Origin of the sequence: Flavobacterium psychraerolatum, from assembly GCF_025960985.1 — a bacterium.
Taxonomy (GTDB): domain Bacteria; phylum Bacteroidota; class Bacteroidia; order Flavobacteriales; family Flavobacteriaceae; genus Flavobacterium.
Genome location: NZ_JAOQMX010000041.1, coordinates 1 through 41448, shown reverse-complemented (window position 1 = coordinate 41448; position 41448 = coordinate 1). Strand labels below are relative to the sequence as shown.

The window sequence follows — 41448 nt, the reverse complement described above, 5'->3', positions numbered from 1 at the left end:
AGATTTAACTCCTAACAAAATTCCTAATCCATCTAATTCCATCCCCCAAAATTACATGGTTTTTTTAATTTCCACTAATTTAGGCGAAGAACCAATAAAAAGTTTAGAAGAATTAAATAATTCGTTAACTAATATCCCCATTCCTGAACCTATACTTAATGATGGTGAAATTCATTTTTGCAATTTTTATTTTACATTTTATGAAATTAGAGAAATTGAACCAAATAATTTTGAAATTGTAAGCTACCAAACAAAGTACTTTTTTAATCGATTTAATTTTGAAAATTTCGAAACAACATTTATTTACACAGACATTATTGAAGAACTAAACTTTATTTTAACTGATAAGTACAAAACAATAAACAGTCAAAACATAACAAATTCTAATGATACAAATATCAAAGCAAATGAGGAGACTGAGAACAAAAAGCAGACTTTTAATGTAAACCACTTTAACCAAAAAGGTTATGAATTATTTTTGTACTTGGTAGAGAATTACGAAAAGGAAGGAAAAGTTAAATACAACAATATTTTTAAGTTTATGAAGAACGAAATTGACAAGAAGAAATACGTATTTCGATTTTTTCAAAAAGATTTTAAAGTTTTTTTAATATCAAATTACAATGTTGAAATTAAAAAATTTCAGGTTGCACAATTCCAATATGAAGATACAGAAATAGGCATTTTGAATTCACTCGAACGACAATTTGACGGTCGATAATTGATTTTAGCACCTTATACCTAAAGTATACCTAAAATATACCTGATACAGCCCTTTTTTGCCACCCTAATCAATTTTGAATCTTGTGTTTCACTTTTAAAGAAGCACAATGAATCAAATTTTAATTCAAGGCTACACAATAGAGCAACTAGCCGAAGCTCTAAAACCATTGTTTGAAACCCAAACACCATTAGAACAACAGCAACTCGAAAATCCCTTACTTACAAGGGATGAAGTTTGCAAATTACTGTCTTTCAATAAAACTTCACTTTGGAAGCACACTAAAAGCGGTAAGCTAAAAAGCTACGGCATAGGAAACAAAGTATTTTACAAGCGTTCTGAAGTATTGGAAGCCGTGAAACCTATTAATCATTAGCATTATGAAAAATAGAAACACACAGGCACAACAGTACATCGATTATGTAAGAACCAGCGTTTTGAAATTTTACATTAGTGATTATTTGGTTTTTAAAAATCTTCCTGAAACGGTTATTTTCTACAAAGCACTAAAAGTGCAACCAGTCACAAAAAAAGCAATTTGCACCGCCTTTGATTTAAACATTGAGGCAATGTGTAGGTACAAACGCCAACTCGAGAAAGAAGGTTTGCTGGAGCAGTCAGATAAAAAGGAAATTTGTAAGTACACAGGACACCTTGCACATTTATTGACCACAAATACATTTTTATTCAAAGTAAATAAAAGAGAATAGGAAATGGACACGGCAACTACACCAGCCGTGCCAAAAACCTATATTGCTGAATGGATTAAGTTAGATTTTTTCAATAATTCTAATTTAAAAACCGATATACAAAATCGTATTTCGAATAATATCGAAGTTGAATTTATTACCTCTTTACATGATATGAAAGGCGATAATAAAGACAACTTTGGTATTCCATTTTCAGACATTACACTTTTGGCAATGGCTTACTTTTATTCTGAGATATTCACGGATAAAATAAAAGATGAATATTATACGCTCGAAATGGTCAAAGGTTTTTTTGATGCAAATAACTTTACACCATACACCGCAATTCACGAAATAGATGTAGTTTTTGTTTCAATGAAAGACGCACCTTATTTTAAAGATTGCTGGTTAATTATACAAAGTGCATGGTTCTTTAATTCGTCGTATTTTGGACACCACCAGCATATTGATTACGTGAACCACTACATAAGCACAGGCGAAAAGCTACCAATTGAAAACTATAATTTTGATCGAAATTATTTAGAAAAAAAATATGGTGACATTGACAGCAGAAAAAGCAAACGGATTCCAATAAATGGATTCACACTAGTAAACCAATGGTATTATGGAATATTATTTTTAATATGTAGTGAACGAAAGCTTTCAACAAAACATTTTGTTATATCAACAAAACATGATAGAATTTACAATCCTTTAGTTAAAACTTCCCGACAATTGAGAATGTTAGCACCATTTAAAATTATCGAATGTGATATTAAAAGCGCCTTCCCTACTTTCTTAGACATAGAAGCTGGAGCAACGTTAAAAGACCACGTTTACAACAATCTTATGAAGGCTAAAAAAATAACAAGAGGAGAAGCTAAAATTTTATTTAACAGCGTTTGTAATAGTGGAAAATACAAAAGCATAAAAGAAACAACCGCTTTCTTTATGGATTGCGGTTATACACCTGAACAATGTAAAATACTTATATCATTTACACATGACAGTAACAGAAAATTTATTTTTGCTATGACAGAATACGAATCATTGGCAATTAACAATTTTACAACAATGAATGATTTAAAACAAGGTGCAAGGCTTCACGATGCGATTATATTTATAGATGATAAAAACAGACCTCAAATATTACAAGTTCCACCAAATTGTGACTTTGGAATTAAAGAACTAAACCGCCCAATTCTAAAAGAATATTTTAAAGTAAGTAATAAAAGATTAAATTTTGCTTACATCAATTCTATTCCTAGAGGTTTAAATTTGATTAGCAAACATGATTTTGCAAAACCTGAAGTAAAAGGAATTTCTAACGGTTTTAAGTTCTACAAATCAAAGTTTGAATACATAAGTGCAAGCTTTAATTTAAATGAATATAATATTGATTACTACCAATTTATAGGCAAGTGTACTATTATGTTTAATACTTTGCTAGCTCTCAATAATAGCAGTTACTTAAACCCTGTTCATAGATTTTTGATACTACGCCATATTAGACAACATTCAAATTATATTTTTAATGTCCGTGCCTTACAATCAAAATTTAAAGCCATAAATCCTTCTTTGATAATATCAAAAAGTAGAGATTATGATATAACTGAAAACATGACTTTTAAAAAGAAAATTGACTTTCTCAATGCTATGAATGAAGCAAAAAAGCTAGTAACAATTAATTGCAATTATTTAGAATTATTTGATTTGATGCTAGAGCGATTAACCAACAATGATTTTTCATACATTGATAATACAGTATTTACAGGGCATAAAAAAAACAATTTATTGAGCTATGCAATAGTAAGAATATTTAATATTTTATGCACAGGAAGAAGCAGAACCAAACGAAAAACAGTTAAGAGTGAACCTCTTTATTTAACACCTATAAAGAGCCTCACTATAAAGTCAATATCGTTAAAAAAACAACAGCAAAACGCTTTTATAAAGAAAGGAATTGCAAAATATGAAAAAGAGTTAATTGCCTTGAATAAGTTAGTTTGTAACCGAGAGAAAGCAAAACATTTATTTATAATTCTTTGCGATGTTGCTGGCCAAAATACTGACTTGAATATTAAAAAGGATGCACAAACAATCACAGAATTAAAAACTGATTTATTGCGGTTAATTGACAACACAGAATATTTGGATTGTAGCGCTGGAGAAATTGAATTTGATTCAAGATACAAAACCATAATATCAAAAGAAATCCCTGTAATTTCAGATTTACAAAATATTTTTGAAACTGATTTAAGAAACAGTATTTTTAATCAAATAGACATAGAAAAAGCAAACGATAGAGGGGAAACGTTCTTTAATGAATATTTAAAATTTCACGGATTAGACAAGGTTAGTACAACCGCTATTTCGAGCGAAAAGCCAAAAGAAAAATATAAACTTCCTGAGATTGATTTTGATTAAATTTTTAAGGCGTTCTATTGTGGAGCGCTTTATTTTTACGCTTTAAATATCACTAAAAGTGGGTATTGACTAAGTATAATATAAATCGTTTATTACATGAGAAGAAACATTTAAAAAACATGAAAAAAGGACTACTACTTTTGCTACTTATAAACGGGGCAATCAATGCTCAAAATCCCAATTTTAAAATAGATAAAAATACAATAATTTGGCAATGGGTTTATGAAGACACACTAGATATTGTAAATCTTAAGCAAAATCTTAAATTACACTTTATAACCGATTCAACAGGTAATATAAAAAGAACTAATTTCAATGATAAAAAGCTACATGAACAGATAGCAGAATTTAAAATTCAAAAAAAACAAGATAAATACAGAGTAACAATTTACAATATAAAAATTATTCCACCTCAAATAGCCATTAACTTTGGAGGTGTTTCTTCAATGCCAGAAGATTTAATTTCCTTTGAAACTCTAATGATTAAAAATAACGGAACAATAAGAGCTTCCCCAATGGGTTTTAATATTACTGAAAATCTTCATAATCATTATCTTAATTTATTTATCAAAACCGACAAAGAAAAAGATAATTGGTAAAATATATTTTAATCATAAAAGGCGCACCATGACGGAGCGCCTTTTTTTTGTTCAAATAGTTTACACAGGCATTGTATAAAACCAAAACAAATATAACTAAAAACAATCAGTTTTTAGTAATTAATAGATTATATTTATACCGCAATATTCCCTAGTAATTTAGGTTTCACAGAAAAGACAAAACTATGCCAAGACCAGCAAACTTTAATAAAAATGTTGATGATTGTTTGACAATAAGCACAACCAAATTAAAAGAATGGAATTATTTCACGAAAGGTAGTAGGTCGGGAGTTATTAGCTGGAGCAGAAACGATGAAGTTCATTCAAAAATAGGCATACAAATTACATTCAAGGATTCTGAAAAATATATCACATTAGATTATACAGCCAATGGAGAACCTAAAAACTACAAAGTCAAAATTATTGAAGTTCCTTCAAATTTAGGTAAAGGATATTTGTATTATTTTAAATGCCCTATAACGCACAAACTTTGTAGAAAGCTATATTTAGATAGCGGAATGTTTTTGCACCGTACAGCGTTCAATATGATATATCAAAAGCAAACAGAATCCAAAAAGCACAGAGAGTTAACCGCAATTTTTGATAAAGCCTTTGTTCCTGATGCGGTTTACCAAGAACGATATAAAAAATACTTTAAAACTCATTATAATGGGAAGCCTACTAAGAGGTTTTTAAAATTTGAAAATAGAATTCAATTAGCAGATAGGTTTCCCAGCGGTACACTTGAACGATTAATGATGAGGTAATTAATCTAAAGTAGTATTAAGTAGATTGAAATGATAAAGGAATCATAAAAAAACGTCTTAAATCATAAAGAAATAAGACGTTTTTTAGCAAAGTGTAGCAAATGCGTAGCAAAACATTTGCGAAGCCTTATAAATAGGTACTTTTTGTGGCCGCGACAGGGTTCGAACCTGCAACCCTCAGAGTCGAAATCTGATATTCTATCCAGTTGAACTACACAGCCAAAATATTTTTTGATGAACGGTTTTTAGATTGTTACCTTAAAACCGTTGATCAACTACTCTTCTATTATACCAACAACTTCTTAACTATCGAAGAAATAACTTTTCCTTCTGCTGTTCCTCCTAGTTGTGCAGATGCTAGCCCCATTACTTTTCCCATAGAAGCAATTCCTGATGCTCCGGTTTCGGCAATGATTTTTGCGATTACTGCCTCTACCTCTGTTTCACTTAATTGTGCTGGTAAGAATTTTTCGATTACTGCAATTTGAGCCAATTCTGGTTCTGCTAAGTCTAAGCGGTTTTGTTCTGTGAAGATTCTAGCGCTTTCTTTTCTAGTTTTTACTAAACGTTGTAACAACTTTACTTCTTCGTCTTCAGAAATCTCTTCTTTGGTACCGGTTGCAGTTTGCGCTAATAACAATTCAGATTTGATTGCTCTTAATGCTTCTAATGCAACGGTATCTTTGGCTTTCATGGCGGTTTTAATATCGTCCATGATGTTTACTGCTAAACTCATAATTATGTGATTTATTTTTTACTAAAATTCTAAAAACTATATAGTGTCTACTTTATTATTGCCCCAGATGGTAGTGAAAAGCATTTTGAGAGAAAATGGATGTTTCCTAAGGTTTAAAAAGCGACCAAAGGAAGCTCTTTTAAATACTAAGAAAAATTATTTTTCGATAAAATCTTTAAACAGACAGCTGGATTGGGCTCAAAAAATCTTCTGTAAGATATAGTCGTGCGAAGATAAAAAAAATAACCCGAAAATTAAATGTAATTTTCGGGTTAACTATTATCGATGTTTACGTATTAATCTACGTTATCGTGTAAAAACGAATTATTAGATCTTAACTGCAAATCATTGTTACTATCTGTTCCTACCGAAATGCGTGAATTAGCATTATTGGTTTGCTGATTTGAAATGTCTATTCCCAATCTTTTGTAAGCTGGTTCTTTTTCATACTCTTCAACTTTAGAAACATTATTATGGAATTTATAGTTGAATTCTTTTAATTTTTTCCTTCTTTCATCAGCTCTCATCCTCAAAGTATCTTCGATAGTCATTTCCATTGGAGAAATATCTTCGAATTTCACTTCTTCTTTTTGAGAAGAATCAACTGCTTTCATTGTGATGTTTAGCTCAGCTGGAATTTCTTCTTCAATTACTTTTGCAACAGGCTTAGAAGACATAATTTCATTTTCCTTATCCATATATTCCTCTAGAGAATATTTAATGATTCCGTTCTCTGACAACTCAGTTACTGGAACAAACTGCACAGGCTCATTAACTTTGATTTCACGAGTTTCTGGAGTTAATTCGAATACAACATTTTCTTCTTCTTTAACTACAGCTTTAGGTTTTTCTATAGGCAAATCAAAAGTAAAAACAGCTTGTTCTTGTCTTTCAACTGTTCTTGTTTGAACAGTCTTAGTAGCTACTCTTGGTTGTGTAAAAGTAAATTCAATGTCTTTGATTGGTGAAACAATCTCAAAGGTTACATCCAAATTCTTAATAAATTCTGACATGTCCACTAAGTCATCATTTTCTGGAATTGGATTTACTTTTGGAGCAACAGCTACTGGTTCTGGCTTCACCTCATCATCGGTTAATTCGAAAACGATTCTTTTATTCTCATCTTTATTTGCGACAGGAAGTTCAGCATTCAAATCAAAACCTGATAAGGTATTTTGAGATAAATTATGTACACTTCTTTGTTCGTCTTCAAGAGTGTGGATAATTTTTTTTGGCTCTGTATTTACAATTCCGTTTTGCTGTTCGATATCAAAACCGGTCGCAATAATAGTTACTGCAATAGCATCACCAAGACTTTCGTCTTCACCAACTCCCATAATAATATTAGCATTATGACCTGCTTCTGTTTGAATATGGTCATTTATTTCACCTATTTCATCCAAAGTTATTTCATTAGAACCAGAAACGATGAGCAACAATACGTTTTTGGCACCAGTAATTTTATTATCGTTTAATAATGGAGAATCTAATGCAGAAACAATAGCGTCTTTTGCTCTATTTTCACCTTCAGAAATAGATGATCCCATGATCGCAGTTCCACTATTTGACAAAACTGTTTTTGCATCACGTAAATCGATATTTTGAGTATAGTGATGGGTAATAACTTCAGCAATTCCTCTTGAGGCTGTTGCTAAAACTTCATCTGCTTTTGAGAACCCTGCTTTGAAACCAAGATTACCGTATACTTCTCTTAATTTATTATTATTGATAACAATTAAAGAATCAACTTGTTTACGTAATTTTTCTATACCTAATAATGCTTGTTGATGACGTACTTTCCCTTCAAAAGTAAAAGGTAGAGTTACAATACCAACTGTCAAGATCTCTCTTTCTTTGGCCAATTGTGCGATTACTGGCGCAGCACCTGTACCAGTACCACCACCCATACCAGCGGTAATAAAAACCATTTTTGTATTACGGTCTAACATTTTTTCAATGTCAGCAATACTCTCTATAGCAGATTGTTGCCCTACATCTGGATTGGCTCCTGCTCCCAAACCTTCTGTTAGGTTTACCCCCAACTGAATTTTATTTGGTACAGAACTATTTTGTAATGCCTGAGAATCAGTATTACAAACGATAAAATCCACTCCTTTTATTCCTTGTTGAAACATGTGATTGATCGCATTGCTACCACCTCCACCTACACCTATTACTTTTATTACATTTGATTGATTTTTTGGTAAATCAAATGAAATACTTCCAAATTCTGAGTTGCTCTCCATTTTATTTGGTTTTTGATATTTATTACTGTTATTGCTTTATTCTATTTTTGGGTAAAACCCTTATTCTGCGTTATCCAAAAAGTCTTTAATCTTGTCTACATAACGATCAAAAAATGTTCTTTTGATCTTATCTCCTGTAGATTCACTCTTCTTTTCTTTTGGAGCAGTACGTTCTTCTACTTCTTCTTCCTCTTCTTCATATTCCTCAACAGCTACAGGAGCTACAGGTTCACGATGAAAGGTAGCTCTTTGCTTTGGCACGACTAATTCTTCTATTCTAACTGCACTTTGCGTTTTATTTTCAATACTGTTCATTACTAATCCAACAGCTGTTGCATATAAAGGACTAGAAAACTCTTCATCTGAATCCCCTGCTAAATGCTCATTAGGATATCCAATTCTAGTATCCATTCCAGTAATGTATTCTACTAATTGCTTGATGTGCTTGAGCTGTGCTCCTCCACCAGTTAATACAATTCCAGCAATCAACTTTTTGCGTGGATCTTCATGACCATATGCTTTGATTTCGTTAAAAACTTGTTCAATAATCTCAACTACTCTTGCATGAATGATTTTTGACAAATTCTTAAGCGAAATTTCTTTTGGTTCTCTTCCTCTTAATCCAGGGATAGAAACGATTTCGTTATCTCTATTTTCCCCTGGCCAAGCAGATCCAAATTTCACTTTTAAAAGTTCTGCTTGTTTCTCGATAATCGAACATCCTTCTTTGATATCATCTGAAATCACATTACCACCAAAAGGGATAACTGCCGTATGGCGAATGATTCCATCCTTAAAAATCGCCAAATCTGTGGTTCCACCACCTATATCAATTAGTGCTACACCTGCTTCTTTTTCTTCTTGACTTAAAACAGCATCTGATGATGCTAAAGGCTCTAATGTCAAACCTGACAATTCGATACCCGAACTTTGAATACAACGCCCTACATTACGTATAGACGAAGCTTGTCCTACAACGACATGAAAACTAGATTCTAGTCTTCCGCCATACATTCCTATTGGTTCTTTTATTTCAGATTGCCCATCAATTTTAAATTCTTGTGGCAATACGTGAATAATTTCTTCACCAGGCAACATGGCTAATTTATTCACTTGATCGATCAACATTTGAATATCAGCTTCACCAATCACTTCTTCAGGATTATTTCTACTAATATAATCGGTATGCTGAATACTACGAATATGTTGTCCTGCAATCCCAACTACAACATCTTTTATCTTGTAACCCGAATTTGTTTCGGCTTCTTGAACTGCTTGCTGAATAGACTGAATCGTTTGTGTAATATTATTTACAACACCACGAGCTACGCCTAAACTTTTAGATTTTCCTACTCCTAAAATTTCGAGTTTACCATACTCGTTCTTTTTACCAATCATGGCAACAATCTTGGTTGTCCCAATATCAAGACCTACTGCAATGTTCTCTTTTTCCATTAATCTATTATTTTGTACAAACTACCTGTTGTGTAAACCTAAGGTCAATTTTCTTATAATTATACAATGAACTATCTAAAACAGCCTTTTGAAAAAAAGCCTTATAATTCTTAAATTTTCGCTCTACATTAATCACACTTCCAAAATCTATTAGATAATTAAAATCTCTATTGAGCATTTTTAAGCTACCATTGGGCATAATTTCGATTGCAATGATGTTCTTTTTCAAAAAATCATCGTCATAAATTACGCGAAATAAATCGGCTAATTTTTCCTTATTCTGTTCATTAATTCGTCCAGAAACAAGAGGAACTCTAGCAGTAAAATTATCAGACAAAGGCATCCTAGTACCCTCATAACCAATATAAAAAGACCGGTTCCCATCACAAACCCTTGCGACCGGAGTCTTTTGTTTTACAACTGCTTTTAGAACACCATCAACACTTACAAACACGTCTGATTTCTCAATCATCTCATTTGAATCCAAGATGTTTTCTAACTTGTTCAAAGCTAAATTTTCTTTTTGAATACTTGAAGCATTATTCTTATTTTCTATTAACAATTTATTAACCGTTTCCCTATCGACAAACAGTGTGTTTTCTCCGATAAAAACCACGGTCGATTTAGTTAAATTTCGACTACCATTTCGATTTGATGTAAATGAAAATAAAAAAATAACTACCAAAAACATAAGAATTAATCTTGTATTCTCTAAACTAAAAAACTTTTTCATTTAGTGCCTTTTTAATAGTTCCAACCATTTCTCCTACATCTCCTGCACCAATTGTAACAATTATCGATGCGTCACTATTCAATATAGCAGCAATTAAATCTTCTTTAGCAACTAATTTTTTATTTTCAGAAGCCATTTTACCCATCAACCAAGTGGCAGTAACACCTTCCATTGGCAACTCCCTAGCAGGGTAAATCTCCATCAAAATAGTTTCATCAAATACTGATAGGCTTTTTGCAAAATCATCTGCAAAATCATTTGTTCTGCTAAATAAGTGTGGCTGAAAAATAGCCAACACTTTTTTACCAGGATACAATTCTCGCACTGCTTGATGTACTGCGTTTATTTCTGTAGGATGATGTGCATAATCATCAATATAAACTAATTTATCTGTTTTAACTTGATAAGAAAAACGTCTTCGTATTCCTTTGAAAGAAGCCAATGCCGAGGCAATTGCATCAACTGGCGTACCATATATATCCGCCATGGCCACTGCCATCAATGCATTCATCAAATTGTGCCTTCCTGGTAATGCAAAACGAAAGTCTTTTAAAACTCCCTTTGGTGTCCTAATATCGAATACATAACTACTATCCTCAATTCGAACATTAATAGCACTATAAACTGCCTCTTCATTTACTGCCACCGTAATTCCTTCTAGAGGCAATTCTTTGGTAACAATCAAATTATTTTTATCTTCTACCTTATCGGCAAATTCTACAAATGACTTTTCAATCTCTTCGCTAGTACCATAGATATCCAAGTGATCCGCATCCATTGAAGTTACGCAAGCAATATCAGGATGTAAATACAAAAAAGAACGATCAAACTCATCTGCCTCAACTACAGTTACAGTTTTACCGCTTCCAATTAAATTTGAATTATAGTTCTCTACAATTCCACCAATAAAGGCAGTAACATCCACACCACTTTCAAACAGAATATGTCCCAAAATACTAGAGGTAGTTGTTTTACCGTGTGTCCCTGCAACAGCAAAGCAAAAAGTGTCTTTGGTAATTAACCCTAGTACCTCTGCGCGTTTCAATACTTTATAATTACGTTCCAAAAAATAATTCCATTGCGAATGTGCTTTGGGTACTGCTGGCGTAATAATCACCAAAGTGTTTTCGGAATAGAAGTTTGACGGAATCAAATCTATACGGTCTTCAAAATGAATATCGATTCCGTTTTCAATTAACTCCGACGTTAAAATCGTAGGTGTTTTATCGTATCCTGAAACATTCTTGCCAATATTTTTAAAATATCGCGCCAATGCACTCATACCAATCCCACCGATTCCAACAAAAAAGACGTTATGTATTTGATTTAAATTCATATCCTGATTCAATTATAAAACTCAATTACAAAATTCAAATTTCAACTGTTTTTGATTATTTGATTTTCGACTTTTAATTTTCTGTTATTTTATTAATTCTTCTATTTTATCTACAATCATTTTTGTAGCATTTGGCCTAGCCAATAGCTTTATATTGTTACTTAATTGCTTTTGCTTTTGCTCATCATGTAGTAAATTCTGAAAAACTACTGCAAACAATTCATTTAGTTCGTACTCTTTTAATAACAAAGCACCTTCTTTATCAACAATAGCCTTGGCATTTTTGGTTTGATGATCTTCTGCTACGTTTGGAGACGGAATAAAAATTACTGGTTTACCTACAATACATAACTCTGAAACTGACGAAGCACCTGCACGAGATATAATCATATCTGCTCCTGCATATACCAAATCCATGCGTTCAATAAATGCCATCACTTGAACTTGCGCTGAATTAAATTTTTTATATTCCTCGAAATAAAGTTTTCCACATTGCCAGATTATTTGAACTCCTTGACCAATAATAGCCTCCAATTCTTTTTCGATTAATTGATTAACTCTTCTCGCTCCTAGACTACCACCTAAAACCAACAATGTTTTTTTATTTTTATCTAAATGAAAATGAGCAATAGCCTCTTCACGTTTACTCTCAATAGTTATTAAGTCTTGACGTACTGGATTACCCGTCAAAATCATTTTGTCTTCAGGAAAAAACCTCTCTAAATTTTCATAAGCCACACAAATGGCGCTTGCCTTTTTACTCAACAGTTTATTAGTTATTCCCGGAAAAGAATTTTGTTCTTGTATTACGGTTGGTATCCCCATCATATTTGCCATTTGCAATAAAGGACCACTAGCAAAACCACCAGTACCAATTGCAATATCAGGCTTAAATTCTTTTATAATTCGTCGGCTTTTCAATAGACTATCAATAAGTTTTACAGGAAACATTAAGTTTTGCAAAGTCAGTTTTCTTTGCAAACCAGCAATCCACAAACCTTTAATTTTATATCCCGCTTGCGGTACTTTTTGCATTTCCATTTTATCCTGAGCACCTACAAAAAGGAATTCTGCATTTGGAAAACGCAATTTTAATTCATTTGCAATCGCAACTGCTGGGTAAATATGCCCACCTGTTCCTCCGCCACTTAATATGAATTTATAGGTTTTCATAATATAAAATTTTATTAGTATTATTTATTAGCAACAGCATCCATCGGATTCCCTACTTTATCTTCAATAGAATAAGACTCATTATTTTCATTCTCCTCTGCTTGCAAGTGTTCATCAATCATTTTCTGCAATGCTTCTTCTCTTTTGGCAGATTTTTTCTGTTCTTCTAGGATCTCCTCTTCTTTCTTTGTGACGCTAATTATGATTCCAAGTGCAATGCTAGTCATCCAGATTGAGGTACCCCCACTACTAATTAATGGCAAGGTTTGCCCCGTAACTGGGAGTAATTCTACTGCAACTGCCATGTTAATCATGGCCTGAAAAATCATTGGAAATCCTAGACCTATCACCACCAACTTCCCAAAGAGTGTATTTGCCATATGTGCCGCTACAACAAATCGAAACAACAACAACAAATACAATATCAATACTCCAAATCCACCAACTAACCCATATTCCTCAACAATAATTGCATAGATAAAATCAGAAGAAGATTGTGGTAAAAAGTTCTTCTGAACACTTTTACCTGGTCCTAATCCATATATTTTTCCAGAGGCGATGGCAATTTTAGCTTTTTCAATCTGGTAATCATCTTCTTCTGGCTTGTTGGTAGTATAACTTTCTATCCTACTTTCCCATGTACTCACTCTACTAAAAAATTTAGCCTCTGGAAAAGCTTTCGCTAATAAAACAAAAAAAGCCAAAAAGACAATCCCTGAACCGATAATATAAGTTAAGTACTTTAATGGATACTTACCAATAAAAACTAACACGACCACCATAGCAAAAATCAACGCTGTAGTCGAGAAATTCGAAGGAAGAATAAACACCAATGTAATAAAAACTGGCCCCCAAAGCTCCTTCAAAGAACTCTTAAATTCAATTGGAACTTCTCTCTTTTTAGACAAATATCGTGCTACAAAAACGTATAAAACCAAAGCAGCAAATGCAGAAGGTTGAAAGGATATGCCAATAAACGGAATTTGCAACCATCGACTCGCATTAGCCCCTCCAATAACCGTTCCTTTGATCATAGTAATAGCCAATATCACCCAAACAACAGGTAATAAAACCTTGGATATAGATCTAAAATAAAGATATGGAACCGTATGTACTGCATAAATAATAGCAAACCCAAAACCGATATGCCCCAAATGCTTCAACAAATACCCTAACGTATTACCTGTTCCATGACCTAAATAGGCTAAGTTACTACTAGCACTAAAAACAGGCATAAACGAAAACAAAGCCAACAAAGCCACAAAGGACCAAATCCCCTTATCACCTTTTAAATTGTTTAAAAATTGTTTCATTTTCTACTGTATTATCTTTAGCTACTTGTTTTGTTATTTTATTTTATAAATTTTGAACGGCACGTTTGAATTGATTTCCCCTATCCTCGTAGCTTTCGAACAAATCAAAACTAGCACAAGCAGGTGACAATAATACAGCATCTCCTTTTTCAGTTAATCGCTGTGCCATCCTAACGGCTTCATTCATAGTTGTAACCTCAACCATCATGTCAACCACATTACCAAAAGCATCAATAATTTTTTTATTGTCAACACCTAAACAAATGATTGCTTTTACTTTTTCACGAACTAATGACATCAATTCATTATAATCATTCCCTTTATCTACTCCTCCAACAATCCAAACCGTTGGCGTTTTCATAGAATCTAAAGCAAAATAAACAGCATTGACGTTGGTTGCTTTCGAATCATTAATGTATTGTACATTTTGAATTTTAAGTACTTTTTCCAAACGGTGTTCAACCCCTTGAAAGTTTGACATACTTTCACGAATTGTCGACTTACGAATTTGCAATATACTTGCTACTGAACTAGATGCCATAGCATTTTTCATATTATGTTTTCCCTCAAGCGCCATTGTTTCTGTTTCCATTTTAAACTCGTCTTGATTGATTTTTACTTCCATGTTGTTGTTTTGTATAAAGGCCCCGTCATCGAATGTTTGTGTCAACGAAAAAGGGATTAGTTTTGCTTTTGTTTTATTATTCTGTAACCAATTTGTTATTGCTTCATCATCTGCATCGTAAATTAGATAATCTTCTTCTGTTTGGTTCATAGTGATCCTAAACTTTGAAGCAATATAATTTTCATATTTGTATTCGTATCGATCTAAATGATCGGGGCTTATATTGGTAATAATCGCAATATGAGGCCTATAATTTATAATTCCATCTAGTTGAAAGCTACTCAACTCCAAAACATAGGTATCATATTTTTCTTCGGCTACTTGCCAGGCAAAACTTTTGCCAATATTCCCTCCTAAACCAACATTCAATCCTGCCGATTTTAACAAGTGATGCGTTAGCATTGTGGTCGTTGTCTTTCCGTTACTACCGGTAATCCCAATCGTAATTGCTTTGGTAAAGGGAGCCGCAAATTCAATTTCAGAAATTACTGAAATTCCTTTTTCGTGCAGCTTTTTAATTATTGGCGCTTTATCTGGAATCCCTGGGCTTTTCATGACTACATCGGCATTGAGAATTAAATCCTGTGTATGCTTTTCATCTTCCCATTCTATTTCATTATCTATAAGAACTTTTCGATATTTTTCTTTTATTTTTCCAAAATCTGATACAAAAACATCATATCCCTTCTTTTTACCCAAGATGGCTGAACCAACTCCACTTTCTCCTCCTCCTAAAACTACTAATCTCATATTATCTTAGTTTTAATGTCACAATAGATAAAATAGCTAATAGGATGGCAACAATCCAAAATCGAGTTACAATCTTGCTTTCATGGTAGCCCTTTTTTTGATAATGGTGATGCAATGGCGACATTAAAAATATTCTCCGTCCAACTCCAAATCGTTTCTTAGTGTATTTAAAGTAAAAAACTTGAATTACCACAGAAAAATTTTCAACCAAAAAGATTCCGCATAATAATGGAATCAACATCTCTTTCCTTACTGCTATCGCTAATACTGCTATGATTCCTCCAATGGTTAAACTTCCTGTATCTCCCATAAAAACAGATGCGGGATAGGAATTATACCAAAGAAACCCAACAAGAGCCCCTACAAATGCAGATATAAAAACTGTCATTTCTCCCGAATTAGGGATATACATTATATTCAAATAATTAGAGAAAATAATATTCCCAGAAAGAAACGTAAAAATACCTAGTGCAAGTACCGATATCGCAGAGGTTCCTGCTGCTAGACCATCAATTCCATCCGTTAAATTAGCCCCATTGGATACCGCTGTAATAATAAAAATCACTATTGGAATAAAAACTAACCAAGCCCATTGTTCATATCCTTCTCCTGTCCAGGCTAATAATTCGGCATAATCAAACTCGTTATTTTTAAAGAATGGAATCGTCGTTGCTGTTGATTTCTCTTCTACAGGAGCTTGATAAATTATATTTTCTGTAGTTACCTTAAAAACATCTCTCTTACTAGTGTCAGTACGAACTACAACATCCGGGCTAAAATAAAGGACATAACCCACAATTAAACCCAAACCAACCTGACCGAAAACTTTAAAAATACCTTTTAAACCTTCTTTGTCTTTTTTGAAAATTTTGATATAATCATCAATAAAGCCTATAGTCCCCATCCATAATGTAGTCACAATAAGCAAAACGATATAAATGTTATGCAATTTTGCAAACAAGAAAACAGGAAGCAAAGTAGCAAAAATAATAATGAGCCCTCCCATAGTTGGAGTACCCGCTTTTTCATTTTGACCAGCTAACCCTAATTCTCTAACTGTTTCTCCAACTTGCTGTCTTTGTAAAAAAAGAATAATTCTCTTTCCGTAAATTGTAGACAAAAGCAGAGATAAAATAAATGCCAAAGCCGACCGAAAGGTGATGTACTGAAAAACTCCTGTTCCAGAAACATCTAAAGTTTTATTTAAATACTCAAAAAAATAGTATAACATAGTCTATTGGTTGAATGTTGATTTATACTGCAATTATTTCCCTAATTGCTCTAAAATTTCTTTTACTGTTTTCATATCATCAAAATCATGGCGAACACCATTTATTTCTTGATAAGTTTCATGACCTTTGCCCGCAATCAATATAATATCATTTGCTTGTGCCAATTGGCAAGCTGTTTTAATAGCTTGTTTTCTATCGGTAATAGTCAATAATTTTTTGTAATTATGTGGTGCAACCCCTTTTTCCATTTCAGTGATAATCACATCCGGATTTTCATTACGAGGATTATCAGAGGTAAAAATGGCTTTATCACTTTTATCAGAAGCAATTTCCCCCATCATTGGTCTTTTGGTTTTATCTCTATTCCCTCCACAACCAACAACCGTAATCAATTGTTCGTTATTCGTACGAATATCATTGATGGTTTTCAAAACATTATCAAGCGCGTCTGGCGTATGTGCGTAATCTACGATTGCAGTTATATTATCACTAGAGACAATAAATTGAAAACGCCCTGAAACACTTTCTAAATCTGACAACAATCTTAGCGCTTCCAAGCTATCCATCCCTAACTCAATGCCAGCAGCATAAATAGCCAACAAATTATAAGCATTGAAAGTCCCAATTAATTTTACCCAAACTTCATTTTCATTGATTTTCAACAACAAACCTGACAATTGGTTTTCTAGAATTTGCGCTCTATAATTGGCATATGATTTTAAAGCGTAGGTACATTTTTTTGACACTGTATTTTGCAACATTACCGCTCCATTTTTATCATCTAAATTGGTGATCGAAAAGGCTGTTGAAGGTAAATTATCAAAGAATGATTTTTTTACATCTCTATATTCTGCGAACGTTGCATGGTAGTCCAGGTGATCGTGTGAAAGATTGGTGAATATTCCACCCGTAAAATGTAAAGCCTCTGTTCTTTTTTGATGAATCCCATGAGAACTCACCTCCATGAAACAATGCGTTACTCCCGCTGCTATCATTTCGGTCAAATAATGATTGATTGTGATAGAATCTGGCGTAGTATGCGTTGCTTTATATTCGACTTGATCGACAACTATTTTTACAGTCGAAATCAAACCTACTTTATATCCTGCTTTTTGAAATAATTGAAACAATAAAGACGCAATGGTAGTCTTACCATTTGTACCAGTAATACCGACAAGCTTTAAATCTTTTGAAGGATCTTCAAAGTAATTTGCTGCCATAAAAGCCAATGCCGTATTAGTGTCTTTTACCTTTACATACGTTATTCCCGCAGTCATAACTGTTGGCAACGTATCGCATACAACTACGGTAGCACCAAGATCAATTGCTTTTTGTATAAAATCGTGACCGTTTGAAACAGCACCACGAATAGCAACAAAAACATCATGAGCTTCCAATTTTCTTGAATCGAATTCCAATTTATTGATCGTAACATCCGTTGAACCTGTAATGGATTCAATTGCTACTTTATACAATATGTCTTTTAATAATTTTTCCATTTTGTTTCCTTTATCACTAAACCCAAATTTGATTGAAAGTCACTATAATAGTTCGAGCGTAATTGCTGTATTTTTAATAATATTTTGACCTACTTCCAAGGACTGGCTTTTTACTTTACCTATACCTCTAGTAGACACTCTCAAACCTAGATTCTCTAACAATGCAATAGCATCCATTCCAGGCATCCCTTTTACATTTGGCACTTTCTCATCCTTATTCTGCACACTCGTAAAGTAATCATTATAGCTTTTCTCTTGCTTCTCTATCTTCTTGTTAATATTTTTAATTTCATTAGTTGAAGGAACGTCTGTAAAAATTTTTTGCGCAATACGTTTAAAGACAGGTCCTGCCACATCAGCACCATAATAATTATTATTTACTGTACTTGGTTTATGTACTACAACAATACAAGAATACTTTGCATGTTCTGCTGGAAAAAAACCAACAAAAGAGGAAGCATAATACTTGCCCGCACCACCATTTTTCCCATAATTAACTTGAGCAGTTCCTGTTTTTCCTGCCATAGAAAAATCTTTCGAATACAACTTAGATCCTGTTCCTTTTTTAACTACGTTTTTGAGGACTGCTTTTAATTTCAGTATCGTTTCTTGTGAACAAATTTTAGGATTTAAAACCTCTGTCTCAACTTTCTTTATTGTTTTATTCCATTCTTTAATTTCAGAAACAAAATAAGGCTTCACCATCACACCATTATTTGCAACAGCATTATAAAATGCCAGCGTTTGCATTGGAGTTACCGATACACCATAACCAAAAGCCATCCAAGGCAATGATATATTGGACCATCTTTTATTTGAAGGTTGTGGAATATAAGGTCTTCCTTCTCCTTTGAAATCCATATTCAATTTCTTGTTCAATCCATACGAATTCACATGATTCACAAAACGAGATGGATTTTCATTATAAGCATTATATACTGCTTGCACCATAACCGTATTAGAAGAAAGCTCAAAACCTCGGGCTAGCGAAATTTTACCATAACCACCTCTATGTGAATCCCTAACTGCTTTACCCGAATACCTTACCTCTCCACCATTACTATCGTAAACAGTACTTGTATCTGCTACCTTATCCTCCAACAAAGCCATCATATCGACCAATTTAAAAGTCGAACCTGGCTCATGAGATTCAGCTACTGCATAATTGGTCGTTTCATAATAACTCCCATCAGCAGCTCTCCCTAAATTTGCTATTGCTCTTACGGCTCCAGTTTCAGTCTCCATTACAACCACACACCCGTGATCTGCTTCAAATTCTTGCAATTGCTTCAATAATGCATGATGTGCAATATCTTGAATATAAACATCGATGGTCGAAATAACATCGTAACCATCCTGAGGATCTACTTCATTTAAATCACGGATAGGCTTCCATTGACCTTTGGCAATTTTTTGTTTTAATATATTCCCATCTTTACCATTCAAGTAATCGCGGTAGGCCCATTCAATTCCTTTACCTTCAAAAGAGGTTTCACCCGTTTGACGTTCATATCCAATCGTACGTTCTGCAATTTTACCAATTGGATGTTCTCTAACTGTTTTTTGTTCTACGATAATTCCACCTTTGTAAGCACCTAACTTAAACAATGGGAAACCTTTTATTTTGATATAATCTGTATAACTCAAATCGCGAGAAATCAAATAATAACGGTTATTATTGGCTCTTGCACGACGCAATTCATTTTGATAATAGCTACTTGGCTTACCTAACATTAAAGCCAAAGAATCTGCTAGTGATCCAACATTTTTTTCGAAAGTTTCTGCTTTTGGCGCAACTGCATCAAATCGAATGGCGTAATTCGGAATCGATGTTGCTAATAAACTCCCGTCAGACGAATAAATATTCCCTTTATTGGCTGGGATTACAAAATTTCGAACGGTTCTCTCCTTGGCTAATTGCCTGTAATAATCCCCCTCAACCCATTGTATATTTGTCAATTTCACAGCAATACCAAGTGCCATCAAAAAGATGACAAAAGCCACTAGATACATTCTATATGATATGTTTTTATCCTCTATTGCCATAATTTTTTAAAAAAACCTTTTTCTTTTTCTTGCTTAACCTTAATTTTTACCGGTGGAACCGTTGAAGGGTAAATCTCTTTGGCTATCATCTTTTCAGACACCGTCGATTCCATTTTTAATTTCATTAATTGAGAACGTCTATCTACGAATTCGGAACGTAATTCTTTCACTTCGCTTGTAAGTGCTGCAATCGTAAATACTTTCTGTTCAAATCGCTGTGTATTGGCAATCATAAATATTGCTAACACGATTATAAAAACGATAAAACGCCAATTTTTCATTGCGTCTTTATCGACAAGAAATCTAGCTTTTAACAGACCGTATATTCCTTTTTTCATTTCTACTATTATTTTTTCTCAGCAATTCTAAGCTTAGCTGAACGAGCTCTATTATTTATTTTTATTTCAGCGGCATTGGGAATAATTAGTTTACCTACTGTTTTAAAAGGAACCGAAAAATTACCAAAAAAGTCCTTTTCAGGCTCTCCTTCAAACATTCCGTTTTTCATAAAACGTTTTACCAGTCGATCTTCCAAAGAGTGATATGAAATAATACTCAATCTTCCTTCTGGTTTTAGTATTTCTAAAGATTGCTCCAGGAACTCTTTCAAAACATCCATTTCTTGATTCACTTCAATACGAATCGCTTGATAGATTTGTGCCAAAATTTTGTTACGAACTCTTTCTGGCAAAAATTTAGCTAAAATCTCTTTTAGTTCGTCTGTTGTTCTTATAGGGTGATGCTCTCTAGCCTCAATAATTGCTCTTGACAAAGCAGGTGCGTTTTTCAATTCACCATAATCATAGAATACTCTTTTTAGATTTGCGTCATCATACTCGTTGACTACCTTGTAGGCACTCAAATCATTTTTCTGACTCATTCTCATATCTAGATCTGCATCAAAACGAGTAGAAAACCCTCTTTCGGGTACATCAAATTGATGCGAAGAAACGCCTAGATCACCTAGTATCCCATCTATTTCTTTTGCTCCATAAAAACGCAAAAACCGTTTTATAAAACGGAAATTTTCATTAATCAAAACAAAACGACTATCGTCTATTGCATTCGCTAATGCATCTTCGTCTTGATCAAAAGCAAATAATTTTCCGTTTGGCCCTAGCCTGTTCAAAATTTCTCTTGAATGACCTCCACCTCCAAAAGTCACATCTACATAAACCCCATCTGGTTTAATATTCAAACCGTCTATAGATTCGTGAAGTAAAACTGGATTATGATATTCCATTGTCGTTGTCATTTAAATTTCCCATTACATCTTCTGCCAAATCAGCAAAGTCAATATCGTCTCCGTTTATCGATTGCTCGTATAAATCTTTATCCCAAATTTCTACAATATTAACTGCAGATGAAAAAACAACATCTTTAGCAATATTCGCAAAACCAACCAAATCTTTAGGAACTAACAATCTCCCCAAAGAATCAATCTCAACGATCTTCACACCTGCCGTAAAACGTCTGATGAAGTCATTGTTTTTTTTAACAAAACGATTAAGCTTGTTAATTTTCACCATCATTAAATTCCATTCTTCCATCGGATACAACTCCAAACAAGATTGAAACACAGAACGCTTCAAAACAAAACCGTCTTGAAGTGAGGCAGTTAACTGCTTTTTCAAGGGCGCAGGTAACATTACCCTCCCTTTAGCATCAACTTTGCACTCATATGTCCCAACGATTGTATTCAAACTTTCTTTTTATCTAATTGATTTAAGCAAAAATATAAAAAATTTTACCACATTTTACCACAAATTACCACTTTGTTGATAAGTTTAACCACAATAATCCCCCAGCCCCTAATTTATATAGGATCAGTCAATTAACCTCCTAGAGATAGCTCAGTAGGAATATTCATAAGCCACAAAGCAACCTTACAGAATCCCTAACAATTTAACAATATCTGCTTTTATTTATTATTATAAAAACCGCAATCGAGCATCAGAAAACCTATTTATCGATGTAAAATTCTTTCGTAAAATAATCTGACCAAAAAATAGATTCAAAAATTCATTTTTGCTTATTAAACCCTATATTTGTCAAAATTGAAACCCGGACTAAACAAAATGGATAAATACTACAAGAAAGAAGGTAGATACAGCTACTATGAAGCTGGAGAGGGCACGCCAATTGTAATCTTACACGGCCTAATGGGCGGTTTAAGCAATTTTGACGCAGTTGCAAGCTACTTTTCTGAAAAAGGATATAAAATTGTCATTCCAGACTTACCTATATACACACAAAGCTTACTTAAGACGAATGTAAAAAGTTTTGCCAAATACGTTAAAGATTTTATCACATTTAAAGGATTTGATCGAGTTATATTACTAGGGAATTCGCTTGGTGGTCATATTGCGCTTTACCACACCAAAATGTACCCTGAAAAAGTGGCTGGTCTTGTTATAACAGGGAGCTCAGGGTTATATGAAAGTGCCATGGGAGATAGTTACCCAAAAAGAGGAGATTACGAATACATAAAAAAGAAGGCTGAAGATGTATTTTATGATCCAAAAGTAGCAACTCCAGAATTGATTGATGAAGTATATGCAACTGTAAATGACCGTATCAAATTAATCAAAACCTTGACTATTGCCAAAAGTGCCATACGTCATAATATGGCTAAAGATTTACCAAAAATGCACGTGCAAACGTGTATTATATGGGGAAAAAATGACAAAGTAACACCTCCAGATGTTGCAACCGAATTTAAAAAGTTACTACCAAATTCTACTTTATATTGGATTGATAAATGTGGACATGCTGCTATGATGGAACATCCTCAGGAATTCAATCAAGCGCTTGAAGAATGGCTTACTAAAACTAATATGTAAACAATACCATAGCAAATTTCACCTTTGCTCATTAATTTTATAAATATGAAAATCAATACTGCCGAATTTATAATCAGTAATTCTGATGCCGCAAAATGCCCGAAGGATTTTTTGCCAGAATATGCGTTTATAGGTAGGTCCAATGTTGGAAAGTCATCATTAATCAACATGATTACTAACCAAAAAAAACTAGCCAAAACCTCTGGAAGACCTGGTAAAACACAATTAATCAACCACTTTTTAATTAACAAAAACTGGTTCTTGGTTGATTTACCTGGTTATGGATATGCTAAAGTATCCAAAAAAACAAAGTCGGTTTTTCAACAATTTATTACCGATTACTTTGAGAATAGAGAACAATTAGTTTGCGCCTTTGTATTGATTGACATTCGTCATGAAGCACAAGCTATTGATGTTGAATTCATGTCGTACATGGGAGAAAGCGAGATTCCTTTTTGCATCATCTTTACCAAAGCAGATAAGATTAGTAAAACAAAGATAGACTCGCACATTGCCGCTTACAAAAAGAATATGTTTGCTAATAATTGGGCCGAGATGCCACAATATTTTGTAACCTCAGCAACCGAAAGTATCGGTAAAGAGGAGTTACTAGGTTATATTGACGAGGTAAACCAAGAAATGTTCAAAAACGGTAATTAGTTTTAAATTATTGATTTAGATATTATACAAAAACCCAAAAAACAAAATTTGTTTTTTGGGTTTTTTATGATTCATAACCAGACATTTCTATTTTTTCGAAAAGACAAATTTAATATCATCATTTTCTAAAACTAATTTATCCTCATCTATAGTACTTGTAAATGTGAAAGGGGTCCCTGTTTCATCCTTTATAGTCACTGTCTTCCCTTTATCCTCTATATGATATACGCCATCAACAAAATCACGTTCTAGATGGCCATTTACAACCCCTTTATCAGCAAAAGTCAAGTTTCCTTTTTCAAGAATATCATTCTTCACAGAATCTGATAATGGTACTTTATCAACCACTTCAGTAACTTTCCAAGATTGCTCCAATTTATTTCGTTTTTTATTACAAGAAGTCAGCATAAAGGAAAAGAAGACCAGTCCGAACAAAAGTAATTTTACATTTTTCATAGCTTTACAGTATTGATTTATATACCAGTAAGTTACAAAAACTTTATAAAGATCCAAAAAAAACATCAGACTAAATTACAGTAATAAACTTGCATAACAGTACAACATAAAAAACCCCAGAAGTATCAAAATTTCATCTGGGGTTTTTTACAATCCAAGTTAGTCTGTATACCTATATAGTAACAGAAACTATTACTCTGCTTTTAATTCTAATTTTTCTGCAAAATACGCACAAAAATCTTTCATAGTAGCCGACATCTTCTCGTCACCTGTAGCGCGATGAAAAGTATCTGACATCGCTACTAATGTTTGATGAAAAAATATTTTCATTTCATCAACTGGCATATCTTTGGTCCACAAATCAATACGCATACTTTCTTTGGCCTTAGCATCCCAAATTGACAACATAATCGCTTTAGCCTCTTCCAATTGTACGCCGCCATCTTTAGCAGACCACATTAACCTTTCAGGCACTTTGTTATCATCTAATTCTACAAGAAAATTTATTTCTGATCTATTTTTATTTGACATTATTTCTTAGGTTTATATTTTGATTTTTCGAATAACTCTTTGGCATTCATTTTAAAAAGCTCTTGCAATGTTGTTGTATTATTATCCATATAGGAACGTACAATTTGCCATCCAATCCATGCCCCTACTTGCCCTGGACTCTCATTATCTATTTCAAGATAAAACTTTGAAAATGGAGCAGAATTCACAAAACGAGAAGCTAGTTTTGCATCATCACTATACAATAATTGTTTTTCTATAAAGTACTCCCACATATACTGCTCATTTTCTTGACACCAAATGAGTTGCTCTGGAGTATAACCTACTTTATCTGAATCAGTAGATGATGGAATTAATTTATCTTTCAAATACAATTCTTTACCTGCATATATCATTTTTGAAAGCAAGCTTTTCTCTTGATTCGGTTGTACTTTATAACTAAAAAAACTAGAAACTACATCGGGCATTATTTGATTTTCTTCAAAATTTTGCTTGATGTAATTTGGAAATTCATAAAACCGATGTTCTTTACCCAAGTACATTTCCAAAGCGACCACTACCAAACTGTCAGCGTAAATTACTTTATTATTGTAATCCATATCAGAAATCACGGTAACCACTTTTGGTATTTTAGTTTCTGGAAAATAATATTTAATGTGCTGAAACAGTTTTTCAAAATTTTTTTCCTCTACATCAAAATTACGATACTTTTTTTGAACTTCTTTATAAAGCTCTCTCCATTGTGGGTTTTCCATTTTCTCCACCCAAATAGCATCATCAATACCGATTGGAAAAAACAATGGGTACTCCTTTTTTAATTTTCCTAAATCATCAGGAGAAGCCTCAAAGAACGCTTTATCAAAACGTTCTGTCTTCACAATGACAGAAATATCCTTAATATTATTCTCGATTTTGTTATTTTTATCACAAGATAACAAAAACAGACAGATAAGAATTGGAATACAATATAATTTCATTTTATTTTATTTAAATTTGTCACGAATAAACTACTATTTGTTACACACCAACAATTGTGTGCAAATATACATATTCCTGCTTTTTAAAACTGAAACAATTATGACTAAAAAAAATACCACTGAAGTCGCAAAAGTAAACAATCACATTGTCAACTGGTTAAAAAATTACGCAACAACAGCAAAAGTGAACGGATTTGTAATCGGAATTTCAGGCGGAGTTGATTCTGCATTAACTTCTACATTATGTGCACAAACCGGTTTACAAGTAGTTTGCGTTGAAATGCCAATCCACCAACATAAAGACCATGTAAGTCGCGGTCGTGAACATATAGAACAATTAAAAAGTCGTTTCCCAAATGTTTCTAATATAGAAACGGACTTGACGCCTATTTTTGAAACTTTCAAAAGTCAGGTTCCTGCAGATTTTGAAGAGTCAAAATTACAATTAACACTTGCCAACACTCGTGCCAGATTGAGGATGACTACCCTATACTATCATGCAGGTGTACATGGATTACTTGTAGCTGGTACAGGAAACAAAGTAGAAGATTTTGGAGTTGGATTCTATACCAAATATGGTGATGGAGGAGTAGATATAAGCCCAATTGCAGATTTAATGAAATCGGAAGTCTTTGCTTTAGCTACTTATTTAAAAGTCCCAGAGTCGATATTAAAAGCACAACCTTCGGACGGATTATTCGGAGATGAAAAAACAGACGAACAACAATTGGGAGCCAGTTATGACGAACTAGAATGGGCTATGTTAGTATTAGAACACAATAAATCTATTGAAAACTTTACAGAAAGAGAAAAAGAAGTTTTTGAAATCTACCAACGCCTTAACAGAGCTAACCAACACAAAATGAACCCAATACCAGTTTGTAAAATTAACAAAATATAAATATTTTGTATGAAAAACTTGTTTTGTAAGTTTTTTTTACTAACTTTATATTCTAATTAAACAACTGATTCTTAAACTGATATAAAAATTAATATAAATTAAATACCACAAATAAATTAAATACCATGATAAAAGTTTGTTTAGCTGATAGCTTACCAGTAGTGCATTTTGGAGTAAAATCCTATTTCAAAGACAATGCAGATATATCAATAACTGCCAATGTAGGTAGTTTTTTAATGATTAGAGACATTCTTCTTACAAAAGAAATTGATGTTCTAATATTAGATCTTGAATTAGAAGGACTTGCTAGTATTTTTGAAATCAAATCGATCTTGAAGAATTTTCCAAAAACTAAAATTATTATTTTCAGTAGTCTTTCTGAGCAAATTTATGCTCCAAATGCGATCAAAGCAGGTGTATCTGGATACGTACACAAGAAAGAAAAACTTGAAACACTTGGACAGTCTATTATTAAAGTGCATCAAGGAAAAATCATTATGAATGAAACCGTTAAGAAAAATTTAGCTCTTATTGCTAAACAAAGTAAAAGCGAACGTTTGTACAGAAAATTATCCAACCGTGAGGTTGAAGTATTACGCTATTTGAGTGGAGGTAAAAAGAACCACGAGATTGCAACAATTTTAGGATTGAATGAAAAGACAATTAGTACTTACAAATTAAGATTACTTACAAAATTGAATGTTACTAATCTTGTTGACTTAGTTGAGAAAGCTAAAAAACTTGAAATCGTTTAACTAAAACGAGACATTACTCTACCTAATTTCTTTGAAAAAGCAGTTGTTAAGGTATTGTAATCCATAATCATTGAAATAGACTCCGTATTATCTGCATCAGGTAATATGGAGTTTTTTAATTCCTCTATAATACTCCCAACCAAATACCAACGCATTGTCAAAATGGTCTCGCTTACATTTTGAGCAATTGTATCTTTTTTGTATTTCGGGAAAATATTTTGTCCTTCCCAATCGTGCAGCGTCAGTTTTTCATCTTCCATTAAGATATCGGTTACCTCTTGCGCATACTCCGTTGGCAAATACATTAAATATTGTTCTAAACTAAAGGTTTCATTTTGTAAGTAATGATTAATCAAGTCATTAAAAATTGCTCTGAATAAGGGATTTGCCAACTCTACCTCATCTTCTTGCAGACTAAGATAAATTCGATAAAAAACCTTCAAGCTTTTTTTCTCAACTACATTTACAATATCACCATCTTCATTAGTTTTCATAAAAGTATCCTCAAATTCTTCCTCCTTATTACCATAAAGAAGTAAGATTTCAATAATCTTTCTTTCCAAGCGATATAAAATATCTACTTTTTCTAAAGACTCTGGATCCTCATTTTTTAAAACCTCAAATGTCTTATGCTCTTTTTTATATTTCTTTTCGACCTCGGCTACATCTTTTTGTGTTAATTGCGCCAAAGTGCTTACTAAAACCTGCTCTGAAATATCCATAATGCGAGAACATTCTTGGATGTAAATCTCACGCTGGATACGGTCTGGAATTTTAGAAATACTCGTTACCATATCACGTATCAAATCGGCCTTTTTAATCGGGTCATTTTTGGCCTCATTCATCAATAGCGATGCTTTGAATTGAATAAAATCCTTTGCATTATTTTCTAAATAAAGAATCAAATCATCGTGAGATGTTTTTCGAGCATAACTATCTGGATCTTCTCCATCAGGAAACGTACAAACTTTGACATTCATTCCTTCTTCTAGAATCATATCAACTCCACGTACAGAAGCGCGCAAACCTGCGGCATCACCATCAAACAAAACAGTTATGTTCTTGGTTAAACGGTTTATCAATCGAATTTGATCAGGGGTTAACGCAGTACCAGAAGAGGCCACAACGTTTTCGATACCAGATTGGTTGAATTGAATAACATCTGTATATCCTTCGACCAAATAACAATTATTCAGTTTGGCGATGGATTGTTTGGCTTGAAAAATACCATACAAAACTTTACTTTTATGGTACAAATCACTTTCGGGTGAATTGAGGTACTTCGCAGCTTTTTTATCATTTGTCAAGATTCGACCTCCAAAACCCAATGTTCTCCCAGACATGCTTTGAATAGGAAACATCACACGCCCTTTGAATCGGTCAAAAGGTCTATCCTCTCTAGGGATAGTTAAACCTGTACTTTCAAGAAACTCCAACTTATACCCCTTACCCAAAGCTTCTTTGGTGAAGGCATCCCAGCTTTCTGGAGAATAACCTAAACTAAATTTCTCAATAGTTGCACTTGTAAAACCACGTTCTTTAAAATAAGACAATCCAATTGCCTTACCTTCTTCTGTTTTCAAAAGTGTTGAGTAAAAATAGTTTTTTGCAAATTCAGATACCAAATACATACTCTCACGAGCATCCATATTTGCTTTTTCTTCATTGGTTTGCTCTGTTTCTTCGATTTCGATATTGTATTTTTTGGCCAAATAACGAATCGCCTCTGGATAGGTAAAATGTTCGTGCTCCATGATAAAAGCAATTGAATTCCCCCCTTTTCCAGAACTAAAATCTTTCCAAATTCCTTTGGCAGGTGATACCATGAACGAAGGAGAGCGCTCATCTGAGAACGGACTCAATCCTTTAAAATTACTACCGGCGCGTTTTAAATGAACAAAATCACCAATAACCTCCTCTACTCGAGCAGTTTCAAAAACAGAATCAATGGTCGCTTTAGAAATCAAAATATTTTGGGGTAAAAATTATAATAGTACAAAGTTACGATTTCAAAATTCAATTTCAATTTCAAAATCCAAAGATAAAACGATAAATAAAATAGTAATGAATAAGATGAAAAGTATACGTTATTTTTTTCTTTCGATAACATAATTAACCATTAAGACTAATGCATCTTTAAAATCAGATGTTGGATAATTATCTAATATCTGTAACGCTTCTTGCTGAAATGCAATCATTTTATCTTCGGCATAAGCCAAACCATTATTGTTTTTCACAAATGCAATAACTTCTTTCACGCGCTTTTTATCCTTATTATGATTTTTTATTGAATTAATCAACCATGATTTTTCTTTTGCAGTACACGTATTAAGAACATAAATTAACGGAAGAGTCATTTTTTGTTCTTTGATATCGATACCAGTAGGCTTGCCGATGGCTTCATCAGAGTAATCAAACAAATCATCTTTAATTTGAAAAGCCATTCCAATCAATTCTCCAAATTTTCGAATATTCTCAACTTGTACATTATCATCAATTACCGATTTTGCACCAAGAGCACAGCAAGCAGCGATAAGTGTTGCTGTTTTTTTTCGAATAATTTCATAATATACCTCTTCAGTGATATCGAGACGTCTTGCTTTTTCAATTTGGAGTAGTTCTCCTTCACTCATTTCTCGAACTGCAACAGATATAATTTTCAGCAGATCAAAATCTTCATTATCTATTGACAGCAAAAGCCCTTTTGACAACAAGTAATCCCCCACTAGAACGGCTATTTTATTTTTCCAGAGCGCATTGATGGAGAAAAAACCACGACGACGATTACTGTCATCCACCACATCATCATGTACTAATGTTGCCGTATGAATCAATTCAATGACACATGCACCACGATAGGTACGCTCATTTACATGGCCATGAGAAACCATTTTGGCACACAAAAAAACGAACATCGGTCGCATTTGTTTCCCCTTCCTATTGACAATATAATAGGTAATACGGTTCAACAAAGCTACTTGTGAAGTCATAGAATCACGGAACTTTTTTTCAAAAAGTTCCATTTCGTCAAAGATAGGTTGTTTTATTTGTGAGGTAACATTCATTTCGGTTTCAAATATACAGTTTTTAATAAAAAGAGGACCTATAAAATAACTCCCAAATAACAAAAAAAGCATTCTTTCTTGTTAAAAAAACTGAAACAATGACAAACTATTGTTTATAAAAAATCCCCCAAATAGCAAATTGCTTTTTGGGGGTACCCTACTTGAAACTTATTTCAATTAAAATTAAGCTTCTTTGTTTGCTAACTGCCCACAAGCAGCATCAATATCTTTACCTCGGCTACGTCTTACTTTAACAACGATACCTATATTTTGCAATCCTTTTATATATGCATTTGTCGCTTCTTCAGATGCTTGTTGAAATTCACCATCATCAATAGGGTTATACTCTATCAAATTCACTTTGCAAGGAACATATTTACAAAACTTAACCAAAGCATCCACTGACTCCTGGTTATCATTGATTCCTTTCCATACTACATATTCATATGAAACTTTAGATTTTGTTTTTCGATACCAATACTCCAAAGATTCTCTCAAGTCTGCTAAAGGAAAATTAGCACTAAAAGGCATAATCCTAGCTCTTATCTCATCAATTGCCGAGTGTAACGAAACTGCTAGTTTGAATTTCACATCATCATCAGCCATTTTTTTAATCATTTTTGGAATTCCAGAAGTCGATACCATAATACGTTTTGGCGACATCCCCAAACCTTCCTCAGATGTAATCATTTCGATAGCCTTCATTACATTATTATAATTCATCAAAGGCTCTCCCATTCCCATAAAAACAATATTCGAAAGAGGGTGATTGTAATATAATTTACTTTCTCTATCAATAGCAATTACTTGATCGTATATTTCGGCTGGCTCGAGATTACGCATTCTTTTCAATCGAGCAGTTGCGCAAAAATTACAATCCAAACTGCAACCTACTTGACTTGATACACAAGCAGTCGTTCTAGTTTTGGTTGGGATCAACACAGACTCTACTACTAAACCATCATGCAAACGAAGTGCATTTTTGACTGTTCCATCTTCCGATCTTTGCATAGTATCTACTTTAATGTGATTAATCACAAAATTAGTTTCTAGCATACTCCTTGTCCCTTTGGTTAGGTTGGTCATATCATCAAAGCTATGTGCTCCTTTGCTCCACAACCATTCATAGACTTGATTACCACGAAAGGATTTATCTCCGTTCGCTACAAAAAAATCTCTCAATTGTTCTTTGCTTAAAGCTCGTATGTCTTTTTTCTCTATTTCCATATCGCAAATTTACTGACAATTTATTGATTTGTTGTTTTGAAATTTTAAATATCTTCCTGTAACACTATTAATAGTCGTTTATAAACACAAAATAGCCACTTCAAATTGAAGTGGCTATTTTGCTCAACTATATAATTGATCATGAATGACTAAAAATTAATATTCGAAATTTATTATTTAATTACCTCTGGATTTGTAATTACAAACTCAGTTCTTCTATTTAATTGATGATCAAACTCAGTACAATTAACATCATTTGCACACCCATTAACTAGTTCGGTTTCACCATACCCTCTAGCGGTAAGTCTAGTAGGATCGATACCTGCTTTTACCAACCAATCTTTGGATGATTTTGCTCTTCGGTTTGACAATGCCCAGTTATAAGCATCTGGAGCTCTGCTATCTGTATGTGAGCCTAAACTAATTTTAATCAATGGATATTTTTGCATAATAGTAAATACGCGCTCTAATTCTAATGCTGCATCAGGACGAATAAATGATCTGTCTAAATCGAAGTAGATTGGATTAATTTTGATCATCAATTTATCTCTTACAAATACAAATTCAGTTGAACCTAAATCCAAACCAATTGATAATTCAAGGTCTGCAACATTTGAAGTTTTAAATGCTTCTTCATCCATATTATAGAACTCCTTGGTACCAGTAACTTTGTAACCTGCTTCGCAATCAACATTAAAAGCGAAACTCGCAAATTTGTCAGCTATAACACTTTCGACTTTTTCTCCTTTCGCATTGTACAATACAACAAGTGCTCCAGGAAGTAGCGCTCCAGTTTCTTTTTCTCGAACCACACCTTGAACAAGTTGCTTACATTTATCAATTATAGGATTAACAAGTTCTTCGAAATAATAAATATCATCATCTCCCTTTCCTCCATCACGATTTGATGAGAAGTGACCTGTTTTTTTCCCGTTCTGAAAAACTAAAGAAAAATCATCTTTTAAACTATTAAGTGGAAAACCTAAGTTAACAGGCTTACCAACTCCTCCATTTTCATCCATCTTGATGGCATAAATATCCAATCCGCCGTTACCATCAATCATACCATCTGAAGAATAATACAACACATCATTTTTATCGATATGTGGAAACATTTCCTTTCTTGTAGTATTCACATTTGGTCCTAAATTATAAGGCTCGCTATAGCTTCTATCTGGATTAATATTGACTGCCCAAATATCTGTCAAACCTAGTGAACCTGGTCTGTTTGATGTAAAGTATAATTTTGAATCATCAACATTCAACGAAGGATGTCCGGTATCAAAATCATCACTATTAAAAGGCAATTTCAAAACATTTGTCCATTTACCCGTTGAATCTACATCTGCTCTGTATAATTGAATCAAAATCCATCCATCTTCATCTGTACGGTATCTTTTTTTTGTATAATTATCTCTAGAGAAGTAAACTGTTTTCAAATCTTTTGTAAATGTTACATTAGATTCGTGCATTTTTGTATTTAGTTCTTTCGAAAAAAAATCAGTATCTACAATTTCTCCAGTATTTGTAACTGACCCTTTGTATAACATAAGAAAAGGTTGATCATTCAAATACCATTTTTTATTTCTAGAGCCTTTTACTTTTTTCGAAGAGGCAAAAACTGCTCCATTTTCACCATAATAGGTCACACCAAAATCAGAATATTTGGTATTGACGTCTATATTTTTGATAGTATAATTTTGGCTTTGCGAAAAAGCAGCAAATCCACATAAGAATACTAGTAGGATAGTAATTTTTTTCATGTTTATATATTTTGTTTAGAAAAATCTAGGGCTTTTTATTTTCTTCTTGTTCAAGTCAAATAATATCATTATTTCATGAGAGCCAGAATTAAATACTCCAAAATTTGAAGTTGTATGATCGTAAGCATATCCAATCCTTAAATCTTGGTTCACTTGAAAACCAACCATACCACTTACAGAGTCATCTAAACGAACAGACAATCCTAATTCTACTCTTTCTTGAACCAATAGGTTTAATGATAAATCTACAGAGAGTGGTGCTCCAGAAACAGCCTTTAACATTGCCGAAGGTTTCAATTTCAAATCATCATCAATATCAAATACATAACCAGATGTTAAAAAGTAGTGCATTTTTTCTGAAGCTGTAGAGGCCGTTCCATTGGTATTGTTAAGATATCTCGTTTCGATAAAATTGGGAACAGATAATCCTGCATAAAAATGTTCATTATAATAAAAGGCACCCACACCAAAGTTTGGTGCTACCAGACTTATAGGAATGTTCATAGGGTCTGGATCTATAGTAATCAATTCCCTAACATTTAAGAAGGTAGCCCCTGCCTTAATCCCTAACGCTAACTTATCCACCTCAGACAAATTAAGTGTATATGAGAAATCAGCATAAACATTATCCTCTTTAATAGGACCAATTTCATCATGTATAACTGAGAACCCTAAACCTACGTTTTTACCTACAGGACCATTGATAGATAATGTCGCTGTTTTTGGCGCTCCATCTACTCCAACCCATTGTGTTCTACCCAATATTCCAATACTTGTTACTCCCTTTGAACCAGCATAGGCTGGATTCAGGATATTCATATTATACATGTACTGTGTATACTGAGGATCTTGTTGACCGTAGATACTGTTGGATGTGGCAATCAAAACAAAAAACCCAATTATTAATTTAAATTTTTTCATAAAAGTAATTTTAAATTTTAAAAAGGAGAGGTCTTTATAGTGAACCTCCCCCCTTAATTCATTGTTTTATCTTCTTAAATATATCCAACCTGTTTGTGGTTTTCTGTCATCATTATTGAAATAAATGGTGTAGAAATAAGTTCCTGCTGGAAGCATATCATTCGACACATTCCATCTTCCTGTTGAATAACCATTCCACCATATTGGTGTTTTAAATTTATCACCATTATGTTTGTATTGGTATACAATGTTACCGTATCTGTTTACAATTTCCATACTAAAGTTTGGATACAATACCTGTAAATGTTGTATTTCGAAAACATCATTCAAACCATCTCCATTTGGACTAAATCCTTCAGAGATTACTAATGAAATTTCTGGTACTAATACTACAGCGTCTTGATCATCCTCTAGCAATTTATTATTATTTGGAGTGGAATCTACATCAAGCTCATTGGCTGCAATAACTTCAGCAACATTTGTAAATTCTCCCACTGGAAGTACAAAGGCTACTACTTTTAATGTTTCTACCGCTTGAATACCAATTGTACCCACATTCCATATACCTGTAATCGCATTGTACGATCCGATACTTGGAGTTGCGCTTACATACGTCATTCCACTTGGCAGCAAATCTTTTACCTGAACTCCCGTTCCTTTACTAGGTCCTTTGTTGGTCAAGGTAATCGTAAACTCAACATTAGTCTCTGCAAACGGTTTCAAGATATCAACTTCCTTCGCCAATTCTAAATCAATGATTGAAACTGGTACCGTTGCTATACAACTAGAGTTGTTAGCTGGGTTAGTGTCCACTTGGTGCAATGATTTAATTTTAGCACAATTCAAGTAATCTCCCGACTCGTTCACGATGACATCTACAATCAATATCTCAGTTTCACCGTTAACAATTTTTGCAACTTTCCAATCTCCAGTTTTGTAGTCATAAATTCCTTTCGTTGAACTATAATTTACAAATATATAACCTGATGGTAGTAAGTCTGTAACTACTACGTTAGTCGCATCGATATTACCGTTATTGGTTAATAAGATTTCGAAAGATATTGCACTGTTCACTTTCGGGTTCACTTTATCTTTTAGTATTGTTTTTACAACTGCAAGATCTACACTTTGATTTGGTGCGGCAGATGCACAAGCATAATCGTCTTCTGCAAAACCACTACCATTACCTGGTGTCGAATCAATATCTGGCTCATTTGCTTTTGTAATTTCGGCACAATTCAAGTAGTTGCCTGAATCAAGCACTTTTACATCTACCAACAAGACTGCAGTGTTACCTACCTCTATGAAGCCAACATTCCAAAGACCTGTTGAAGGAGTATAAGTCCCAATAGACGAACTATAGTTTACAAATTTATAACCCGAAGGTATTAAATCGACCACTTGAACACCTGTCGCTTTTGATGGACCATCATTTATAACTCTAACTTCAAACGTAATCACTTCGCCTACTGCAGGATTGGTAACATTAGCTACAACCTCCTTAGTTAAATGAAGATCAATAAAAGCCGTTGGAACGATTGAAACAGTACCAATGTTATTTCCAACATTTGAATCAGCCTGATCTGACGTAACAGCAGATGTTGTATTTGTAATTGTGCTTCCAAAAGTACCTGGATTAACAGTCGCTTTTATTGTAAGCGTTGCAATGGAACCATTTGCCAAATTACCTATAGACCATAATCCAGAACCATTATTATATAATCCTACATCTGCTGCACTGCTAACATAAGTAACTCCAACAGGTAATCTATCGGTAATAGCCACACTTGTAGCATCACTAAAACCATTGTTAGTTACTTTGATAGAGTAGGTAATCGTTTCACCCACATTAGGTGTTTCATTACTTACTGTTTTCAAAACTCCTAAATCAAGACCCGTTACTGTTAACGATTCAGATGGATCATCTCTAGTTGTGTTTGAATCAAACTGATCCTGGGTATTGGTCACGGTATTCAACAATACTCTACCACCTTGATCTAGCCCTACAATTGCTTTTAAAATAATTGTTCCTTTCTCACCTGGTAATAATGTACCAATAGTCCAATTTGGCTCCGACCAAACTCCAATACCTGGAGTCGCAGAGAAGAAGGTTAATCCACCTGGCAATTTATCTTTAATAACTAAATTTGTAACGTCAATTGATCCTTTATTAGTGACCGTAACTGTATAGGTAATGATGTCTCCAATATTAGGAGTATTATTATCTACAATTTTGGTTAATACAATATCAGCACTATTTTGAACTACTATTGATTCATTCAAATCATCGCCTAATGTTGTTGGATCTGATTGGTTACCTTTTGCTGCAGTAGTAGTATTTACAATTGTTTTACCTGCAGTACCAGGATTAGGTGTTACATCAATATTAAGAACTTTGGTAGCTCCAACTGCTATATCTCCAACTGTCCATAGACCTGAACCATAATTGTAATCACCACCCAGGTTGTTACCAATATAGGTAACTCCTATTGGAAGAATGTCTGTCACACGAACAGCCGTTGCTGGACTTGGTCCGTTATTCGTCACTTTTATTGTGTACGTAATCGTTTCTGTTTCACTAGGATTAGAGTTACTTACTGTTTTTTCAGTCACTAAGTCAGAACTCGTTACCGTAATTGGCTCGGTCAAATCGTCTCCAACTGTTGTTGGGTCTGACTCATTTCCTGAAGCAGCTGTAGCAGTATTCACGATTGGTGTTTGAGCAACTGTACCTGCTGCTGTAACTCTCGCATCAATGACTAAGATTGCAGAAGATCCAATGTTTATATTTCCAATTGTCCATAGACCTCCAGAATACGTATTCACTGTTCCTCCAGTCGCAAAATGCGACACATAAACCAGACCTGCTGGCAAATTATCAGTAAGGTTAACTCCCGTAGCGGTACTTGGCCCCTTGTTCACCACCGTCAAGGTATACTTAACGATATCTCCTTGATTTGGATTTGATTTATCAACTGTTTTAGTAGTTACTAAATCAACAATTTCAACAGGTACAATAGTTATATCCGATTGGTCAATTTCACTCGGAGTATTATTTCCATGAACAATACCATTTGGATCAGCTTGATCTACTTTAGTTACCTCTGCAGTATTGGTGTAATTACCTGCTGCATTAATTTTTGCCACAACAGTTAATGTAGCAGTTGATGTATTAGTCAATCCACCTACATTCCACAAACCATTTGTTGCTGTGTACGTTCCTTTGTTAGGTGTAGCACTTACTAAGCTATAACCACTAGGCAATTTGTCAACAATATTAATACCCGTTGCATCACTTGGACCGTTATTAGTTGCTGTTACTAAGAATGTAATGTTTTCACCAATTTTATAAGGTGCTGTACTTACAACCGTTTTACTAACTGCAATTTCGGAAAGTGCTGTTATTGTATCAACATCTGTTTGGCTGTTATTTGTAGTAACAGGGTCTTGTACATCTGAACTAGCAGATGCCGTATTAACAATTTGACCAGTAAAGTTACTCGGTACTGCTATTGTTACCGTATAAGTCACTGTCTCTCCTACTGCAAAAGTTGCTATTGTAGCATTTGCTGCTGTAATATCACCTGTGCCAGTTGCATTTGGCGGTACCGCACTTCCTGTTCCTACAGCTGACCATGTGGTTACAGCTTCTAGAATTGGACTTGTAATATCGTCAAGTACTACCACATTTGTAGCTAGTGCCGGACCGTTATTTTTAACAACGATTGTATAAACATTGTTCGTTCCTGGAGTATACTTCTCTTTATTATCTGTTTTAGTTACAACTAAATCCGCTTGTGGAATCATGCTAATAGTTATAGGACTACTGTTAGATTGATTTCCTTGATTATCCTCCACGTTGTAATTGATTGGAGTTGGGTTTGTAATGAAACCTGAATTTGGAGTAAATGTTACCACTCCAGTTACCAAATTAACATTCCAAGTTCCCTCGCCCGGAATCACAAGACTCGTGATATCTCCATTGGCATCTGTTACAATGTTTGTAGCGTTACCTGGATTTACCAAGCTCACTGTTATAGGATCAATCAAATCTCCATTTGTATCATTTGCAACCACATCAATTACAACAGGTGTATTGATTGGGTTTTCAGTTGATACATCTGGTGTTGAAATTGGTGTATAATCTAAAGTGATTGTAGCTGGTGCAGATGCATTTCCTTCGTCATCTTTTACGGTATAACTAATAACCGGTGGATCAAGCGTATAAGCTGGATCCGGAGTAAAGGTTACATTCCCTGCATTATCTGCAATCCATGAACCAATTCCAGGTACATTCACTTCTTCTGGCGAAACTGCGATACCTCCAGTTACACTAGTAGGATCGAGCACAACAGTGGTTGCATCTACTAAATCTCCATTAGTATCATTTGTAACTACATTTACTGTCACTGGCTGTCCAATAATAGCTGGAATCGTATTTTTATCGTCTGATGCAATAGGTTTATAATCTATTGTTACCGTTGCATTATTCGATTGGTTACCATCATTATCTTCTACATTATATGCAATAAGTGTAGGGTCTTGGTGGAAACCTGGTAATGGTGTGAAAGTGATTACTCCACTTACTGGATCAACACTCCATAAACCTTGTCCTGGCACCACTAAACTAGTAATATCTCCATTACTGTCCACAACAACAGCAGTTGCTCCTGCAGGCGGTACTAAGCTAACTGTAGCTGGATTGATAGTTCCATCACCATCTGTATCTAGTCCTAATGGGTTTAAGATAGGATTGATAGATACTGCAGTATTCGGAGTATTATTTGAACTTACATCATTCGCAGCAACTGGTGCTATTTTCACATACGTAACCGTAACGGTTGCACTTGCACTTAAACCTGTTCCAACTTCGGTTAGTTTGTATACTAGCGGTGTTGGGTTAGCAGTAAATCCTGCCTCTGGTGTAAATACTAACTCTCCTGTTGCAGTATTGTAATTCCAAACTCCTTGACCTGCAACTATTAGTGATGCATTGTCTCCTGGAGTATTAGGATTTAAATCAACTGTAGTATTGGTTACTGTAGCTGGTGTTCCATCACTTAGTTTATCATTCGATAAAATAGCAATTGGTGCAGAAGCTGATTTTGGAGCATTACCACTATTACCATCTTTGATTGCAATTGGAGGAATCTCTGTGTAACCTACAGTTATTTTTGCAATATTCGACACATTTCCTTGAGCATCTTTAACCGTATAGTTAATTGCCGCTGGGTCTGTGGTGAATCCTGGCAATGGTGTAAACGTTACCACGCCACTTGCATCAACAGTCCAAGTTCCTTGGTTGGCCACAACCAATGTTGTGTCGATATTTGGTGTACTTGGGTCTAAATCAATAGTACTTAAATCTAATGTATCTCCTGTTGTGTCATTTGAAACTATATTGAGAACAGCAGGTTGTCCTACTACGTTATTCAATTTACTGTCATCTGTTGCAACTGGTACATAATCAATTGTTACCGTAGCAACGTTTGAAATGTTTCCGTCATTATCTCTTACTGTATAATCAATTGGTGTAGGATCTTTGTGGAATGTTGGTAACGGTGTAAATGTTATCGCTCCACTAATCTCATCAACTACCCAAGTTCCTTGGTTTGGAACTGTGATACTTGTTACATCTCCTTTTGAATCTACTTTATTACTTGTTGCACCTACTGGCACTACTAAGCTTACTCTTGTTCCATCTACAAATCCATCTTGATCTGTATCTAGTCCTGATCCATTATCAACTAGAGGATCTACTGTCACTACTGAATTTGCTGGATTAGCTTTACTAATATCATTGTTAGCAACTGGTGCTATTTTCACATACTCCACCGTAACGGTTGCACTTGCGCTTAAACCTGTTCCAACTTCTGTTAGTTTGTAAACTATCGGTGTTGGGTTAGCAGTAAATCCTACCTCTGGTGTAAATACTAACTCTCCTGTTGCAGTATTGTAGTTCCAAACTCCTTGACCTGCAACTATTAGTGATGCATTGTCTCCTGGAGTATTAGGATCTAAATCAACTGTAGTATTGGTTACTGTAGCTGGTGTTCCATCACTTAATTTATCATTCGATAAAATAGCAATTGGTGCAGAAGCTGATTTTGGAGCATTACCACTATTACCATCTTTGATTGCAATTGGAGGAATCTCTGTGTAACCTACAGTTATTTTTGCAATATTCGACACATTTCCTTGAGCATCTTTAACCGTATAGTTAATTGCCGCTGGGTCTGTGGTGAATCCTGGCAATGGTGTAAACGTTACCACGCCACTTGCATCAACAGTCCAAGTTCCTTGGTTGGCCACAACCAATGTTGTGTCGATAACTGGCGTACTTGGATCTAAATCAATAGTACTTAAATCTAATGTATCTCCTGTTGTGTCATTTGAAACTATATTGAGAACAGCAGGTTGTCCTACTACGTTATTCAATTTACTGTCATCTGTTGCAACTGGTACATAATCAATTGTTACCGTAGCAACGTTTGAAATGTTTCCGTCATTATCTCTTACTGTATAATCAATTGGTGTAGGATCTTTGTGGAATGTTGGTAACGGTGTAAATGTTATCGCTCCACTAATCTCATCAACTACCCAAGTTCCTTGGTTTGGAACTGTGATACTTGTTACATCTCCTTTTGAATCTACTTTATTACTTGTTGCACCTACTGGCACTACTAAGCTTACTCTTGTTCCGTCTACAAATCCATCTTGATCTGTATCTAGTCCTGATCCATTATCAACTAGAGGATCTACTGTCACTACTGAATTTGCTGGATTAGCTTTACTAATATCATTCGCAGCAATTGGATTTACTTTAACATACGTAATAGTGATCGAAGCTTCATTAGAAACATTACCATCGTTATCTTTTATCGTATATACAATTGGTGTTGGGTTTGCTGTAAATGTAGTTAATGGAGTAAAAGTAGCAGCTCCTGCACTTGTTACATTCCAAGTCCCTTGACCTGGAACATCAAATCCAACTACATCTCCATCACTATCAACATTTATATT

The 41448-nt window shown here is 34.0% G+C and carries 33 protein-coding genes and 1 tRNA gene; 10 read left to right on the top strand and 24 right to left on the bottom strand.

What is annotated here, in order from left to right; translation table 11 throughout:
- The 6 genes from M2326_RS14045 to M2326_RS14020 form a co-directional block, all read left to right on the top strand.
- The coding region (locus tag M2326_RS14045) for a hypothetical protein (protein ID WP_264620178.1) at window positions 1-721 on the top strand (721 nt) is incomplete at its 5' end.
- Between the two features lie 109 nt (window positions 722-830).
- On the top strand, window positions 831-1097 hold the full coding sequence (locus M2326_RS14040) for a helix-turn-helix domain-containing protein (RefSeq protein WP_264620177.1): 267 nt from the start codon (window positions 831-833) through the stop codon (window positions 1095-1097).
- A gap of 4 nt (window positions 1098-1101) precedes the next feature.
- A complete protein-coding gene (locus tag M2326_RS14035) occupies window positions 1102-1431 on the top strand; it encodes a hypothetical protein (RefSeq protein ID WP_108739170.1) in 330 nt (109 codons plus the stop codon).
- Between the two features lie 27 nt (window positions 1432-1458).
- Window positions 1459-3837 carry a hypothetical protein gene (locus M2326_RS14030; RefSeq protein ID WP_264620176.1) on the top strand — a complete coding sequence of 793 codons (2379 nt, stop codon included), beginning with the start codon at window positions 1459-1461 and terminating at the stop codon, window positions 3835-3837.
- Between the two features lie 119 nt (window positions 3838-3956).
- Window positions 3957-4436, top strand: coding sequence for a hypothetical protein (locus M2326_RS14025; protein WP_264620175.1), 480 nt, complete (start codon window positions 3957-3959; stop codon window positions 4434-4436).
- Window positions 4437-4621: 185 nt separating this feature from the next.
- Window positions 4622-5203: a hypothetical protein gene (locus M2326_RS14020; protein WP_264620174.1), complete on the top strand. Its 582-nt coding sequence runs from the start codon at window positions 4622-4624 to the stop codon at window positions 5201-5203.
- A 147-nt stretch (window positions 5204-5350) separates the two neighbouring features.
- Here the strand turns inward: M2326_RS14020 and M2326_RS14015 are convergent.
- The 15 genes from M2326_RS14015 to mraZ all read right to left on the bottom strand — a co-directional run bounded on the left by M2326_RS14015 (window position 5351) and on the right by mraZ (window position 22050).
- A tRNA-Arg gene (locus M2326_RS14015) sits at window positions 5351-5424 on the bottom strand.
- A 65-nt stretch (window positions 5425-5489) separates the two neighbouring features.
- Complete coding sequence (locus tag M2326_RS14010; RefSeq protein WP_264620173.1) at window positions 5490-5939, bottom strand: GatB/YqeY domain-containing protein; 450 nt, start codon at window positions 5937-5939, stop codon at window positions 5490-5492.
- 296 nt (window positions 5940-6235) lie between these two features.
- Window positions 6236-8185, bottom strand: coding sequence for a cell division protein FtsZ (gene ftsZ / locus M2326_RS14005; protein ID WP_264620172.1), 1950 nt, complete (start codon window positions 8183-8185; stop codon window positions 6236-6238).
- Window positions 8186-8245: 60 nt separating this feature from the next.
- Complete coding sequence (gene ftsA / locus M2326_RS14000; protein WP_264620171.1) at window positions 8246-9640, bottom strand: cell division protein FtsA; 1395 nt, start codon at window positions 9638-9640, stop codon at window positions 8246-8248.
- Between the two features lie 7 nt (window positions 9641-9647).
- On the bottom strand, window positions 9648-10373 hold the full coding sequence (locus M2326_RS13995; protein WP_264620170.1) for a cell division protein FtsQ/DivIB: 726 nt from the start codon (window positions 10371-10373) through the stop codon (window positions 9648-9650).
- On the bottom strand, window positions 10357-11709 hold the full coding sequence (gene murC / locus M2326_RS13990) for a UDP-N-acetylmuramate--L-alanine ligase (RefSeq protein WP_264620169.1): 1353 nt from the start codon (window positions 11707-11709) through the stop codon (window positions 10357-10359). Before murC ends, M2326_RS13995 begins: the two co-directional genes overlap by 17 nt.
- An 84-nt stretch (window positions 11710-11793) precedes the next feature.
- The gene (gene murG, locus M2326_RS13985; RefSeq protein WP_264620168.1) at window positions 11794-12882 is read right to left on the bottom strand and encodes an undecaprenyldiphospho-muramoylpentapeptide beta-N-acetylglucosaminyltransferase; all 1089 of its coding nucleotides are present in this window, start codon (window positions 12880-12882) and stop codon (window positions 11794-11796) included.
- Window positions 12883-12902: 20 nt separating this feature from the next.
- Window positions 12903-14195 carry an FtsW/RodA/SpoVE family cell cycle protein gene (locus M2326_RS13980; protein WP_264620167.1) on the bottom strand — a complete coding sequence of 431 codons (1293 nt, stop codon included), beginning with the start codon at window positions 14193-14195 and terminating at the stop codon, window positions 12903-12905.
- Between the two features lie 43 nt (window positions 14196-14238).
- Window positions 14239-15570 (bottom strand): UDP-N-acetylmuramoyl-L-alanine--D-glutamate ligase, encoded by a 1332-nt coding sequence (gene murD, locus M2326_RS13975; RefSeq protein ID WP_264620166.1) that lies wholly within the window; start codon window positions 15568-15570, stop codon window positions 14239-14241.
- A gap of 1 nt (window position 15571) precedes the next feature.
- Window positions 15572-16801 (bottom strand): phospho-N-acetylmuramoyl-pentapeptide-transferase, encoded by a 1230-nt coding sequence (gene mraY / locus M2326_RS13970; protein WP_264620165.1) that lies wholly within the window; start codon window positions 16799-16801, stop codon window positions 15572-15574.
- A gap of 33 nt (window positions 16802-16834) precedes the next feature.
- A complete protein-coding gene (locus M2326_RS13965; protein ID WP_264620164.1) occupies window positions 16835-18301 on the bottom strand; it encodes a UDP-N-acetylmuramoyl-L-alanyl-D-glutamate--2,6-diaminopimelate ligase in 1467 nt (488 codons plus the stop codon).
- Between the two features lie 42 nt (window positions 18302-18343).
- Complete coding sequence (locus M2326_RS13960) at window positions 18344-20347, bottom strand: penicillin-binding protein (protein WP_264620163.1); 2004 nt, start codon at window positions 20345-20347, stop codon at window positions 18344-18346.
- A complete protein-coding gene (locus tag M2326_RS13955; RefSeq protein WP_264620162.1) occupies window positions 20338-20685 on the bottom strand; it encodes an FtsL-like putative cell division protein in 348 nt (115 codons plus the stop codon). Before M2326_RS13955 ends, M2326_RS13960 begins: the two co-directional genes overlap by 10 nt.
- 8 nt (window positions 20686-20693) lie before the next feature.
- Window positions 20694-21602 (bottom strand): 16S rRNA (cytosine(1402)-N(4))-methyltransferase RsmH, encoded by a 909-nt coding sequence (gene rsmH / locus M2326_RS13950; protein ID WP_264620161.1) that lies wholly within the window; start codon window positions 21600-21602, stop codon window positions 20694-20696.
- Complete coding sequence (gene mraZ, locus M2326_RS13945; RefSeq protein ID WP_264620160.1) at window positions 21577-22050, bottom strand: division/cell wall cluster transcriptional repressor MraZ; 474 nt, start codon at window positions 22048-22050, stop codon at window positions 21577-21579. The genes rsmH and mraZ overlap by 26 nt, the downstream gene beginning before the upstream one ends.
- A gap of 375 nt (window positions 22051-22425) precedes the next feature.
- On the opposite strand from mraZ, the gene M2326_RS13940 reads away from it, so the two are divergent.
- Both M2326_RS13940 and yihA read left to right on the top strand, forming a co-directional pair.
- Window positions 22426-23190 carry an alpha/beta fold hydrolase gene (locus tag M2326_RS13940; RefSeq protein ID WP_264620159.1) on the top strand — a complete coding sequence of 255 codons (765 nt, stop codon included), beginning with the start codon at window positions 22426-22428 and terminating at the stop codon, window positions 23188-23190.
- 45 nt (window positions 23191-23235) lie between these two features.
- Entirely contained in the window at window positions 23236-23850 is a 615-nt protein-coding gene (gene yihA, locus M2326_RS13935; protein ID WP_264620158.1) for a ribosome biogenesis GTP-binding protein YihA/YsxC, read from the top strand.
- An 87-nt stretch (window positions 23851-23937) separates the two neighbouring features.
- Here yihA and M2326_RS13930 read toward each other — a convergent pair whose 3' ends face one another.
- From M2326_RS13930 to gldB, 3 genes are all read right to left on the bottom strand, one after another.
- Complete coding sequence (locus M2326_RS13930; RefSeq protein WP_264620157.1) at window positions 23938-24306, bottom strand: hypothetical protein; 369 nt, start codon at window positions 24304-24306, stop codon at window positions 23938-23940.
- Window positions 24307-24498: 192 nt separating this feature from the next.
- On the bottom strand, window positions 24499-24837 hold the full coding sequence (gene gldC, locus M2326_RS13925) for a gliding motility protein GldC (protein ID WP_264620156.1): 339 nt from the start codon (window positions 24835-24837) through the stop codon (window positions 24499-24501).
- Window positions 24837-25793 (bottom strand): gliding motility lipoprotein GldB, encoded by a 957-nt coding sequence (gldB, locus tag M2326_RS13920; RefSeq protein WP_264620155.1) that lies wholly within the window; start codon window positions 25791-25793, stop codon window positions 24837-24839. Before gldB ends, gldC begins: the two co-directional genes overlap by 1 nt.
- Before the next feature lie 100 nt (window positions 25794-25893).
- Here gldB and nadE point away from each other — a divergent pair, with 100 nt between their 5' ends.
- Both nadE and M2326_RS13910 read left to right on the top strand, forming a co-directional pair.
- Window positions 25894-26694, top strand: coding sequence for an NAD(+) synthase (gene nadE / locus M2326_RS13915; protein WP_264620154.1), 801 nt, complete (start codon window positions 25894-25896; stop codon window positions 26692-26694).
- A 125-nt stretch (window positions 26695-26819) separates the two neighbouring features.
- On the top strand, window positions 26820-27449 hold the full coding sequence (locus tag M2326_RS13910; protein WP_264620153.1) for a response regulator transcription factor: 630 nt from the start codon (window positions 26820-26822) through the stop codon (window positions 27447-27449).
- Here M2326_RS13910 and dnaG read toward each other — a convergent pair.
- From dnaG to M2326_RS13880, 6 genes are all read right to left on the bottom strand, one after another.
- Complete coding sequence (gene dnaG / locus M2326_RS13905; RefSeq protein ID WP_264620152.1) at window positions 27446-29416, bottom strand: DNA primase; 1971 nt, start codon at window positions 29414-29416, stop codon at window positions 27446-27448. The two genes, M2326_RS13910 and dnaG, sit on opposite strands and share 4 nt — an antisense overlap.
- A 120-nt stretch (window positions 29417-29536) precedes the next feature.
- Complete coding sequence (locus M2326_RS13900) at window positions 29537-30514, bottom strand: polyprenyl synthetase family protein (RefSeq protein WP_264620179.1); 978 nt, start codon at window positions 30512-30514, stop codon at window positions 29537-29539.
- A gap of 183 nt (window positions 30515-30697) precedes the next feature.
- A complete protein-coding gene (gene rlmN, locus M2326_RS13895; RefSeq protein WP_264620151.1) occupies window positions 30698-31741 on the bottom strand; it encodes a dual-specificity RNA methyltransferase RlmN in 1044 nt (347 codons plus the stop codon).
- A 173-nt stretch (window positions 31742-31914) separates the two neighbouring features.
- Entirely contained in the window at window positions 31915-33504 is a 1590-nt protein-coding gene (locus M2326_RS13890; protein ID WP_264620150.1) for an OmpA family protein, read from the bottom strand.
- 15 nt (window positions 33505-33519) lie between these two features.
- Entirely contained in the window at window positions 33520-34425 is a 906-nt protein-coding gene (locus M2326_RS13885) for a PorP/SprF family type IX secretion system membrane protein (protein WP_264620149.1), read from the bottom strand.
- 66 nt (window positions 34426-34491) lie between these two features.
- Window positions 34492-41448: DUF7507 domain-containing protein (locus M2326_RS13880; RefSeq protein WP_264620148.1), on the bottom strand; the 6957-nt coding region annotated here is incomplete at its 5' end.

What these genes read in the sequence shown, in the direction of transcription:
- M2326_RS14040 (WP_264620177.1), top strand. Translation starts at nt 831, where the DNA reads ATGAATCAAATTTTAATTCAAGGCTACACAATAGAGCAACTAGCCGAA.
- M2326_RS14035 (WP_108739170.1), top strand. Translation starts at nt 1,102, where the DNA reads ATGAAAAATAGAAACACACAGGCACAACAGTACATCGATTATGTAAGA.
- M2326_RS14025 (WP_264620175.1), top strand. Translation starts at nt 3,957, where the DNA reads ATGAAAAAAGGACTACTACTTTTGCTACTTATAAACGGGGCAATCAAT.
- M2326_RS14020 (WP_264620174.1), top strand. Translation starts at nt 4,622, where the DNA reads ATGCCAAGACCAGCAAACTTTAATAAAAATGTTGATGATTGTTTGACA.
- M2326_RS14010 (WP_264620173.1), bottom strand. Translation starts at nt 5,939, where the DNA reads ATGAGTTTAGCAGTAAACATCATGGACGATATTAAAACCGCCATGAAA.
- ftsZ (WP_264620172.1), bottom strand. Translation starts at nt 8,185, where the DNA reads ATGGAGAGCAACTCAGAATTTGGAAGTATTTCATTTGATTTACCAAAA.
- ftsA (WP_264620171.1), bottom strand. Translation starts at nt 9,640, where the DNA reads ATGGAAAAAGAGAACATTGCAGTAGGTCTTGATATTGGGACAACCAAG.
- M2326_RS13995 (WP_264620170.1), bottom strand. Translation starts at nt 10,373, where the DNA reads ATGAAAAAGTTTTTTAGTTTAGAGAATACAAGATTAATTCTTATGTTT.
- murC (WP_264620169.1), bottom strand. Translation starts at nt 11,709, where the DNA reads ATGAATTTAAATCAAATACATAACGTCTTTTTTGTTGGAATCGGTGGG.
- murG (WP_264620168.1), bottom strand. Translation starts at nt 12,882, where the DNA reads ATGAAAACCTATAAATTCATATTAAGTGGCGGAGGAACAGGTGGGCAT.
- M2326_RS13980 (WP_264620167.1), bottom strand. Translation starts at nt 14,195, where the DNA reads ATGAAACAATTTTTAAACAATTTAAAAGGTGATAAGGGGATTTGGTCC.
- murD (WP_264620166.1), bottom strand. Translation starts at nt 15,570, where the DNA reads ATGAGATTAGTAGTTTTAGGAGGAGGAGAAAGTGGAGTTGGTTCAGCC.
- mraY (WP_264620165.1), bottom strand. Translation starts at nt 16,801, where the DNA reads ATGTTATACTATTTTTTTGAGTATTTAAATAAAACTTTAGATGTTTCT.
- M2326_RS13965 (WP_264620164.1), bottom strand. Translation starts at nt 18,301, where the DNA reads ATGGAAAAATTATTAAAAGACATATTGTATAAAGTAGCAATTGAATCC.
- M2326_RS13960 (WP_264620163.1), bottom strand. Translation starts at nt 20,347, where the DNA reads ATGGCAATAGAGGATAAAAACATATCATATAGAATGTATCTAGTGGCT.
- M2326_RS13955 (WP_264620162.1), bottom strand. Translation starts at nt 20,685, where the DNA reads ATGAAAAAAGGAATATACGGTCTGTTAAAAGCTAGATTTCTTGTCGAT.
- rsmH (WP_264620161.1), bottom strand. Translation starts at nt 21,602, where the DNA reads ATGACAACGACAATGGAATATCATAATCCAGTTTTACTTCACGAATCT.
- M2326_RS13940 (WP_264620159.1), top strand. Translation starts at nt 22,426, where the DNA reads ATGGATAAATACTACAAGAAAGAAGGTAGATACAGCTACTATGAAGCT.
- yihA (WP_264620158.1), top strand. Translation starts at nt 23,236, where the DNA reads ATGAAAATCAATACTGCCGAATTTATAATCAGTAATTCTGATGCCGCA.
- M2326_RS13930 (WP_264620157.1), bottom strand. Translation starts at nt 24,306, where the DNA reads ATGAAAAATGTAAAATTACTTTTGTTCGGACTGGTCTTCTTTTCCTTT.
- gldC (WP_264620156.1), bottom strand. Translation starts at nt 24,837, where the DNA reads ATGTCAAATAAAAATAGATCAGAAATAAATTTTCTTGTAGAATTAGAT.
- gldB (WP_264620155.1), bottom strand. Translation starts at nt 25,793, where the DNA reads ATGAAATTATATTGTATTCCAATTCTTATCTGTCTGTTTTTGTTATCT.
- nadE (WP_264620154.1), top strand. Translation starts at nt 25,894, where the DNA reads ATGACTAAAAAAAATACCACTGAAGTCGCAAAAGTAAACAATCACATT.
- M2326_RS13910 (WP_264620153.1), top strand. Translation starts at nt 26,820, where the DNA reads ATGATAAAAGTTTGTTTAGCTGATAGCTTACCAGTAGTGCATTTTGGA.
- M2326_RS13900 (WP_264620179.1), bottom strand. Translation starts at nt 30,514, where the DNA reads ATGAATGTTACCTCACAAATAAAACAACCTATCTTTGACGAAATGGAA.
- rlmN (WP_264620151.1), bottom strand. Translation starts at nt 31,741, where the DNA reads ATGGAAATAGAGAAAAAAGACATACGAGCTTTAAGCAAAGAACAATTG.
- M2326_RS13890 (WP_264620150.1), bottom strand. Translation starts at nt 33,504, where the DNA reads ATGAAAAAAATTACTATCCTACTAGTATTCTTATGTGGATTTGCTGCT.
- M2326_RS13885 (WP_264620149.1), bottom strand. Translation starts at nt 34,425, where the DNA reads ATGAAAAAATTTAAATTAATAATTGGGTTTTTTGTTTTGATTGCCACA.